This window comes from Rahnella sp. ChDrAdgB13 (genome assembly GCF_017655185.1).
GTDB lineage: Bacteria > Pseudomonadota > Gammaproteobacteria > Enterobacterales > Enterobacteriaceae > Rahnella > Rahnella contaminans.
The window spans coordinates 1-57671 of sequence record NZ_JAEMGT010000012.1; the positions used below are offsets into that span (position 1 = coordinate 1).

At 54.2% G+C, this 57671-nt stretch carries 49 protein-coding genes and 3 pseudogenes (1 of these 52 running past the window's edge); 33 read left to right on the top strand and 19 right to left on the bottom strand.

Translation table 11 applies throughout. From position 1 onward, the window contains the following. The first annotated feature begins 242 nt into the window (after window positions 1-242). From J8X26_RS04665 to gntR, 6 genes are all read left to right on the top strand, one after another. A complete protein-coding gene (locus J8X26_RS04665) occupies window positions 243-938 on the top strand; it encodes a pirin family protein (protein ID WP_152327574.1) in 696 nt (231 codons plus the stop codon). 254 nt (window positions 939-1192) lie between these two features. After that, complete coding sequence (locus tag J8X26_RS04670) at window positions 1193-1516, top strand: PTS sugar transporter subunit IIB (protein ID WP_152327573.1); 324 nt, start codon at window positions 1193-1195, stop codon at window positions 1514-1516. Continuing rightward, window positions 1513-2841 (top strand): PTS sugar transporter subunit IIC, encoded by a 1329-nt coding sequence (locus J8X26_RS04675; protein WP_208950274.1) that lies wholly within the window; start codon window positions 1513-1515, stop codon window positions 2839-2841. The genes J8X26_RS04670 and J8X26_RS04675 overlap by 4 nt, the downstream gene beginning before the upstream one ends. Before the next feature lie 30 nt (window positions 2842-2871). Continuing rightward, window positions 2872-4254, top strand: coding sequence for a glycoside hydrolase family 1 protein (locus J8X26_RS04680; RefSeq protein ID WP_208950275.1), 1383 nt, complete (start codon window positions 2872-2874; stop codon window positions 4252-4254). 13 nt (window positions 4255-4267) lie between these two features. Beyond that, window positions 4268-5185: a LacI family DNA-binding transcriptional regulator gene (locus tag J8X26_RS04685; RefSeq protein WP_165060933.1), complete on the top strand. Its 918-nt coding sequence runs from the start codon at window positions 4268-4270 to the stop codon at window positions 5183-5185. 94 nt (window positions 5186-5279) lie between these two features. Beyond that, window positions 5280-6275 (top strand): gluconate operon transcriptional repressor GntR, encoded by a 996-nt coding sequence (gene gntR / locus J8X26_RS04690; protein WP_152327569.1) that lies wholly within the window; start codon window positions 5280-5282, stop codon window positions 6273-6275. Between the two features lie 39 nt (window positions 6276-6314). On the opposite strand, the gene J8X26_RS04695 is transcribed toward gntR, so the two are convergent. Then, complete coding sequence (locus J8X26_RS04695) at window positions 6315-6830, bottom strand: gluconokinase (RefSeq protein ID WP_152327568.1); 516 nt, start codon at window positions 6828-6830, stop codon at window positions 6315-6317. A 246-nt stretch (window positions 6831-7076) separates the two neighbouring features. Here J8X26_RS04695 and gntT point away from each other — a divergent pair, with 246 nt between their 5' ends. After that, window positions 7077-8393 (top strand): gluconate transporter, encoded by a 1317-nt coding sequence (gene gntT, locus J8X26_RS04700; protein ID WP_152327567.1) that lies wholly within the window; start codon window positions 7077-7079, stop codon window positions 8391-8393. A gap of 57 nt (window positions 8394-8450) precedes the next feature. On the opposite strand, the gene nadS is transcribed toward gntT, so the two are convergent. The 3 genes from nadS to J8X26_RS04715 form a co-directional block, all read right to left on the bottom strand. Then, window positions 8451-8741: a NadS family protein gene (gene nadS / locus J8X26_RS04705; protein WP_129637682.1), complete on the bottom strand. Its 291-nt coding sequence runs from the start codon at window positions 8739-8741 to the stop codon at window positions 8451-8453. Between the two features lie 15 nt (window positions 8742-8756). Next, on the bottom strand, window positions 8757-9080 hold the full coding sequence (locus J8X26_RS04710) for an addiction module toxin RelE (RefSeq protein WP_152327624.1): 324 nt from the start codon (window positions 9078-9080) through the stop codon (window positions 8757-8759). A 127-nt stretch (window positions 9081-9207) separates the two neighbouring features. Then, the gene (locus tag J8X26_RS04715) at window positions 9208-9801 is read right to left on the bottom strand and encodes a YhgN family NAAT transporter (RefSeq protein ID WP_152327566.1); all 594 of its coding nucleotides are present in this window, start codon (window positions 9799-9801) and stop codon (window positions 9208-9210) included. A 227-nt stretch (window positions 9802-10028) separates the two neighbouring features. On the opposite strand from J8X26_RS04715, the gene asd reads away from it, so the two are divergent. The 6 genes from asd (at window position 10029) to glgP (ending at window position 21022) form a co-directional block, all read left to right on the top strand. Next, window positions 10029-11132, top strand: a complete 1104-nt coding sequence (asd, locus tag J8X26_RS04720; RefSeq protein WP_120132887.1) for an aspartate-semialdehyde dehydrogenase — start codon at window positions 10029-10031, stop codon at window positions 11130-11132. 389 nt (window positions 11133-11521) lie between these two features. Continuing rightward, window positions 11522-13708 carry a 1,4-alpha-glucan branching enzyme gene (glgB, locus tag J8X26_RS04725; RefSeq protein ID WP_208950276.1) on the top strand — a complete coding sequence of 729 codons (2187 nt, stop codon included), beginning with the start codon at window positions 11522-11524 and terminating at the stop codon, window positions 13706-13708. Beyond that, window positions 13708-15726 (top strand): glycogen debranching protein GlgX, encoded by a 2019-nt coding sequence (gene glgX / locus J8X26_RS04730; protein WP_152327564.1) that lies wholly within the window; start codon window positions 13708-13710, stop codon window positions 15724-15726. Before glgB ends, glgX begins: the two co-directional genes overlap by 1 nt. Window positions 15727-15749: 23 nt before the next feature. Beyond that, the gene (glgC, locus tag J8X26_RS04735) at window positions 15750-17027 is read left to right on the top strand and encodes a glucose-1-phosphate adenylyltransferase (RefSeq protein WP_152327563.1); all 1278 of its coding nucleotides are present in this window, start codon (window positions 15750-15752) and stop codon (window positions 17025-17027) included. A gap of 72 nt (window positions 17028-17099) precedes the next feature. Next, window positions 17100-18536, top strand: coding sequence for a glycogen synthase GlgA (gene glgA / locus J8X26_RS04740; RefSeq protein ID WP_152327562.1), 1437 nt, complete (start codon window positions 17100-17102; stop codon window positions 18534-18536). Window positions 18537-18574: 38 nt separating this feature from the next. Then, window positions 18575-21022 (top strand): glycogen phosphorylase, encoded by a 2448-nt coding sequence (gene glgP, locus J8X26_RS04745; protein WP_152327561.1) that lies wholly within the window; start codon window positions 18575-18577, stop codon window positions 21020-21022. Window positions 21023-21083: 61 nt separating this feature from the next. Here the strand turns inward: glgP and glpD are convergent, their stop codons facing one another. From glpD to ulaG, 7 genes are all read right to left on the bottom strand, one after another. Beyond that, entirely contained in the window at window positions 21084-22595 is a 1512-nt protein-coding gene (glpD, locus tag J8X26_RS04750; RefSeq protein ID WP_152327560.1) for a glycerol-3-phosphate dehydrogenase, read from the bottom strand. Between the two features lie 278 nt (window positions 22596-22873). After that, complete coding sequence (locus J8X26_RS04755) at window positions 22874-23632, bottom strand: DeoR/GlpR family transcriptional regulator (RefSeq protein ID WP_104923688.1); 759 nt, start codon at window positions 23630-23632, stop codon at window positions 22874-22876. A 9-nt stretch (window positions 23633-23641) separates the two neighbouring features. Next, the gene (glpG, locus tag J8X26_RS04760) at window positions 23642-24472 is read right to left on the bottom strand and encodes a rhomboid family intramembrane serine protease GlpG (protein WP_208950277.1); all 831 of its coding nucleotides are present in this window, start codon (window positions 24470-24472) and stop codon (window positions 23642-23644) included. A gap of 220 nt (window positions 24473-24692) precedes the next feature. Further along, complete coding sequence (locus J8X26_RS04765; protein WP_208950278.1) at window positions 24693-25883, bottom strand: PLP-dependent aspartate aminotransferase family protein; 1191 nt, start codon at window positions 25881-25883, stop codon at window positions 24693-24695. A 149-nt stretch (window positions 25884-26032) separates the two neighbouring features. Beyond that, window positions 26033-26353, bottom strand: a complete 321-nt coding sequence (glpE, locus tag J8X26_RS04770; protein ID WP_104923683.1) for a thiosulfate sulfurtransferase GlpE — start codon at window positions 26351-26353, stop codon at window positions 26033-26035. Between the two features lie 83 nt (window positions 26354-26436). Beyond that, window positions 26437-27192: an HTH-type transcriptional regulator UlaR gene (gene ulaR, locus J8X26_RS04775; RefSeq protein ID WP_104923682.1), complete on the bottom strand. Its 756-nt coding sequence runs from the start codon at window positions 27190-27192 to the stop codon at window positions 26437-26439. Between the two features lie 122 nt (window positions 27193-27314). Beyond that, window positions 27315-28379 (bottom strand): L-ascorbate 6-phosphate lactonase, encoded by a 1065-nt coding sequence (gene ulaG, locus J8X26_RS04780; RefSeq protein ID WP_208950279.1) that lies wholly within the window; start codon window positions 28377-28379, stop codon window positions 27315-27317. 405 nt (window positions 28380-28784) lie between these two features. On the opposite strand from ulaG, the pseudogene ulaA reads away from it, so the two are divergent. The 8 genes and pseudogenes from ulaA (at window position 28785) to malQ (ending at window position 37879) form a co-directional block, all read left to right on the top strand. Then, window positions 28785-30188: pseudogene (ulaA, locus tag J8X26_RS04785) on the top strand (PTS ascorbate transporter subunit IIC). A 14-nt stretch (window positions 30189-30202) separates the two neighbouring features. Next, window positions 30203-30511, top strand: a complete 309-nt coding sequence (ulaB, locus tag J8X26_RS04790) for a PTS ascorbate transporter subunit IIB (RefSeq protein WP_104923679.1) — start codon at window positions 30203-30205, stop codon at window positions 30509-30511. Between the two features lie 10 nt (window positions 30512-30521). Further along, window positions 30522-30992 carry a PTS ascorbate transporter subunit IIA gene (gene ulaC / locus J8X26_RS04795; protein WP_152327556.1) on the top strand — a complete coding sequence of 157 codons (471 nt, stop codon included), beginning with the start codon at window positions 30522-30524 and terminating at the stop codon, window positions 30990-30992. 25 nt (window positions 30993-31017) lie between these two features. After that, window positions 31018-31674, top strand: coding sequence for a 3-keto-L-gulonate-6-phosphate decarboxylase UlaD (locus tag J8X26_RS04800; RefSeq protein ID WP_208950280.1), 657 nt, complete (start codon window positions 31018-31020; stop codon window positions 31672-31674). 10 nt (window positions 31675-31684) lie between these two features. Continuing rightward, window positions 31685-32545 (top strand): L-ribulose-5-phosphate 3-epimerase, encoded by an 861-nt coding sequence (locus tag J8X26_RS04805; RefSeq protein WP_208950281.1) that lies wholly within the window; start codon window positions 31685-31687, stop codon window positions 32543-32545. Beyond that, the gene (locus J8X26_RS04810; protein WP_208950282.1) at window positions 32542-33231 is read left to right on the top strand and encodes an L-ribulose-5-phosphate 4-epimerase; all 690 of its coding nucleotides are present in this window, start codon (window positions 32542-32544) and stop codon (window positions 33229-33231) included. Before J8X26_RS04805 ends, J8X26_RS04810 begins: the two co-directional genes overlap by 4 nt. 153 nt (window positions 33232-33384) lie before the next feature. Then, window positions 33385-35799 carry a maltodextrin phosphorylase gene (gene malP, locus J8X26_RS04815; protein WP_208950283.1) on the top strand — a complete coding sequence of 805 codons (2415 nt, stop codon included), beginning with the start codon at window positions 33385-33387 and terminating at the stop codon, window positions 35797-35799. A gap of 8 nt (window positions 35800-35807) precedes the next feature. After that, window positions 35808-37879, top strand: a pseudogene (gene malQ, locus J8X26_RS04820) (4-alpha-glucanotransferase). A 66-nt stretch (window positions 37880-37945) separates the two neighbouring features. On the opposite strand, the gene nfuA reads toward malQ, so the two are convergent. Continuing rightward, window positions 37946-38521 (bottom strand): Fe-S biogenesis protein NfuA, encoded by a 576-nt coding sequence (nfuA, locus tag J8X26_RS04825; RefSeq protein ID WP_112288671.1) that lies wholly within the window; start codon window positions 38519-38521, stop codon window positions 37946-37948. A gap of 97 nt (window positions 38522-38618) precedes the next feature. Further along, entirely contained in the window at window positions 38619-39308 is a 690-nt protein-coding gene (gntX, locus tag J8X26_RS04830; protein WP_152327550.1) for a DNA utilization protein GntX, read from the bottom strand. Between the two features lie 63 nt (window positions 39309-39371). On the opposite strand from gntX, the gene bioH reads away from it, so the two are divergent. The 11 genes from bioH (at window position 39372) to J8X26_RS04885 (ending at window position 48955) form a co-directional block, all read left to right on the top strand. Further along, window positions 39372-40142, top strand: a complete 771-nt coding sequence (gene bioH, locus J8X26_RS04835) for a pimeloyl-ACP methyl ester esterase BioH (protein WP_208950284.1) — start codon at window positions 39372-39374, stop codon at window positions 40140-40142. Window positions 40143-40371: 229 nt separating this feature from the next. Next, window positions 40372-40641: a YdgH/BhsA/McbA-like domain containing protein gene (locus J8X26_RS04840; protein ID WP_112288668.1), complete on the top strand. Its 270-nt coding sequence runs from the start codon at window positions 40372-40374 to the stop codon at window positions 40639-40641. Between the two features lie 301 nt (window positions 40642-40942). Further along, window positions 40943-42604, top strand: a complete 1662-nt coding sequence (gene mdcA, locus J8X26_RS04845; RefSeq protein WP_208950285.1) for a malonate decarboxylase subunit alpha — start codon at window positions 40943-40945, stop codon at window positions 42602-42604. A 5-nt stretch (window positions 42605-42609) separates the two neighbouring features. Beyond that, on the top strand, window positions 42610-43467 hold the full coding sequence (locus tag J8X26_RS04850) for a triphosphoribosyl-dephospho-CoA synthase (RefSeq protein WP_208950286.1): 858 nt from the start codon (window positions 42610-42612) through the stop codon (window positions 43465-43467). A gap of 44 nt (window positions 43468-43511) precedes the next feature. After that, the gene (locus J8X26_RS04855) at window positions 43512-43814 is read left to right on the top strand and encodes a malonate decarboxylase subunit delta (protein WP_208950287.1); all 303 of its coding nucleotides are present in this window, start codon (window positions 43512-43514) and stop codon (window positions 43812-43814) included. Further along, the gene (locus J8X26_RS04860) at window positions 43804-44646 is read left to right on the top strand and encodes a biotin-independent malonate decarboxylase subunit beta (protein ID WP_208950288.1); all 843 of its coding nucleotides are present in this window, start codon (window positions 43804-43806) and stop codon (window positions 44644-44646) included. The genes J8X26_RS04855 and J8X26_RS04860 overlap by 11 nt, the downstream gene beginning before the upstream one ends. After that, window positions 44643-45458, top strand: a complete 816-nt coding sequence (gene mdcE / locus J8X26_RS04865) for a biotin-independent malonate decarboxylase subunit gamma (RefSeq protein WP_208950289.1) — start codon at window positions 44643-44645, stop codon at window positions 45456-45458. The genes J8X26_RS04860 and mdcE overlap by 4 nt, the downstream gene beginning before the upstream one ends. 190 nt (window positions 45459-45648) lie before the next feature. Then, window positions 45649-46611: an AEC family transporter gene (locus J8X26_RS04870; RefSeq protein ID WP_165060971.1), complete on the top strand. Its 963-nt coding sequence runs from the start codon at window positions 45649-45651 to the stop codon at window positions 46609-46611. Window positions 46612-46627: 16 nt separating this feature from the next. After that, entirely contained in the window at window positions 46628-47254 is a 627-nt protein-coding gene (locus J8X26_RS04875) for a malonate decarboxylase holo-ACP synthase (RefSeq protein ID WP_208950290.1), read from the top strand. A gap of 27 nt (window positions 47255-47281) precedes the next feature. Continuing rightward, a complete protein-coding gene (gene mdcH, locus J8X26_RS04880) occupies window positions 47282-48217 on the top strand; it encodes a malonate decarboxylase subunit epsilon (protein WP_208950291.1) in 936 nt (311 codons plus the stop codon). A gap of 93 nt (window positions 48218-48310) precedes the next feature. Beyond that, a complete protein-coding gene (locus J8X26_RS04885) occupies window positions 48311-48955 on the top strand; it encodes a hypothetical protein (protein WP_208950292.1) in 645 nt (214 codons plus the stop codon). Here J8X26_RS04885 and J8X26_RS04890 read toward each other — a convergent pair. The 6 genes from J8X26_RS04890 to greB form a co-directional block, all read right to left on the bottom strand. Then, entirely contained in the window at window positions 48935-49855 is a 921-nt protein-coding gene (locus J8X26_RS04890; RefSeq protein ID WP_208950293.1) for a LysR family transcriptional regulator, read from the bottom strand. The genes J8X26_RS04885 and J8X26_RS04890 overlap by 21 nt on opposite strands. A 111-nt stretch (window positions 49856-49966) precedes the next feature. Beyond that, a complete protein-coding gene (locus tag J8X26_RS04895; protein WP_208950294.1) occupies window positions 49967-50203 on the bottom strand; it encodes a FeoC-like transcriptional regulator in 237 nt (78 codons plus the stop codon). 8 nt (window positions 50204-50211) lie between these two features. After that, window positions 50212-52530 (bottom strand): Fe(2+) transporter permease subunit FeoB, encoded by a 2319-nt coding sequence (gene feoB, locus J8X26_RS04900; RefSeq protein WP_208950295.1) that lies wholly within the window; start codon window positions 52528-52530, stop codon window positions 50212-50214. Window positions 52531-52623: 93 nt separating this feature from the next. Continuing rightward, window positions 52624-52848 (bottom strand): ferrous iron transporter A, encoded by a 225-nt coding sequence (feoA, locus tag J8X26_RS04905; RefSeq protein WP_152327536.1) that lies wholly within the window; start codon window positions 52846-52848, stop codon window positions 52624-52626. Between the two features lie 413 nt (window positions 52849-53261). After that, entirely contained in the window at window positions 53262-55592 is a 2331-nt protein-coding gene (locus tag J8X26_RS04910) for a Tex family protein (protein ID WP_208950296.1), read from the bottom strand. 119 nt (window positions 55593-55711) lie between these two features. Beyond that, the gene (greB, locus tag J8X26_RS04915; protein ID WP_165060991.1) at window positions 55712-56185 is read right to left on the bottom strand and encodes a transcription elongation factor GreB; all 474 of its coding nucleotides are present in this window, start codon (window positions 56183-56185) and stop codon (window positions 55712-55714) included. 272 nt (window positions 56186-56457) lie between these two features. Between greB and J8X26_RS04920 the strand changes: the two are divergent. After that, window positions 56458-57671: pseudogene (locus tag J8X26_RS04920) on the top strand (MG2 domain-containing protein); it runs 4827 nt beyond the window's last position.

Here is a 57671-nt window from a genome sequence, read left to right on the forward strand (position 1 = left end):
CCGAATCACATACTTATGTATGCTCATCGGGATTCACTTTCTTGCCGCCTTCCCACAACACGAACTATTTCGAAAAAAAACACATCTTTTCTCTTTTCCAAATCCTTCTCATGTCTTCCACAAATCCTTTGGATTTAATCATCTGCATTTGTTCATATTTTTTGAACAGAGGGGTGAAGTTTTTACGCTTTCTTATTCTCAGCCGTTGACTAGACTAGAGAAAACATTGAGGAGAGTTGAACATGATCTACTTACGCAAAGCACAAGAACGCGGTCACGCAAGTCACGGCTGGCTGGAAAGCTGGCATACCTTCTCTTTCGCCGATTACTACGATGCGAACTTTATGGGCTTCTCCGCGCTGCGGGTGATCAATGAAGATTTCATCGATGCGGGGCAGGGTTTTGGTAAGCATCCGCACAAAGACATGGAAATTCTGACTTACGTGCTCGAAGGCACTGTGGAACATCAGGACAGCATGGGCAATAAAGAGCAGATTCAGGCCGGTGAATTCCAGATTATGAGCGCCGGGACCGGTGTGACGCATTCCGAGTACAACGGCAACAGTGACCGTAAACTGCACCTGTATCAGATCTGGATTATTCCCAATCAAAAAGGGCTGGAACCGCGTTATGAACAACGCATGTTTGACGCGCCGCAGGGCCGCCAGCTGGTGCTCTCTCCGGACGCCCGTGACGGTTCGCTGAAAGTCTTCCAGGATATGGAATTGTCCCGCTGGGCGCTGAAAAAAGACGAACAGTCTGTTTATCAGATTCAGGCTGAACGCCGCGTGTGGATCCAGGTGGTGAAAGGCACGGTGTCCATCAATGGCCAGAAAGCCGGGCCGAGCGATGCGCTGGCGATCTGGGATGAAACGGCGCTGTCCGTTCACGCCGATGAAGACAGTGAAATTCTGCTTTTCGACCTGCCACCGGTCTGATGATTTCTGGCACTCCGCTAAAGGCGACTCCGGTCGCCTTTTTTGTTTTTGTCCCTTAGTCCTTTTCCCCGCGTTTGCATTGCTGAATCTTTCAGCTTCGTGACGGCATTCACACCCGCAACAAATCGACCGGCAATTTTTTGACCCCCTTCGCACATTGGTTTCTGTTCTATGGAAACCGGTTTCCAAAGTGATTCAAATACCCTCAGCAAGAGAAACGGGCAGAACATAAATCATCTGGGAGTGAAGCAAAAATGAAAAGAATCATGCTTTGTTGTTCGGCGGGAATGTCGACCAGTTTATTAGTTCGCAAAATGAAAGAGGTTGCTGCGCAGCGCGGCGAAGACGTGCAGATTGATGCGTTCGGGGCCAGCGAGTTTGACGAGAAATTCCGTGATTATCAGGTGGTGCTGCTCGGGCCGCAGGTGCGTTATATGCAGGCTGATTTATCCAAAAGGGCCGCAGAATTCAATATTCCGGTCGAAGTCATCAACATGATGGATTACGGCATGCAGCGCGGCGACAACGTACTCGACTTCGCCTTCGGCCTGATCGCACAGGAAGGAAGCCGCGTATGAGTGGCCTTTATCAGGCGATGGTTAACGTCATCGAAAAGCACATCACGCCACTGGCCGGCAGCGTCGGTCAGCAGCGGCATGTGATCGCCATTCGTGACGGATTTATCGCGGCGTTGCCTTTTATGATTATCGGCTCGTTTATGCTGGTCTTCATTTTTCCGCCATTTTCACCGGACACCACCTGGGGTTTCGCGCGTGGCTGGCTGGATTTGTCGCTGAAATACCGCGAACAGCTGATGCTGCCGTGGTATCTGAGCATGGGGGTGATGACTTTTTTCATCTCTGTCGGTATCGGCGCGAGTCTCGGTAAACACTACAAACTCGACCCGATCATGACCGGACTGCTGGCGTTTATGGCCTTTCTGCTGGTCGCTGCGCCCTACCATGACAAACAAATTTCGACGCAATACTTCTCCGGTGAAGGCATTTTCACTGCGATCCTGACGGCGATTTACGCCGCCGAAGTCTATGCGCTGCTCAAACGTCGCAACATTACGATCCGCCTGCCAAAAGAAGTCCCGACCGGCGTGGCGCGCTCGTTTGAAATCCTGATCCCGGTCGTCGTGATTGTCGCCACGCTGCATCCGCTGAACCTGTTTATTCAGTCCGCCACGGGCATGATTATTCCTGAAGCGATTATGCATCTGCTCGCGCCGCTGGTTTCTGCGTCTGATTCCCTGCCGGCGATTCTGATTTCGGTATTTATCTGTCAGGTGCTGTGGTTCGCCGGTATTCACGGCGCGCTGATTGTCACCGGCATTATGAACCCGTTCTGGATGACCAATCTTGCGCTGAACCAGACCGCGTTACAGGCAGGCGAACCGCTGCCGCACATTTATCTGCAAGGTTTCTGGGATCACTATCTGCTGATTGGCGGCGTCGGCTCGACCCTGCCGCTGGCGATATTACTGTTGTGCAGCAAGGCCGTGCATCTTCGCACCATTGGCAAAATGGGCGTGGTGCCGAGCTTCTTTAACATCAACGAACCGATCCTGTTTGGTACGCCGATTATCATGAATCCGGTGTTTTTCCTGCCGTTCACCTTAGTGCCGATGCTCAACGCCGTTTTCGCGTATACCGCCACCAAACTCGGCTGGGTCGCGCAAGTGGTGTCGCTCACACCCTGGACAACGCCTGCGCCAATTGGTGCGTCATGGGCCGCAAACTGGGCATTCAGTCCGGTAATTATGTGCCTGTTCTGTATGGTGTTATCAGCCATCATGTATTACCCGTTCCTGAAAGCCTATGAACGTACGTTGCTGAAACAGGAAGCGGAAAAAGCCGGTGCCCAAACGGCGGGTAACGCCGTACCGGTCAACAGCTAAAACGCAAAGCAACGGACAGCGAGGATAACGATGAAATACGCATTTCCAAAAGAGTTCTGGTGGGGCAGTGCCAGTTCTGCGCCGCAGACGGAAGGTGAAACCCTGAGCCACGGTAAAAGTGCGACGGTCTGGGATCACTGGTATTCGCAGCAACCGACGCGTTTCCATAACGACGTCGGCCCGCAGGACACATCGACGTTTTATAAAAACTGGCGCGAAGATATCGCGCTGCTGAAACAGCTGAACCACAACACTTTCCGCACATCGATTTCCTGGGCGCGTTTGATCCCCAACGGACGCGGTGAAGTGAATCAGGAAGCGGTCACATTTTATAATCAGGTTATCGACGAAATGCTGGCGCAGGGCGTGCAGCCGTTTATCAATCTGTTCCACTTCGATATGCCGATGGCGATGCAGGAAATCGGCGGCTGGGAAAACCGTGATGTCGTTCAGGCTTACGCCAAATACGCCGATACGTGTTTTGAGCTGTTTGGCGATCGCGTGAAGCACTGGTTCACGTTCAACGAACCGGTCGTGCCGGTGGAAGGCGGGTATCTTTATGACTTCCATTATCCGAATGTGGTGGATTTCAGACGTGCAGCCACTGTGGCTTACCACACCATGCTGGCGCATTCTCTGGCGGTGAAAGCCTATCGCGCCCGCAACCCTGGCGGCGAAATCGGCATCATTCTTAACCTGACGCCATCGTACCCGCGCTCGCAAAACCCGGCAGATCTGAAAGCGGCGAATATTGCGGATCTGATGTTTAACCGCAGTTTCCTTGACCCGGCGCTGCGCGGTGAATATCCGCAGGAACTGGTAGATTTGCTGAAAAAACACGATCAGCTGCCGGCCTGTCAACCGGGTGATAAAGCGCTGCTGCAACAGGGCGTGGTGGATTTGCTCGGCATCAACTATTACCAGCCGCGCCGCATTCAGTGCCGCGACAGCATGGTCAATCCAGAAAGTCCGTTTATGCCGGAATGGTTCTTTGATAACTACGTCATGCCGGGGCGTAAAATGAACCCGCACCGTGGCTGGGAAATCTACGAGCAGGGGATCTACGATATCCTCACTAATTTGCGTGAAAACTACGGCAATCCGCGCTGTTTCATTTCTGAAAATGGCATGGGCGTTGAGCATGAACTGCGCTTCGAAAAAGACGGACGGATTGAGGACGATTACCGCATAGAATTTGTCAGCGGACATCTGAAATGGCTGCACCGGGCATTGCAGGAAGGCAGCGGCTGTCTCGGCTATCATATGTGGACATTTATTGACTGCTGGTCATGGATGAATGCCTATAAAAACCGGTATGGTTTCATTCAGCTGGATCTGGAAACGCAGAAACGGACGGTGAAGAAAAGCGGCGAATGGTTCGCGGCGGTATCTGAAAATAACGGTTTCGATTAACACAAGGAAAGACATGGCAAACATTAACGACGTTTCGCGGCTGGCGAAGGTGTCGAAAGCGACGGTGTCCCGTGTCCTGAGTGGCAGCCGCGGTGTCAAAGAGGAAAGCCGCCTGGCCGTAATGCAGGCGGTGGAAACGCTGCAATACAAACCGAGCGTGATTGCGCAGTCGCTGTCCACGCAGTCCACCGGCTGTATCGGCGTGATTTGCGCGGCAGAAAACATCAACCAGTCCACCGGTTATCTGCACGCGCTGGAAAAAGAGTTACGGCTAAACCAGAAATATTTGCTGCTGAGATTCGCCACGGATGCGGCGGGTCTGGCGCATTCAGTTAACGAAATCGGCAGAGGATTATGCGATGCGATGATCGTTATCGGCGCGCGCTTTGAACTGCCGCCATTGCCGGAAAACGTGATTACTATTGATTGTCTGGATGAAGATTCCGACCGCAGCATTCACTTTGACCGCAGCTTTGCCGCCGAAACAGCCTGCCAGTATGTTTTGCAGCAAGGACGCAGGCAGATTGCGCTGATTAATGCAGAAAACGGCGAAACCGCCGGACAAATCTTGCAGGGTTATCATCAGGCGCTGGAAAAATTCCTGCTGCCGTACGACCGGCGGCTGGTCCACAGTGGCGAACAGGCGCTTACGCAGTTGCTGGCGCAAAACGTTCCGTTCAACGCATTGCTGGTGCCGGACGATGCCAGCGCACAGGACGCCCTGCGCCAGCTCGCGCAACACGGGCGCGCCGTGCCCGCCAGCGTGATGGTTTTCAGCCTCGACAGCACGTTGCCGCCGGGGATTTCCGCCGTTCCGGCCATCACGTATCCGCTGGAAACGCTGGCACAAACCGCCATGGCGTTGCTCGCCGGGCAATTTTCAGCGAACGCGGGCGCACCGGTTCGCGGGCAGCTTTCTATCCCTTTCTGACCCACATCTCATGTCGCGCAGCAACGGATATCCGCCTGCGCGATTGTTTGCTACCATTACGCTCTGATCCCCTTAATCCAGTTCATTGAAAAACGTGAAGAAAAAAAGGCCCGTACTCCAGGATGTTGCCGACAAAGTGGGCATCACCAAAATGACGGTCAGCCGTTATTTGCGCAATCCCGAACAAGTTTCCAGCGCCTTGCAGGAAAAGATTTCGGCTGCGCTCGATGAACTGGGTTACATCCCAAACCGCGCCCCGGATATTCTCTCGAACGCCAAAAGTCGCGCCATTGGCGTGTTATTGCCGTCACTGACCAACCAGGTGTTCGCCGAAGTGCTGCGTGGCATCGAGAGTGTCACGGATATTCACGGCTACCAGACCATGCTGGCGCACTACGGCTACAGCCAGGAGCGCGAAGAACAGCGTCTCACGTCACTGCTTTCTTACAATATTGACGGCCTGATTTTGTCCGAACGCCATCACACCGCGCGTACGCTGAAAATGATCGAAGTGGCCGGTATTCCGGTAGTTGAGATGATGGACTGCGTCTCGCCGTGCGTGGATCTGGCGGTCGGTTTTAACAACTTCGAAGCCGCGCGGCAGATGACGCAGCAGATCATCGCGCACGGGCATCGGCATGTGGTGTATTTCGGCGCGCGTCAGGATGAGCGTACGATCATCAAGCAGCAGGGTTACGAGCAGGCGATGCGTGAATCCGGGCTGGAGCCTTACAGCGTGATGACCAGCCGTTCATCCAGCTACAGCGGCGGTGCGGAATTACTGCGTCAGGCGCAAAAAGACTGGCCGCAAATCGACAGTATTTTCTGCACCAACGATGACCTCGCGGCGGGCGCATTCTTTGAATGTTTACGTCAGGGGCTGAGTATTCCGTCACAAATGGCGATTGCCGGTTTCCATGGTCACAACATGGGGCAGGCGATGGAGCCACCGCTCGCCAGCGTACTCACGCCGCGCGAAAGAATGGGGCAGATTTCAGCCGAACGCCTGCTGGCAAGATTGCGCGGCGAAGAAGTCTTTCCGAGGATGGTGGATGTAGGGTTCACCATCTCGGCAGGCGGAAGTATTTGATTTAAAATTCCTCCCCCTTCGCAGGGGGAGGAGAAAGTCTTACTTCTGTAATGTTTTCAAGGCCGCTACGCAGCGATCGACCACACCTTCAAACTTATGATCGATATTTACGCGCAAGACATCCGGCTCATCTTCGCCCGGTTCTTCGAGCGCATCGAACTGGCTTCTCAGTAAATCGGTCGGCATAAAATGCCCGGCGCGCGCTTTCAGGCGCTCGGCAATCACGTCAAAACTGCCTTTCATGTAGATGAACACCATGCCTTCGTTGTCTTTGCGCAGCGCGTCGCGGTAGCGGCGTTTCAGCGCGGAACAGACAATAATGCCGGTTTCATTTTTATGGCGCAGGCTGTAAGCTGCATCATTCAGACGTAATAACCACGGCGCACGATCGTCGTCATTGAGCGGCGTACCGCTGGCCATCTTTTGAATATTTGCGCGGGGATGAAGATCATCACCGTCGATGAATTTTGCGTTAATTTCACGGGCCAGTGCCGCGCCGACGGTGGATTTACCGCTGCCTGACACGCCCATCAGAATGATGCTTTGTCCTGCCATAAGTATGATCTCTATCCCAAAATGAACATTTCGACTGCGTAGTGAGTCCTAATATTAGCATGTTACCGGTATCATGATACCGGTAACAAATGGAGATGTGACTAATATCACAAAGGAATGCACTGCTGTTTTAGCGGTCGCGGTCTGTACCCGTTGCACTGTTAATTCCTACAACATGTTGAAAATTAAAAACAATGCGTCATCTGTCTGGCCACGATGCCACGGTGACCGCATGAGGGGAAGAATATGCCAATAGTTATTGTAGCGGTGGGCGTTGCACTGCTGTTGTTACTTATGATCCGATTTAAGCTGAACGGCTTTATCGCGCTGATCCTGGTCGCCCTGGCGGTCGGGATTATGCAGGGTATGCCGGTCGATAAAGTTATTACGTCGATTAAAAACGGGGTAGGCGGAACGCTGGGCAGCCTGGCGCTGATCATGGGCTTCGGGGCCATGCTCGGTAAAATGCTGGCGGATTGCGGCGGCGCGCAACGTATCGCGACGACGCTTATCGAAAAATTTGGCCGTGAGCACATTCAGTGGGCCATCGTGCTGACCGGTTTTATCGTCGGTTTTGCGCTGTTCTATGAAGTCGGCTTCGTGCTGATGCTGCCGCTGGTCTTCACCGTTGCCGCGGCTGCGCGTTTGCCACTGTTGTACGTCGGTGTGCCGATGGCGGCGGCGTTATCCGTGACTCACGGTTTCCTGCCTCCGCACCCGGGCCCGACCGCAATCGCGACCATTTTCCATGCGGACATGGGCAAAACCTTGCTGTACGGTTCGCTGCTGGCGGTGCCAACGGTAATTCTGGCGGGGCCGGTGTTTGCGCGCTTCCTGAAAGGTATCGATAAACCGGTGCCGGAAGGTCTGTTCAACCCGAAAACCTTTACTGAAGAAGAGATGCCAAGCTTTGGCGTAAGCGTCGCGACTTCTCTGGTGCCGGTGATTTTGATGGCATTCCGCGCCGTTTGCGAAATGGTCCTGCCAAAAGGCCATCCGGTTCTGGCGTACGCTGAATTCTTCGGTGACCCGGTGATGGCAACGCTTATCGCGGTGTTGATCGCCATTTTCACCTTCGGCCTGAACCGTGGCCGTAAAATGGAAGACGTCATGGCAACCGTGACCGATTCCATCAAAATCATCGCGATGATGCTGTTAATTATCGGCGGTGGCGGTGCGTTCAAGCAGGTTCTGGTCGACAGCGGTATTGAGAAATACATTGCAGCCCTGATGGATGGCAGCAACTTATCACCGATCCTGCTGGCCTGGTCAATTGCCGCCGTTTTACGTCTCGCGCTGGGTTCCGCAACCGTTGCGGCGATCACCGCAGGCGGTATCGCGGCTCCGTTGATTGCGACTACCGGCGTCAGCCCTGAACTGATGGTTATAGCTGTGGGTTCCGGCAGCGTTATTTTCTCTCACGTCAACGATCCGGGTTTCTGGCTGTTCAAGGAGTACTTCAACCTGAGCATCGTCGAAACCTTCAAATCTTGGTCGGTGCTGGAAACCATTATTTCCCTCTGCGGCCTGGGCGGATGCTTGTTGCTGTCGATGGTTGTCTGACGACAAATTGTGAGCATAAAAAAGGCGAGCCGTGTGGCTCGCCTTTTTTACATCATTTTAAATTGTTTTAAGCGTCTGGATAATTTGCGGATTCAGTTCCAGCATTTTCAACAGCTTCAATGCTGCGCCATTTGGCAAACGCTTTTGTTGTTCCCATGCCTGCACCAGCGAGGGAGAAACACCAAGCAGCCGGGCGAACTCATCCTGTTTAACACCTGCTTTTGTGCGAATTTGTTTTACTTCAGGCATGGAAATACGCGTGATATGCGCAGGTGCCATCTCACCTTTACGGATCGCGACCATTTCTTCAGCGGATTGTCGCAATTCTTCAAAGAATTCTTTCGTCATGGTCTATCTCCTGTGTCACGACAGACTTCGTACAATGTTTTTCAAAATCGATTTTTCGCTTTCCGTCAGAGAATCTTTCTCACTCTTGGGATAAACCAGCAGCATGTAAATCTGACCATCAGCGCACAGGTAATAATAAATCGCCCGCACACCTGCACTTTTCCCCCGACGATGGTTACCCCAGCGGACTTTTCTGCAACCGCCCGTCCCGACGATCAAAGCCCCTGCATCGGGATAATGCGTGAGGTATACCTGAAACTGGCGATATTCCTCCTCAGTCAGCAGCTCTTTGCATTTGCGGCTAAAAGTCGGGGTTTCGATAAACTCCAGATATTCCATATGACTCATTCCATGACTCAAGATGGCCGGATAATACTCTCACAGGGTAAGAGTTCAACGCGAGGTTTTTCTCGTCAGAAACGAAAAAGGCGAGCCGTGTGGCTCGCCTTTTTGTCACGACTGTCCGCTAAATCTTCAAATACGCTCTGATCCCATCCAGGAACATCTGCGTCGAAAGCATCACCAGGATCAGGCCCATCAGACGTTCAAGGGCGCTGACGCCTTTGTCGCCGAGCAGTTTCAGGAAAACGTTCGACAGTAGCAGGATAGCCATCGACATGCCCCAGGCGATAAATAACGCCAGCGTTAAGTGGCTCATCTGATTCGGGTACTGATGCGAAAGCAACATCAGCGTGGCGAGAATTGACGGACCGGCGACCAGCGGAATGGCCATCGGTACGAGGAACGGTTCCTCACCGGCGGGTAAACCGCTGCTGCTTTTCTCTTCCGACGGGAAAATCATTTTGATGGCAATCAGGAACAGGATGATGCCGCCGGAAATCGACACGGTTTCAGTGCGCAAATTCAGGAACGACAGAATTTTTTCCCCTGCGAACAGGAAAATCAGCATCAGGATCAGGGCAATCAGCATTTCGCGGATCAGCACCACGCGGCGGCGTTTCGGATCAAGATGTTTTAACACCGACATAAAAATCGGTAAGTTGCCCAGCGGATCCATAATTAAAAACAGCAAAATGGTTGCTGAAATCATTTCGGTCATGATTACCTCAGAATGATGAAATTCGGGTTAAAAATGCTTGTTATAAGTTGTGCTGCTATTAATGGCGGCACTATTGATTAAATTCACTTGCCACTTTTAGTACATTTTGTAAGGTGGTAGACCAGCGCGTTAACAGAGCATGGCGCATCATAAAAAGGCGCCAACGTAGTGCAAAACGCGCGTTAAGCTTTTTAAGCCGTTATCACCCTCAGGGCAGGACAGATATTATGAAAAATGTAGGTTTCGTTGGCTGGCGTGGAATGGTCGGTTCTGTACTCATGCAACGCATGATTGAAGAACGCGATTTCGACGCTATCCGTCCGGTATTCTTCTCCACCTCTCAGCACGGTCAGGCCGCGCCTTCTTTCACGGGGCAGTCTGGTACCTTGCAGGATGCCTATGATCTGGACGCACTGAGTGCGCTGGACATTATCATCACCTGTCAGGGCGGCGATTATACCAATGAAATCTACCCGAAGCTGCGTGAAATCGGTTGGTCTGGCTACTGGATTGACGCAGCATCCTCTCTGAGAATGGAAGATGACGCGATAATCATCCTCGACCCGGTCAACAGCGCGGTGATCCATCAGGGGATCGACAAAGGCATCAAAACCTTTGTGGGCGGTAACTGTACCGTCAGCCTGATGCTGATGTCCCTTGGCGGTTTGTTCGCCAATGACCTGATTGAGTGGGCGTCGGTTGCCACCTATCAGGCCGCTTCCGGCGGCGGTGCGCGGCACATGCGCGAGCTGCTGACCCAAATGGGCATGCTGCATAATAGCGTCGCGAAAGAACTGGAAAACCCGGCTTCTGCCATTCTGGATATCGAACGTAAAGTGACGGCGCTGACCCGCAGTGGCACGCTGCCGACTGACAACTTTGGTGTTCCGCTGGCGGGCGGTCTGATCCCGTGGATCGACAAACAGCTCGATAACGGCCAGACCAAAGAAGAGTGGAAAGGCCAGGCGGAAACCAACAAAATTCTCGGCACGTCCAGCATCATTCCGGTGGATGGCCTGTGCGTCCGCATCGGTGCGCTGCGTTGCCATAGCCAGGCGTTCACGCTGAAACTCAAAAAAGACGTGTCGATTCCAGAAATCGAACAAATGCTGGCGTCGCATAACGACTGGGTTCGTGTCATCCCGAATGATCGTGAATTGTCGATGCGTGAACTGACGCCAGCGGCAGTGACGGGCACTATGAATACGCCGGTGGGTCGTCTGCGTAAACTGAATATGGGCCCGCAATATCTGTCTGCGTTCACCGTCGGTGACCAGTTGCTGTGGGGCGCGGCAGAGCCACTTCGCCGCATGCTGCGCATCTTGCTGTAACGGCATAGTTACCCTGATTTCGTCCCAACGGGACACCAGCACGGTGTCCCGTTTTTATTTCTGTCTTCAATCACTTCACCGTTAAACCGCATTTTCCCAGCGCAACCCTCTGAATTTCATTTTGCGAAAAATTCATCGGCTTCTGTCCACTGATTTACCGAACCTTTGTCTATGCTTAGTAGAAGAGCTCTGCCTCTTTGAGAAGCTGAAACAGAAACTTATTTGGAAATTGTGAACATAAGCGCCATCGCGCATTTTATGGCAAAACGAAATCACGCCAGATCACAAAGTGACAGGAAAAAGGGGAGCAAACTGGGATCACGTTTCGTATTGAATACCTGAATGATTTTATTGGATTTATTGATTTAATTAATCATAGGACGAAATTCATGTCTGTACTTCCCGATCAGCACGTCATTAATCAAATTATATCTGGCCATTACGCTGATCCTTTTTCTCTTTTGGGAATGCATTCCGTGAGCGCCGGGCTGGAAGTTCGTGCGCTGTTGCCGGATGCCGATCAGGTCTGGGTCATTGATGTAGAAAAAGCTAAACAGGTCGCAGAACTGCGTCGTTATGACGATCGCGGTTTTTTTGTCGGCCTTATTCCCCGCCGTAAAAATGCCTTCCGTTACAAGCTGGAAGTGCGCTGGGGCGAGAATCTCCATGTGATTGACGACCCATACCGCTTCGGCACGTTGTTGCAGGAACTGGATATCTGGCTGCTGGCGGAAGGGACACATCTGCGGCCATACGAAAAACTTGGCGCGCATCCGCAAACGCTCGACGATGTCGATGGCGTCAGTTTTGCGGTCTGGGCACCGAACGCGACACGCGTTTCGGTGGTCGGTGAATTCAATTTCTGGGACGGTCGCCGCCATCCGATGCGCCAGCGTCGTGAAAACGGCATCTGGGAGCTGTTCATTCCGGCCGTTCACGAAGGTCAGCTGTATAAATTCGAAATTATCGACTGTCGCGGCAATATTACCCTGCGCGCCGATCCTTACGCATTTGAAGCCCAGATGCGCCCGGACACCGCGTCCTGCGTGCGAAAAATCCCGGACGTCGTACCGTTTTCAGAAACCAGAAAGAAAGCCAACGCGCTGAATCAGCCGGTTTCGGTGTACGAAGTTCATCTGGGTTCGTGGCGACGTCATACCGACGATAACTTCTGGCTGAGCTACGGCGAGCTGGCGGAACAGCTGGTGTCTTACGCCAAATGGATGGGCTTTACGCACATTGAGCTGATGCCGGTTAACGAACATCCGTTTGACGGCAGCTGGGGTTATCAGCCGCTGGGCATGTACGCGCCGACCCGTCGTTTCGGCACGCCGATGGATTTCAAAGCCTTCGTTGATGCCGCGCACGACGCTGGTATGAACGTGATCCTCGACTGGGTGCCGGGGCATTTCCCGAGTGATTCCCACGGCCTGGCAGAGTTTGACGGCACCGCGCTCTATGAATATGCCGACCCGCGCGAAGGTTATCATCAGGACTGGAATACGCTGATTTATAACTATGGCCGCCACGAAGTACGTAACTATCTGGCGGGGAATGGTTTTTACTGGATTGAGCGCTTTGGCATTGACGGCCTGCGTGTCGATGCCGTGGCCTCCATGATTTACCGTGATTACAGCCGCAAAGCCGGAGAGTGGATCCCGAACTATTACGGTGGCCGCGAAAATCTCGAGGCGATTGCCTTCCTGAAATATACCAACCAGACCATCGGGCGCGAACTGGGTGGCGCGGTGACGTTAGCGGAAGAATCGACGGATTATCCCGGCGTCACCATGCCGCCGGATGCCAACGGGCTGGGCTTCCATTACAAATGGAATCTCGGCTGGATGCACGATTCGCTCCAGTACATGCAGCTGGATCCGGTTCACCGCAAATACCACCACAATCTCATGACGTTCGGCGTGCTTTACGCCTACAGCGAGAATTTCATTCTGCCGCTTTCGCATGACGAAGTGGTTCATGGCAAAAAATCCCTGCTCGACAGAATGCCCGGCGATACCTGGCAGAAGTTCGCCAACCTGCGCGCGTATTACGGTTTCATGTGGGCGCATCCGGGCAAAAAATTGCTGTTCATGGGCGGTGAATTTGCACAAGGACGCGAGTGGAATTTCGACGCCAGCCTCGACTGGCATCTGCTGGATGACCCGACCGGCTGGCACAGCGGCGTTCAGCATCTGGTGCGTGATTTAAATCTGACCTATCAGGCCAACGCGCCGCTGTATGAGCTCGATTACAACCCGCGCGGCTTCGAATGGCTGGTGGTTGACGACCATGAGAACTCCATTTTTGCCTTTGCGCGCCGCGATGAAAACGGCGGCGAAGTGATTGTTATCAGCAACTTTACGCCGGTGCCGCGCGAACACTACCGGATTGGCATCACCCGTCCGGGGCGTTATCACGAAATTCTCAATACTGATTCGCACTTCTACCGTGGCAGCAACGTCGGGAACTGCGGTGACGTTTACAGTGAAAACATCGGCCATCATCAGCGTGAGCATTCGATCAGCATCACCATTCCGCCGCTGGCGACCGTCTATTTGCGAAGAGAAGAGGCGTAATGAAACAGCTCGAAACCGGTCAGGCCGCGCCATTTGGCGCACATCTCAGAGATAACGGCGTGAATTTTTGCCTGTACTCCGCGCATGCGGAAAAAGTGGAGTTATGTCTTTTTGATGAGACCGGCAGCGAGCAGCATCTGCCTTTACCCGGCCGGACCGGCAATTTGTGGCACGGTTTTTTGCCCGAAGCGAAAGCCGGGCTGCGTTACGGGTACCGCGTTTACGGGCCTTTTGACCCGCAAAACGGCCACCGCTTTAACCCGAAAAAAGTGCTGATTGACCCCAGCGCGCGGGCGATTGACGGTGTCCTTCTGGATAACGCGCGGTTCAGCGGCGGCACCGATGCGCCGGACGATAAGGACAGCGCCGTGGTGGCACCGAAATCGGTGGTCGTCGCCGGTAAGTTTGACTGGGAAGACGACAAACCGCCCGCCACGCCGTGGGGCGAAACTGTGATTTACGAAGCGCATGTGCGCGGGCTGACGCGCCAGCATCCGCGTATTCCGGCAGCCATCCGCGGTACTTACGCCGGGCTGGCGCATCCGGTCATGCTCGAATATTTGCAGCATCTGGGTGTCACGGCCATTGAGTTATTGCCGGTTCAGCATCATGCCGACGAACCGCGTCTGCAACGTCTCGGCCTGAGCAATTACTGGGGCTATAACGTGCTGGCGCCTTGCGCGGTTGAACAAAGTTATGCCAGCGGGCTGGGCGGCGTGTCGGCGCTGAGCGAATTCAAATCCGCGGTGAAAGCGCTGCATCAGGCGGGCATAGAAGTGATCCTCGACGTGGTATTCAACCACAGTGCGGAGCTGGATATCGACGGGCCGTTTATTTCGTTTCGCGGAATCGACAATGCCAGCTGGTACTGGCTCAACGACGATGGCTCGGACAACAACATGACCGGCTGCGGCAACGCGATGCGCCTGACAAATGACGAAGTGATCGCCTGGACGCTCGATTGCCTGCATTACTGGGTACGCGAATGTCACGTTGACGGTTTCCGTTTTGATCTGGCGACGCTTCTCGGCAGAACGCCGGAATTCACCGCGCAATCGCCGCTTTTCGAGGCGATTAAGCAGGACGCTGTCCTTTCAAACATCAAACTGATTGCTGAGCCCTGGGACATCGGCACCGGCGGCTATCAGCTCGGGAAGTTCCCGGCACCTTTCGCCGAATGGAGCGACATCTGGCGCGATGAAATGCGCCAGTTCTGGCTGCACGGCGATATCTCCATCGGGCAGTTTGCCGGGCGTATCGCGGCGTCGGCGGACACATTCAATCCCGCGCAGCGCGAACCTTACGCCAGCATCAACATGCTGACTGCGCACGACGGTTTTACGCTGCGCGATTTAGTGAGTTTTAACCAGAAACATAACCAGGCTAACGGGGAGGAAAACCGCGACGGCCATAACGAAAATTTCAGCCAAAACCACGGCGAGGAAGGGCTGGAGGCATCTGCCGGCGTATTGCGACAACGCCGTCTCAGCCAGCGGGCATTGCTGGCGACGCTGTTTATGTCACAGGGCACGCCGATGTTGCTGGCCGGTGACGAGCAGGGCAACAGCCAGCAGGGAAACAACAACGCCTATTGCCAGGACAATCCGCTGACCTGGCTCGATTGGGAAAACGCCGATGAAAGCCTGATGGCCTATACCTCTGCGCTGATTGCGTTGCGCCGGAAAATCCCGGCACTGACGCAAAACCGCTGGTGGCAGGAAGGCAGCGAAGATGTGCAATGGCTGAATCAACAGGGGCAACCGATGAGTACCGGCGACTGGGAGCAGGGGCCGCAGCAATGGCTGCAAATCTGCCTGTCGCGGCGCTGGTTGTTGATCGTGAATGCCTCACTGCATGAGGTTGAACTGCATCTGCCGCCGGGGAACTGGCAGCCGGTTGCGCCGTTTAACAGCGTGCTTTTTGATGAGGAACCCCGGCGCGTCACGGAAGGCTCGCAATGGCGGGCAGCAGCAAAAACCCTCTGTGTCCTACAAGATTTTACTCCACAGAGCCGGTAACTATAAAAACGAAGGAGTCAGATATGGCGACATTAGATAATCGGGACCCGGTCATGCTGGCGCGACAATTGCCGCTGAAATCCGTGGCGTTGATTCTGGCCGGGGGACGGGGTTCAAGACTGAAAGATTTGACCTCTACCCGGGCAAAGCCCGCCGTCCACTTTGGCGGGAAATTCCGCATCATTGATTTTGCCCTGTCGAATTGCCTGAATTCAGGGATCCGCCGCATCGGCGTGATCACACAATATCAGTCACATACGCTGGTTCAGCACATCCAGCGAGGCTGGTCTTTCCTCAATGAAGAAATGAACGAGTTTGTGGATTTACTGCCGGCGCAGCAACGCCACAGCACCGAACACTGGTACAAAGGCACCGCCGATGCGGTGTATCAGAATCTGGATATCATCCGTCGCTATAACGCCGAGTTTGTCGTGATTCTGGCCGGGGATCATATCTACAAAATGGACTACTCGCGGATGCTCATCGACCACGTACAGAAGGGCGGAGAATGTACCGTCGCCTGCCTCGAAGTGCCGATTTCCGAAGCCAGTGAATTTGGCGTAATGGGCGTGACGGAGGATTATCAGATCACCAGTTTCGTCGAGAAACCTAAAGATCCGCCGCCGATGCCGGGCAATCCGGACATGGCGCTGGCGAGCATGGGCATCTACATTTTTAATGCAGACTATCTTTTCCGCATGCTCGAAGAAGACATGGCGAGTGAGGAATCCAGCCATGATTTCGGCAAAGACCTGATCCCGAAACTGACCCGTCAGGGGGTAGCGCGCGCGCATCCGTTTGGCCTGTCCTGTGTGACGCAAAACGACGAATTGCCGCCGTACTGGCGGGATGTGGGGACGCTTGATGCCTACTGGCGCGCGAATCTGGATCTGGCATCGGTGACGCCGGAACTGGATATGTACGACCGCAACTGGCCCATCCGTACACACATGGAACCGCTGCCGCCCGCCAAATTTGTGCAAGACCGGTCGGGCAGTCACGGTATGACCATGAACTCGCTGGTGGCCGGTGGCGTGATTGTTTCAGGCTCGGTGGTGGTGCATTCCGTGCTGTTCCCGCGGGTGCGCATCAACTCTTTCTGCAATATTGATTCGACGATTATTTTGCCGGATGTGAATGTGGGTCGTTCCTGCCGTTTACGCAAATGTGTGATTGACCGCGCCTGCCAGATCCCGGAAGGCATGGTGATTGGTGAGAATGCCGATGAAGACAGCCGTCGTTTTTACCGTTCGGAAGATGGCGTTGTACTGGTGACGCGCGCGATGCTGGCGAAACTATAAAGACACGTTAGAGAGCAGTATTTTTCGTCATCCCGGTGAAGGCCGGGATGACCGGGATAATCAGGAGCGCGAATGCAGGTTTTACATGTTTGTTCCGAGCTGTTTCCGCTGTTAAAAACGGGCGGCCTTGCGGATGTTGCGGGGGCATTGCCCGCCGCTCAGATTGCGGAAGGCGCTGACGTCCGCGTGCTCATTCCGGCTTTCCCCGATATCAAAAAAGGGCTGGGGGAGACGAAGGTCATCGGCACGCTGGCGACCTTCGCCGGGCATGTCACCCTTTCACTGGGCTACTTTGACGGCGTGGGCATTTACATCATTGATGTGCCCGGTTTGTACGACCGACCCGGCAGCCCTTATCACGATCAATCATCTTTCGCTTATCCGGATAACCATCTGCGTTTTGCCTTGCTGAGCTGGATGGCGTGCGAACTGGCGCTGGGTTTTGACCCGCACTGGCAGCCGAATATTGTGCATTCTCACGACTGGCACGCCGGGCTGGCGTCGGCGTATATCCGCGCCCGCAACGCGCCGGTGCGCACCGTTTTCACCGTACATAACCTGGCATTCCAGGGGCTGTTTGGCGCGCATCATATCGATGAGCTTTACCTCCCGCGTGAATTCTTCCAGATGCACGGGCTGGAGTTTTACGGCCAGATTTCTTACCTGAAAGCCGGGCTGTATTACTCCGATCACGTGACGACCGTCAGCCCGACGTACGCCAAAGAAATCACGCGTCCGGAATTTGGTTACGGCATGGAATCCCTGTTGCAGGAACTCGAAATACAGGGGCGTCTGACCGGTATTCTCAACGGCGTTGATGACGCTATCTGGCAGCCGCGCGATGACGTGCTGCTTTCTGCCCGTTATGACGCCGACGATTTACGTTCCAAAGCCATCAATAAAGCCTATCTGCAACGGGCGATGGGTCTGGATGTGGATGATTCGCGGCTGGTTTTTGCCGTCGTCAGCCGTCTGACCAGCCAGAAAGGGCTGGATCTGGTGCTGGAAGCGTTGCCCGATTTACTCGAACGTGGCGGCCAGCTTGCGCTGCTGGGCGCAGGCGATGCCGTATTGCAACAGGCGTTTCTGGCCGCCGCGGCGGATAATCCGGGGCAGGTCGGCGTGCAGCTCGGTTATCACGAAGCCTTTTCCCACCGCATTATCGGCGGTGCCGACGTCATCATGGTGCCGAGCCGGTTTGAGCCGTGCGGATTAACCCAACTTTACGGACTGAAATACGGCACGTTGCCGCTGGTGCGCCGGACAGGCGGGCTGGCGGATACGGTCGTGGATTGTGCGCTGGAAAATCTGGCCGACGGAACAGCCAGTGGTTTTGTCTTTGAAGAAGCAACGGGGAAATCGCTGGGAAATGCGATCCGCCGGGCCTTTGTTTTGTGGAGCCGTCCTAAGCACTGGCGACACGTCCAGCAACACGCCATGGGTATTGATTTCGGCTGGAAGGTGGCAGCGCAGGAGTATCTCACGCTGTACAACCGTCTGTTGTCCTGAACCCTGAACATAGCTAACCAGATCGGGAATGTAACGTTATGACTTCACCGTTTAATTACAACTCGCCGACAGTCAGTGTCGAAGCGCTGAAACATTCTATTGCCTATAAATTGATGTTTATCATCGGCAAAGATCCGTCCATTGCGACGCAACATGACTGGCTGAATGCCACCTTGTTTGCGGTGCGCGATCGTATGGTGGAACGCTGGCTGCGCTCCAACCGGGCGCAAACCTCACAGGACGTACGGCAGGTTTATTATCTGTCGATGGAGTTTTTGATTGGACGGACTCTCTCTAACGCGCTGCTGGCGATGGGTATTTATGACGATCTCAAAAGTGCGCTCGATGAAATGGGTTTTGACCTCGAAGAACTGATCGGCGAAGAGAATGACCCTGGTTTGGGCAACGGCGGTCTGGGGCGTCTTGCCGCGTGTTTCCTCGATTCGCTGGCTACGCTGGCGTTGCCGGGGCGCGGTTACGGCATCCGTTATGAATACGGAATGTTCGCGCAAAACATCGTAAACGGGGAGCAAAAAGAATCACCGGATTACTGGCTGGAATACGGTAATCCGTGGGAATTCCAGCGCTACAACACCCGTTATAAAGTGCGTTTTGGTGGTCGCGTGCAGCATGAGGGCGTGAAAACCCGCTGGCTGGAAACCGAAGAAGTTATTGCCTGCGCCTACGATCAGGTGATTCCCGGCTACGATACCGACGCCACCAACACGCTCCGGTTGTGGGGTGCGCAGGCCAGTAACGAAATCAATCTGGGTAAATTTAACCAGGGTGATTACTTTGCGGCAGTGGAAGATAAAAACCATTCCGAGAACGTATCGCGGGTTCTATATCCCGATGACTCGACCTATTCAGGGCGCGAACTGCGTCTGCGCCAGGAATATTTCCTGGTGTCGGCGACCGTGCAGGACATCCTCAACCGCCATTACACCACGCACCATACTTACGATAATCTGGCCGACAAAATTGCCATTCACCTCAACGACACGCACCCGGTGCTGTCGATTCCTGAGCTGATGCGGTTGCTGATTGACGAGCATAAATTCGAGTGGAAAGACGCGTGGGAAACCGTGTGTCGGGTGTTTTCGTACACCAACCACACGCTGATGAGCGAAGCGCTGGAAACCTGGCCGGTGGATATGATCGGCAAGATCCTGCCGCGTCATCTTGAGATTATTTTCCAGATTAATGATCACTTCCTTAAAGAAGTCGCGGAACAGATCCCCAACGATAACGGTCTGCTGTCCCGCGTTTCTATTATCGATGAAGGTAACGGCCGTAAAGTCCGGATGGCGTGGCTGGCAGTGATTGCCAGCCATAAAGTGAACGGCGTTTCTGCGCTGCATTCCGACCTGATGGTGCAGTCGTTGTTTGCGGACTTTGCGCACATTTATCCTGACCGTTTCTGCAATAAAACTAACGGGGTTACGCCACGCCGCTGGCTGGCGCTGGCCAACAAACCGCTTTCTGCGGTGCTCGATGACGCTATCGGCCAGACCTGGCGCTCTGATCTCAGCCAGCTGGCGGAGCTGAAGCAAAATCTGGATTACCTGAGTTTCCTTCAGGCGATCCGCAAGGCCAAGCTGGATAATAAGAAAAAACTGGCGCTCTTTATCGCCCAGAAACTGAATATTGTGGTGGATCCGAAAAGTCTGTTTGACGTGCAGATCAAACGTATCCACGAATACAAACGTCAGCTGATGAACGTGCTGCACGTCATCACGCGTTACAACCGAATTCTCGAAGAACCGGACGCTGACTGGGTACCACGCACGGTGATTTTTGCCGGTAAAGCGGCGTCGGCGTATTACGCGGCGAAGCAGATTATCCGGCTGATCAACGATGTCGCGTCAGTGATCAACAACGATCCGCGTGTCGGCAATAAACTGAAAATCGTGTTTATTCCTAACTACAGCGTCAGTCTGGCGCAGCTGATCATTCCGGCGGCCGATCTTTCCGAGCAGATCTCGCTGGCGGGTACCGAAGCATCGGGAACCAGTAACATGAAATTCGCGTTAAACGGCGCGCTGACGATTGGCACGCTGGACGGTGCGAACGTCGAAATGCTCGAACACGTTGGAGAGGAAAATATCTTCATCTTCGGCAATACCACACCACAAGTCGAAGAACTGCGACAAAAAGGCTACAACCCGCATACCTACTTTGAACAGGACGCCGAGCTGCATCAGGTACTGACGCAAATCGCGACCGGCGTCTTCAGCCCGACCGAACCGAAGCGCTACACCAATCTGTTCGATACGCTGGTCAATCTCGGCGATCATTATCAGGTGCTGGCGGATTACCGCAGTTATGTCGATACGCAGGATAAAGTCGATGAGCTGTATAAACTGCCGGAAGAGTGGACGCGGCGCACGCTGCACAACATCGCCAATATGGGCTATTTCTCGTCTGACCGCACGATTCAGGAATACGCGGATGAGATCTGGAATATAAAACCGGTGAAATTGTAGAGCGGGAATAAAGGTAGGATTTTCAGCTCCTCCCCCTTCGCAGGGGGAGGAGCTAACTAAATCAGGACGCCAGCGATAAATGTTTCTTCTGCTGTTTGTGCGTTTCCAGCCATTCGGCGACGCGCTGTTGCTGCGCTTTATCCAGCCACATGCCGAGTTTAGTACGACGCCAGATGGCATCATCGAGCTGTGAAACCCACTCTTTTTCAACCAGATAACGCAACTCGGCTTCATATAAACCGTGACCGAAATCTTCGCCCAGCGATTCGATGCCGGTTGCGTCATTCAGGAACAGTTCCGTCTGGCTGCCGTAGGTGCGCGCATAACGGCGGGCCAGTGATTCCGGCAACCATTTGAAGCGACTGCGCAGATTCGCGCTGTACGTATCGCGGTCACCATTCAGCTTCCCACCAGGCAGAACGGCCGTTTTCGTCCAGGCCGGGCCGGCTTTCGGATAATACTTCACCAGTTTTTCCAGCGCGTGCTCGGCCAGTTTACGGTAGGTGGTCAGCTTACCGCCAAACACCGAAAGCAACGGCGCTTTGCCATCCTGATCGTGAACATCCAGCGTGTAATCTCGGGTTACCGCCTGCGGAGAATCTGACTCATCGTCGCACAGCGGACGTACACCGGAGTAAGTCCAGACGATATCTTCCGTGGTCAGCTGCTTTTTAAAGTGGTCGTTATACACTTTCAGCAGATAACCGACTTCTTTGTCATCGATTTTCACGTCTTTCGGATCACCGTGATATTCCACGTCGGTGGTACCGATGATCGAGAACTCATCCATCCACGGGATCACGAACACAATACGGTGGTCTTCGTTTTGCAGAATGTACGCCTGCGGCTGATTGTGCGCGCGTGGCACCACAATATGGCTGCCTTTGATCAGACGGATGCCGTAAGGCGACTTCAGTTTCAGGCCGTCGTCGAAGAAATGTTTGACCCATGGACCGGTCGCATTCACCAGCCCTTTGGCGCGCCAGGTGAAGGTTTTGCCGGTATCGATATCTTCGGCTTCCACCATCCACAAACCGTCTTCACGCCATGCGCGGGTCACGCGGGTGCGGGTACGCACTTCGCCGCCGCGTTCTTCCACTTCCTGCGCGTTGACGACGACTAAGCGCGCATCGTCAACCCAGCAGTCTGAGTATTCAAAACCTTTGGTCAGTTCTGGTTTCAGTACCGATTCGCTGCCGAATTTCAGGCCTTTACTGGCGGGCAGGCTGGTACGTTTACCCAGGTGGTCGTACAGGAACAGACCGGCGCGGATCATCCAGGCCGGACGCAAATGCGGCTGATGCGGTAAACGGAAACGCATCGGGAAGGCAATATGCGGTGCCATTTTTAACAGCACTTCACGTTCAGCCAGCGCTTCGCTGACCAGACGGAATTCGTAGTGTTCCAGGTAACGCAGGCCACCGTGGATCAGTTTAGAACTGGCCGAAGAGGTCGCGCAGGCCAAGTCTTGCGCTTCAAGCAGCAGAACAGACAGCCCGCGGCCAGCTGCATCTACTGCGATGCCGGTACCATTAATACCGCCACCAATTACGATCAAGTCTTTGGTTTCCACGTCATCTTCCTCCAGATGTTCGCAATAGCTCTTTTATGTTCGTTTTCGCTCACGATTGTAATCGAGATTCGACAAACAAGCCAAGAGTTAACCAAATAAAAACAATTATGCGTGATGGAGGTAACATTTTTGTGTCAGTAACGAGCAAAACGGTGTGCAGGGGACAAAACCGAACGCAACAACGCGTGGAATTTTTCGAAATTGTTCGTTTTAAGCAGAAGCAGGGAAGGGAGATAAAGCAGGAGCGCCCGGGCGACGCTCCCTGATAGAGCCGGAAATCAGCAAAGCTCGAGGTGTACGTCGTACTTATCGATGATTTGCTTCACGCTCTCCGGCGGCTGTTTGTCGGTAAACAGATAGTGAATCAAATCCATTTTACCAAGGTTAACCATTGCGTTACGGCCAAACTTGGAATGGTCAGTCACCAGCATTACGCAGCGGGAGTTTTCGATAATCGCACGCTTGGTTCGCGCTTCGTGATAGTCGAATTCGAGCAATGAGCCGTCCATATCAATGCCGCTGATGCCGAGAATGCCGTAATCGAGACGGAACTGGGAGATAAAATCGAGCGTCGCTTCACCCATCACCCCGCCATCGCGGGCGCGGACTTCGCCCCCGGCGAGGAACAGGCGGCAATCGTCTTTGGCACTGAACAGCGTCGCCACGTTCAGGTTGTTGGTTACAATCCGCAGATCTTTATGATTGAGCAGTGCGTACGCTACCGCTTCCGGCGTGGTGCCGATATCGATAAACAGCGTTGAACCGTCCGGGATCTGCCCCGCGACGCGTTGAGCAATACGCGCTTTCGCTTCTGACCACATCACTTTACGGTCGTTATAGGCTGCATTGACCGAACTCGATGGCAGCGCCGCACCGCCATGATGGCGGTGGATTTTATTCTGCTCGGCCAGGTCATTGAGATCGCGCCGGATGGTTTGCGGGCTGACCGCGAAATGATCGACCAGTTCTTCGGTGCTGACATAACCCTGCTGGCGAACTAACTCGATAATCGCGTCATGGCGTTGTGTTTGTTTCACCCAAATCCCCTACTTGCGTTTTTTGCGCGGTAAGCGCGTATCAACAAATGCCATCACCAGACCCAGACCCAGGCCAAATGTGTGGGCGGCATTAGCCACCGCTGCACCGCCTGTGGCATAGCCGATGAACATGAAGATCAGCGAAATAGCCAGTAATCCGCCGGGAACGTACAACCGGCTTTCAGGTTTCAACACGCCGGTCAGCCAGACATAACCCATCAGAGCGTAGACCACGCCGGACAAACCGCCGAACCAGGAACCGTTGACCATCGACTGGCCCCAGCCGCTGATCAGCGCCGCGATCAGCGTGACGGTGAATAATTTTCCGCTGCCAAGATGCTGTTCAATCTGGCTGGCCATATACCACCACCAGACCAGATTGATGAGCAATGAAAATAAGGAAAAATTCATCAGCGCAGGTGTAAACCAGCGCCAGACCTGCAAATACCGCGAGCTGTCCGGCCAAGCCAGCCAGTTCATGACCTGCTCAAAGCCGACCATTTGCTGAAGAATATAGACGGCGATACACAGCACAATCATGCCGATCGTCAGCGGGCCCGCACGGCTGCGCAGAGTTTTCATAAAGGGGGTATGCGACATCCGCAAACCCGGCTGCGCCTTGCCGGTTTGCCAGCTGGCGGCCTGATAACGAGGGTGCAGCGGGTCACGAACAAACAGCGCGACCTGCTTCTCTGCCTCTTCCAGACGCGATTCGTCTTCCAGCCAGAGCTGGACTTCCTGACTTTCGTGTTTAATCGTCAGCATGAAACCCTGCGTCGCCATGTAATCGACAAAAGCCTGAGCGAGGCGAGGGTTGTTCAGGTTAAGAATGCGCACCATAGCGTTAAGTGATTTCCCTAATTGTTTGATTTGTTGCCGTCATTTTAGGGCAATACCTTATCTGCCAGCGTGGGGGAAGTCGATTATAACGTCAGTCGGGGCGGGAAGGGGAAATTACGGATGCAGCATCATTAGCTGAAACAGAAAAATTGCAGTGATGTGATAGGGATCGAAGTCTTTTGCAACACCGCCGGATGACGGTGCTGCAAATATCGGGAACTTACAACCCTTCCAGCGCCTGTTCCAGATCGGCAATCAGGTCGTCGGTGTCTTCGATACCGATACTGATGCGCACCAGCCCGTCGGTAATCCCGCTCTGACGACGGACTTCCGGCGCGACGGCGCTGTGAGTGGTTGAGGCCGGATGGCAGGCCAGCGAATCGGTATCTCCCAGGGAAACCGCCTGCGTGATGATGTTCAGCTTATCGAGGAAAGTCCGTGCGGCGTTCAGCCCGCCTTTCAGCTCAATTGCCATAATCCCGCCGAACAGTTTCATCTGACGCGCTGCGATGGCATGGCCCGGATGTTCCGGCAGCCCGGGATAAAATACCGTTTCCACTGCGTTGTGACTGTCGAGAAATTCCGCTACCGCCTGTGCGCTCAGTGAGCTGGCTTCCACGCGCAATGGCAAAGTTTTCAGCCCGCGGATCAGCAAGCTGGCTTCGAACGGGCTCAGGCAACCACCGAACTGTTTCAGGCTCAGCGTGCGGATTGGTGTAATTAATGCCGCAGAACCGGCCACTACACCGCCGGTCGCATCGCCGTGACCGCTGATGTATTTGGTCGCCGAGTGCAGAACGATATCGATGCCCAGCGCCAGCGGACGTGTCAGGTAAGGCGTCGCAAAGGTGTTATCCACCACGCTGATTGCGCCAGCTGCTTTGGATAAACGCGCGATTTCTGCCAGATCGGCAATGTCCAGACCCGGGTTTGCCGGTGTCTCAACCAGCACGACTTTGGTGTTTTTTGTGAATGTGCCTTCCAGTTCGCCGACGTTCGCGACGTGTACTGGTGTGATGCCATAACGTGGCAGAAGATTACGTACCACTCCTTCTGTCCCGCCGTACAGCGTACCGACATGAATGATTTCATCCCCCGGCACCAGCAGGGCAAATAATGTTGCGCTGATCGCCGCCATGCCGCTTGCGCAAGCCACGGAGGTTTCTGCGCCTTCCAGCGCGGCCAGTTTTTGTTCAAAAACGGTCACCGTCGGGTTAGCAAAACGGCTGTACATATAGCCCGGCTCTTCCCCGCTGAAACGACGTGCGCCGCTGTCAAAATCCGGATAGGAGAACGCGGAAGAGGCGGTAATCGGTGTCGCGACGGCACCGGTCTGGGCATCCGGCTGCTGGCCACCATGAACGGCGAGCGTACGCATACCCAAAGAACGTGTTTTGTTCAGTTGTTTCATCTTGAAATCCTGTCGATAGTAGGCGGAAATTATATCAACACTGGAGAACGGTAGCTTTTTCGGCTTAAGAACATTTTCGGCGCAAACCAGATAGCCTGGTTATAAAGACTCGGTTTATAAGACTATAGTCTGCGCCGGAGGGAGGGGGATCAGGCTTCGATATCTTGCGGGAAGGTTTGTGACCAGGCTTCAAAGCCGCCGTCAACGCTGTACACCGATTCGAAACCCTGAGAAATCAGAAATTGTGCGGCACCACGGCTGCTGATGCCGTGATAGCACATGACCAGAACCGGCGTTTTGGCATCGGCCTGTTCCATAAAGGCGCGCATGCTTTCATTGCTCAGATGGAATGCGCCGGGCGCGTGTGCTGCGCCAAAACTTTGCGGGTCGCGAATATCGACCATAACTGCTTCGCCGGATTTCAGGCGGGTATGCGCCTGTTCAACGCTGATTGCTTCAAATTGTTCCATCGGAGGTGCCTCTTAAAAGATGATTCCGCCATTCTACCCAATTATTGGCTTATCAAGACCAGACAAACTACAGGGGAAAAGCGCTAAACCAGAATCACCTTCACACCTTTGAGGCGTAATTTTTCGATAATTTCGCCGTCGGCTTCTTTGCCGGTGATGAGCACATTGATTTGTTCCGTGCGGCTGAACAGCATACCTGCGCGTTGCCCGACTTTACTGCTGTCGACCAGCACCGCCAGATTTCCGACGTAATTCAGCATCTTTTGTTCCGCCATCGCGGTCAGCATATCGGTTTTATACAGGCCATCGGTGGTCAGCCCTGCGCCGCTGGTAAACATCCAGTGCCCGGCGTACAGGCTCGCATCGCCATCCTGCGGTGCCAGCGTAATCGACTGACTTTTATTGTACTGACCACCCATGATCACCACGCTGTCGTGTTCCTGCTCAATCAGGTAATTGGCCAGCGGCAGATAGTTAGTGATCACCTGAATGTCTTTTCCGCACATCTCGCGCCCCAGCAAAAACGCTGTCGAGCCGCAGTTAATCACCACGCTTTCACCCGGCTGGCACAATTCGGCCGCAGCTTTGGCGATACGCATTTTTTCGTTGAGATTATGGGTCTGGTGAATATTAAGCGGAGTCCAGTTCTGGCGAGGCTGGTTAACGGCTTCAGCGCCGTTACGCACTTTACGCAATTTCCCCAACTCGTTGAGCTTAGTGATATCACGACGCGCGGTGGCCGGAGAAATATCAAAATGATCAATGACATCAGCGACAGAAATCTGACCCTGACGCTGCAAAAGATCAAGGATGGCGTTGTGGCGTTGTGGCTCTGTCATAGTGTCTCCGCGGGGATATCCGAAAGTAGATGATTACCGCGTGATTATAAACGAGCAGTAATGCGAATAACATTGATTCTGAAAGGGCGGAGAGAATAGTCCCCGCCTTTTCTCACAATGCTTTAGAGGAAGGATTTAAACGGCAAGTCGGTGTCTGTCGTAAAGCAATCTTCGAATCCACGCGGGTAGTGATATTCAAAATTGTCTTTGTCATTCGGATAAGTGAATTTGCCGCCAACCTGCCAGATAAAGGGCTTGAAGCCGTATTTCAGACGGTCTTTTTTTATCTCCCACAGCACACGGATTTCCTGCGGATCGGCCTGGAAATTCGACCAGATATCATGGTGGAACGGGATCACGACTTTTGTATTCAGTGATTCTGCCATACGCAGCATATCGACGCTGGTCATTTTGTCGGTCACGCCGCGCGGGTTCTCGCCGTAGGAGCCGAGTGCGACGTCAATTTTGTACTCGTTGCCGTGTTTCGCGTAGTAGTTGGAATAATGTGAATCGCCGCTGTGATACAGGTTTCCGCCCGGCGTTTTGAACAGATAATTTACCGCACGCTGATCCATCATGTCCGGCAGAACGCCAGCCGCTTTCTGGTCCGCAGGCAGGGTGATCAGAACGGTGCGGTCGAAAGAATCCAGCGCGTGGATTTCCACATCTTTGATTTTCACCACTTTTCCCGGCGTCATCACGATACAACGTTCTCTCGGCACGCCCCAGCTAATCCACAAATCCACGCAGGTTTGCGGGCCGATAAACGGCACATCGGAAGCGCAGTTTTGCATCACGGCTGCCGCGACGTTGACATCAATATGATCGTTGTGGTCGTGGGTGGACAATACGGCGTCGATCTCTCTGATCGCGAACGGATCCAGCACGAAGGGCGTGGTGCGCAGGTTTGGTTGCAGCTTTTTCACGCCTGCCATGCGTTGCATCTGGTGGCCGGTTTTCATCAGCGGGCTGCTGTGATTTTGCTTGCCCACGCCACACCAGAAATCGACACAAATATTCGCGCCGCCCTCAGATTTAAGCCAGATCCCCGTGCAGCCCAGCCACCACATCGCAAAAGTGCCTGGCGCGACTTTTTCCTGCTCGATTTCTTCATTCAGCCAGGTGCCCCATTCCGGGAAAGTGTTGAGGATCCAGGATTCGCGACTGATCGTTTCTACTTTGCTCATTGTATTCCCTCATGTGAGTTTGGTTTGAATGATTAAATCATAACAAATCATTTAATGATTAAATATGATTTGATGGTGAGGAATTTATCATCGAAATTTTGCCGTGACAATGATTTTAACCGACGATTTTTGAATGGTTTCGGACACGCTGAAGACAGGCTCTCTGAATAAGCAGGAAGTGCAGGTAATAAAATAATCTATTTATTTATTTGATAAATATAATAAATATGAGTTTATCTGTTTGTGCGTGAAAAAGAGGGATGACGATATCTTGCGAGACCGCTCACAAATAATCATTGTGAATCTTTATCTGATTCAATGTGAGCATTAGAGTTCGTCTGTCCCTCACTTTTACGTGCAGAGTCCTGCGCTGAAGAGATCAAACAAGGTCAGACGGAGAGTTATATGGAATTCCTCTACACCCTCTTTACCGTTTTTTTTAATCAGGTAATGACCAACGCGCCGTTATTGCTGGGGCTTGTAACTATGCTCGGTTACATCCTGCTCAGAAAGAGCGCGACGGTTATCATCAAAGGCACCATCAAAACCATCATCGGTTTTATGTTACTGTAGGCGGGATCCGGAATTTTGACGGGCACATTTAAACCTGTGGTGGCGAAACTTTCTAAAGTCTACGGAATTAACGGTGCTATTTCAGATACCTATGCCTCAATGATGGCAACGGTCGAACGCATGGGCGATGCCTACAGCTGGGTCGGCTACGCGGTGCTTATCGCGCTCGCACTGAACATCCTGATGGTGGTTTTCCGCCGCATTACCGGCATCCGCACCATCATGCTGACGGGCCACATCATGTTCCAGCAGGCGGGTCTGATCGCCGTCTTCTTCTATATCATCGGCTGGCCGATGTGGACCACCATCTGGTCGACGGCGATTTTGGTTTCGCTGTACTGGGGGATCACCTCCAATATGATGTACAAACCGACGCAGTCCGTAACGGAAAACAGTGGTTTTTCTATCGGGCACCAGCAGCAGTTTGCGTCATGGATTGCTTACAAAATCGCACCGTATCTCGGTAAGAAAGAGGACAGCGTTGAAGACCTCAAACTGCCCGGCTGGCTGAATATTTTCCACGACAATATCGTTTCCACCGCCATCGTGATGACCGTGTTCTTCGGCATTATCCTCTGCTCGTTCGGTCTTGATACGTTGCAGAAAATGGCCGGTAAAACCCACTGGACAATTTACATCCTGCAAACCGGCCTGATGTTTGCGGTTGCCATTTTCATCATTATTCAGGGCGTGCGTATGTTCGTCGCAGAACTGACGGAAGCCTTTAACGGGATTTCCCAACGCTTAATTCCTGGTGCTGTTCTGGCGATCGACTGCGCGGCGATTTACAGCTTCGCGCCAAACGCTGTGGTCTGGGGCTTTATGTGGGGCACCATCGGCCAGCTGATTGCCGTCGCCATTCTGTTTGGCGTGGGTTCTTCCATCATGATTATTCCCGGTTTTATCCCGATGTTCTTCTCCAACGCCACCATCGGCGTATTCGCGAACCACTTCGGTGGCTGGCGTGCCGCACTGAAAATTTGTCTGGTGATGGGGATGATCGAAATCTTCGGCTGCGTCTGGGCCATCAAACTGACCGGCCTCAGCGCCTGGATGGGCATGGCCGACTGGTCAATTCTGGCACCGCCAATGATGCAGGGATTCTTTAGCGTTGGCATGGCCTTCATGGGCGTTATTGCCGTAATCGCGGTGCTGTATATGTTCTTCGCCGGTCGCACGCTTCGCGCCGAAGAAGATGCCGAAAAACAAGCTCTTAATGAGTCCACTACTCACTAATTAACGAGGTTCCCATGACAGTACGAATTCTGGCAGTTTGCGGTTGCGGGCAAGGCAGTTCGATGATCATGAAGATGAAAATCGGGCAGTTTCTGACACAGGAAGGCGTGGATCACACCATGAACAGCTGCGCGGTCGGTGAGTACAAATCTGAGCTGAGCGGCGCGGACATTATTGTCGCGTCCACGCACGTCGCCGACGAAATCACCGTCAGCGGCAACAAATACGTCGTCGGTGTACGCAACATGCTCTCGGCGGCGGATTTCGGCCCGAAAGTGATGGAAGTCATTAATGCTCACTTCCCAACGTCGCTGAAAAAGTAAGGAGCGTGCAATGAAACTGCGAGATTCGCTGGCCGAGAATAACTCGATTTGTCTGAACGCGGAGGCAGAAACCTGGCAGGAAGCGGTCAAAATTGGCGTCGATATGCTGGTGGACGCCGGTGTGGTTGAGCCGCGTTATTACCAGGCAATTCTGGATGGCGTCAAAAAGTTCGGACCCTATTTCGTCATAGCGCCGGGACTGGCGATGCCGCATGGCCGCCCGGAAGAAGGTGTACTCAAAACCGGTTTCGCGCTGGTGACCCTGAAAAAGCCGCTGGTGTTCAACCATGAAGATAACGATCCGGTGGATATCTTGATCACGCTGGCTGCTGTGGATGCCAGCGCGCATCAGGAAGTTGGCATCATGCAGGTGGTGAACCTGTTTGAAGATGAAGCCAATTTTGACCGCCTGCGCGCCTGCACCACCGCGCAGCAGGTACTGGATTTGATCGACCAGACTTCCGCCACGGCGGTTAACTAATTCGTTAGCAGAGAAGGAATTCATTATGTCTCATTCATTACCGATGTTGCAGGTGGCGCTGGATAACCAGTCGATGGACGATGCTTACAAAACCACGCGTCTTATCGCCAGCGAAGTCGACATTATCGAAGTCGGCACTATTTTGTGTGTCGCAGAAGGCGTGCGTGCGGTGCGTGATCTGAAAGCGCTGTATCCGGAGAAAATCGTGCTGGCCGATGCCAAAATTGCTGATGCCGGGAAAATTCTCTCGCGCATGTGTTTTCAAGCCAACGCCGACTGGGTCACCGTGATTTGCTGCGCCGATATCAACACCACCAAAGGTGCGCTGGAAGTAGCAAAAGAATTTGGCGGTGACGTTCAGATTGAACTGACCGGTTACTGGAGGTGGGAACAGGCGCAGGAATGGCATGACGCCGGTATCCGGCAGGTGGTTTATCACCGCAGCCGTGACGCACAGGCTGCCGGTGTGGCGTGGAGCGATGCCGATATTACGGCGATCAAACGTCTTTCCGATATGGGCTTTAAAGTCACGATCACCGGCGGTCTGGCGCTGGAAGATTTGCCGCTGTTCAAAGACATTCCGGTACACGTTTTCATTGCCGGGCGCAGTATCCGTGACGCGAAAGACCCGGCAGACGCGGCGCGTCAGTTCAAAAAATCCATCAGCCAGCTCTGGGGTTAAGGAAAATCGCATGATGCACAAAGCCGTTCCACTCGGTATCTATGAAAAAGCTTTGCCTGCGGGTGAAGACTGGCTGATGCGCCTGACGCTGGCGAAAGAACTGGGTTTTGATTTCGTCGAAATGTCGGTGGATGAAACCGATCACCGGCTGGCGCGGCTTGACTGGTCACGCGGGCAGAGACTGAACGTAGTGGATGCGATTTCGCGCACGGGCATCCGCATTCCGTCGATGTGCCTGAGCGCGCACCGGCGTTTTCCGCTGGGCTCTGAAGACGATGAAACCCGTAATCAGGGGCTGGAAATCATGCGTAAAGCCATCGTACTGGCGCAGGATTTAGGCATCCGTGTCATCCAGCTCGCCGGTTATGACGTCTATTACCAGCAGGCCAACGATCATACCCGTGAGCGTTTCCGTGCCGGTTTGCAGGAATCGGTCGAAATGGCCAGCCGGGCGCAGGTCACGCTGGCGATGGAAATCATGGATTACCCGCTGATGAATTCAATCAGCAAAGCATTGGGCTATACGCATTACCTGAATAACCCGTGGTTCCAGCTGTATCCGGACATCGGCAATTTATCCGCCTGGGACAACGACGTGCAGATGGAACTGGCAAGCGGTGCCGGACATATCGTCGCTGTGCATATTAAAGATACGCAGCCGGGCGTATTCAAAAATGTACCGTTCGGCAGCGGCGTCGTGGAATTTGAGCGCTGCTTCGAAACGCTACAGAAAAGCGGCTATCGCGGGCCTTATCTCATCGAAATGTGGAGTGAAACCGCCGCCGATCCGATGCAGGAAGTGCGCAACGCGCGCGCCTGGGTCGTCGATAAAATGCAGAAAGCCGGGCTGAATATGGAGGAAGCAGTATGACGGATGTACTGAAACAACGCGTATTTGAAGCCAATATGGCGCTGCCTGCGTACGGTCTGGTGACCTTTACGTGGGGCAACGTCAGCGGCATCGACCGCAAGCGCGGGCTGGTGGTCATCAAACCGAGTGGTGTGGAATACGAAAAAATGCAGGCCAGCGATATGGTGGTCGTGAATTTGCGCGGTGAAGTGGTGGAAGGGCGCTACAGACCGTCATCGGATACCGCCACGCATCTTGAACTTTACGCCCGTTTCCCTGAACTCGGCGGCATCGTGCACACCCATTCGACCCATGCGACGTCGTGGGCGCAGGCTGGCGTTGCGATCCCCGCGTTAGGCACCACGCATGCGGATTATTTTGCCGGTGAGATCTCCTGTACGCGGCCTTTGTCGCGCCATGAAGTGAACGGAGAATACGAACTGGAAACGGGCAAAGTGATCGCCGCTGCGCTGACGGGCATTGATCCGCTGCATATGCCGGGCATTCTGGTCGCCCAGCATGGCCCGTTCTGCTGGGGAGCCACGCCGGAACAGGCGGTTCACAACGCCGTGGTGCTGGAAGAAGTCGCCAAAATGGCGTGGATCACTGGTTCAATCCGGCGCAACCAGACCCCGATGGATGATTACCTTATGCAAAAACATTTCAGCCGAAAACACGGGCCGGATGCCTATTACGGGCAAAAATAAAAATGGCCTTAAAAAGTTTTAGAAACAAACGGCAGTGAGCATTTTTTCGACATAGGGTTTATACATAAGTGTATTGGGATCACACTTTTTACCGCAATCAGGCTTTTTCTCACGGAAACATTCCGTCCCCACTGACAGAAAAGAGACTGCCCTATGTCGAAAATCACGCTCAAGCAGGATGTTTTTTTGGCGGCGCTAACCCGCCAGTGGCAAGCATTTGGACTTACTTCAGCCAGGGACATGACCCGGCATCAATGGTGGCACGCAGTCAGCGCCGCAGTCGCTGAACAGCTTCCTCCGCAAAATGAATCCGTGAGCAGGAAAAGTAAAAAGATCACCCGCCACGTTAACTACATCTCGATGGAGTTTCTGGTCGGGCGGCTGACCGGTAATAACCTGATTAATCTCGGCTGGTACGAAAAAATTGCCAGCGCACTTGAGCAGTTTGATATCAACCTGACAGACCTGCTTGAAGAAGAAATCGATCCGGCGCTCGGTAACGGCGGGCTCGGGCGTCTGGCGGCCTGTTATCTCGATGCGATGGCGTCGGTCGGGCAACCGGGCACCGGTTATGGCCTGAACTATCAGTACGGTTTATTCCGTCAGCGCTTTGTTGATGGCAAACAAAAAGAGTCGCCGGATGACTGGCACCGCAGTGAATATCCGTGGTTCCGCCATAACAGTTCGCTGGCGGTGAATGTTGGCATTGGCGGGAAAATCGTAAAGAACGATCAGGGAGTTTCCCGCTGGGAACCCGAATTTACGCTGCGCGGCGAAGCCTGGGATTTACCGGTTATGGGGTATCGCAACGGAATTACGCAGCCGCTGCGTTTATGGGAAGCCACGCATCCGCATCCGTTTGATCTGGAGAAGTTTAATGACGGCGAGTTCCTGAAAGCGGAACAGCAGGGCATCGAAGCTGCCAAACTCACCAAAGTGCTCTATCCGAATGACAACCATCAGGCCGGTAAACGCCTGCGCCTGATGCAGCAGTATTTTCAGTGCGCCTGTTCGGTGGCCGATATCCTGCGGCGTCATCATTTCCTGGGCCGCAAAATCAGCGAGCTGCCGGATTATGAAGTCATCCAGCTTAATGATACGCACCCGACCATCGCCATTCCTGAAATGCTGCGCGTATTGCTCGACGAGCATCAGCTGAGCTGGAACGATGCCTGGCACATCACCAGCCGCACGTTTGCGTATACCAACCACACGTTAATGCCGGAAGCGCTGGAAACCTGGGACGAAAGTCTGGTGCGCAGCCTGTTGCCGCGACATTTCCAAATCATCAAACAAATCAACACCAACTTCAAAAAACTGGTCAGTAAAACCTGGCCGGGCGATGAAGCGGTTTGGGCGAAACTGGCCGTACATCACGACAAACAGGTAAGGATGGCGAATCTCTGCGTGGTGGCCGGTTTTGCAGTAAACGGGGTGGCGGCGCTGCATTCGGATCTGGTGGTGAAAGATTTGTTCCCGGAATATCATCAGCTGTGGCCGCAAAAATTCCACAACGTGACTAATGGCATCACGCCGCGCCGCTGGCTGAAACAGTGTAATCCGGCGCTTTCCGCGCTGATTGATGAACGCCTGAAAACGGATTCCTGGGTGAATAATCTGGATCTGCTGAAAGGTCTGGAAGACGGCGTAAAAGACAAAAAATTCTGCAAGCAGTACCGCAAAATCAAGCATGACAACAAAGTGCGGTTGGCGGAATACGTCTGGCAGCGCATGGGGATCCGCCTCAATCCTGACGCCATTTTCGATGTGCAGATAAAACGCCTGCACGAGTACAAACGTCAGCATCTGAATCTGCTGCACATTCTCTCCTTGTACCGGCAGCTCCGCGATAATCCGAAGCTCGACATGGTGCCGCGCGTTTTCCTGTTCGGTGCTAAAGCCGCGCCCGGTTATTACCTCGCCAAAAATATTATCTATGCGATCAATCAGGTCGCGGAGAAGATCAACAACGATCCGATCGTCGCCGATCGTATTAAAGTCGTGTTCATCCCGGATTATTGCGTGTCGGTAGCGGAACTGATGATCCCGGCGGCGGACGTTTCCGAGCAGATTTCTACTGCCGGTAAAGAAGCGTCGGGCACCGGCAATATGAAGCTGGCGCTTAACGGCGCGCTGACTGTCGGCACGCTGGACGGCGCGAATGTCGAAATTGCCGAGCAGGTGGGCGAAGACAATATTTTCATCTTTGGCCTGACCGTTGATGAAGTAAAAGCTGAGCTGAAGAAAGGCTATAAGCCGAAAGCCGTGGTGAAAAAAGACAAACATCTCAAGGCGATTCTCGACGAACTGGCCAGCGGTTTTTATGCCAACGGCGATAAAAAGGCTTTCGATCTGATGCTCAACAGCCTGCTCGATGGCGGCGATCCCTATCTGGTTCTGGCGGATTTTGCTCAGTATTGCGAAGCGCAAAAACAGGTCGATAAATTGTACCGTAACGCTGACGAATGGACGCGCCGCACGCTGCTTAACACCGCGCGCGTCGGGATGTTCAGCGCAGACCGTTCAATCCGCGATTATCAGCAGCGCATCTGGCAGGCAAAACGTTAGGAGCAGGCATGGAGGATAAGCAACTTGTTGAGGCAGCGCGCCGGGCAGGTATTTTAGACAGCTTTATCAATATGTCCGATGAAGTAGAAACGGTGTCCAACGAAACGAGGGCATCGCTGCTGGCGGCCATGGGGCGTGATCCGGAAGATGTGCCCGAGGTAACGCCTTTGCCTGCGGTAAAAGTGTTTACGGAAGGCAAAAAAGTGCTGCTAACCCCGGAGGGCTGCGGCGCATTTTGCTGGCAGTTCACGCTTGAAAACGGCGACCAGACCGAAGGAACCGTTGAGGTTGGCAAGGTTCTGAATCTCAGCGCCGGATTGCCCACGGGTTACCATCAACTGACGTTATCGCAAAACGGTAGAATCTGGCCGTGCCGGATTATTGTTGTGCCGCCACGCTGTTATGAGCCGCCCGCGCTGCTGGCAGGTAAAAAACTGTGGGGTGCGACGGTTCAGTTGTACACGCTGCGGTCGGAAAATAACTGGGGCGTCGGCGATTTTGGCGATCTGAAAAAAATGGTGGAAGAAGTTGGCCAGCGCGGCGGCGCGTTCGTCGGGCTGAACCCGATACACGCGTTGTATCCGGCCAATCCTCTCAGCGCCAGCCCGTACAGCCCGTCGTCACGCCGCTGGCTGAATCTGGCGTACATCGACGTGAATGCGGTGGAAGAATTTATCGCCAGCGATTTGGCGCAAAGCTGGTGGCATTCCATCGAGACGCGAGATGCGTTGTTGCAGGCGCGCAGCACCGAGTTTGTCGATTATCCGCTGGTGATGCGGTTGAAATTAAATGCGCTGAAACTGGCGTGGCCGCTCTTTGGCGAACAGCCGGAAGCCAGCCAGCGCAAGCGGGATTTCCGTCGTTTTGTGTTGCTGGGCGGCGAAAGTTTGCGCCAGCAGGCGCTGTTCGATGCGCTGCATGTTCATCTGCGGGATTTAGATCTGGGATTGTGGGGCTGGCCGGTATGGCCCGATGCTTATCGTGACGCCAAAGGGGCGGATGTTGCGGAATTCAGCCAGCATTATGCCGGTGAAATTGAGTTCTACCAGTGGCTGCAATGGCTGGCACATACGCAATTTTCTGTGTGTTATCAGCGCAGCGTGGAGCTGGATATGCCGCTGGGTTTATACCGTGATCTGGCGGTTGGCGTGGCGGAAGGTGGTGCGGAAACCTGGTCAGATCCGTCGTTGTATTGTCTGAATGCGACGATTGGCGCGCCGCCGGATATTCTGGGGCCGCAGGGGCAAAACTGGGGGCTTCCACCCATTGATCCTCATGAAATGAAAGCCCGTGCCTATCAGCCATTTATCGATTTGCTGCGCGCGAATATGGCGGAGTGCGGGGCGCTGCGTATCGATCACGTGATGGGGTTAGGTGGATACCGGCGGATCAGGAGGCGGGGAATGGCGCGTATGTCCGTTATCCGCTGGAAGATTTACTCGGTGTGCTGGCGCTGGAAAGTCAGCGGCACCAGTGCATGGTGATTGGTGAAGATCTGGGGACCGTGCCGAAAGAAATTGTCGCCAGCCTGCGCGACAGCGGCGTGTATTCCTACAAAGTACTGTATTTCGAGCACGATAAACACTTCGTCTATCGACCGCCGGAAGATTACGTTTCGCAGGCGATGGCGACAGTGACCACGCATGATCTGCCGACGTTGCGCGGCTACTGGGAAGGCGGAGATTTAACGCTCGGTGCGTCGCTGGGTGTTTATCCGGACCCGCAGGTGCTGGAGAAATTGCGCGGGGAGCGCGAGCACAGTAAGCAGGGTTTGCTGGACGCGTTGCACCGGACAGGATGCGTGCCGAAAGCGACCAGCAAAACCGCAGCAGGCATGCCGATGACGTCGGTGCTTAACCGCGGTCTGCAACGTTATCTGGCTGACAGCGCCAGTGCGCTGCTCGGGCTGCAACCGGAAGACTGGCTGGATATGTCGACGCCAGTTAACGTGCCCGGCACGAATACTGAATATCCCAACTGGCGGCGAAAACTGACGCACACGCTGGAAACGTTGTTCAGCGATGAGCACATTAATCTGCTGCTGGCGGATTTGGACCGCCGACGCAAAGGTATTTCTTAATCCGCAACCATAAAAAAAGCACCCAACGGAAGGGTGCTTTTCACATTCTGTCTGATCAACGGTTAATCAGTAGAAAGAATGCTCGCCGCGCTGGTGTTCGGTCAGATCGCGAACGCCTTTCAGTTCCGGGAAGTTTTGCAGCAGCTCTTTCTCGATGCCGTCTTTCAGGGTGACATCAATCATAGAGCAACCGTTACAACCACCGCCGAACTGGAGAACTGCGATGCCGTCGTCGGTGATTTCCATCAGGGAAACACGACCGCCGTGGCTGGCCAGCTGCGGGTTAATCTGCGACTGCAACTGATATTCAACACGTTCCATCAGAGGCGCATCGTCAGACACTTTACGCATTTTAGCGTTAGGCGCTTTCAGCGTCAGCTGGGAACCCAACTGATCGGTGACGAAGTCGATCACCGCATCCTGCAAATATGGCGCGCTTAATTCATCGACGAAAGCAGACAGTTTCTCGAACTTCAGTTCGGTATCCGTCGCTTCTACGGCGTCAGGCGGGCAATAGGAGACACCGCATTCTGCGGTCGGCGTACCGGGATTGATCACGAATACGCGGATTTGGGTGCCTTCTTCCTGGCTTGCCAGCAATTTGGCAAAGTGCTCTTGGGCAGCATCGGTAATAAGGATCATAACATTCGCTCAATAGTTGACTACTCTAGTTGGTTATAATACGCCCTTTGCTTTTACCCGTCACCCTTCCCGTTGCCAGAGTGTTAGCAGCACGTGCTTATGTCTGTAATGTCCGGCAGATACACGCGATTTGCACTGAAGCAACTCCCTGATTAATGAGCATTTTACTGATTTCCCGCACCGTGCTGCCGGTGGTCACCACATCATCAAGCAGCATCACGTTTTTACCGCGCAAATCGGCATGGCAGGTAAAGGCTTTACGCAGATTCCACTTTCTTTCCCGCTCGCTCAGGCTTTGCTGCGGCACGGTGCGCCGGTCGCGGCTCAGGGCGTACGGGCGATATTCGCAGTGCAGCCAGCGGGCCAGCGGCCGGGCGAGTAATTCACTCTGATTGTAGCCTCTGGAGAAATAACGTTTCTGATGCAGCGGTACGCTGAGGAGGATATCCGGACGCGGCAGATTACCGGACCGCCAGCGCGGCAGCCAGCGCAGCAGAAACAGGCGCGCGAGCGTGGTGTCCAGCTCAGGTAGGTTGGCGAATTTGAGCCGGAGCACCAGCCCGCTGACCGGCGGTTCATACGGGCTGGCGAAAACCAGTGCGTCCCAAGGCGGCGGTTTCAGCAGGCAGCGGCCGCAATCGAGATTACCTCCGGTGCCGGGTAATCCACAGCGCGGGCAGCAGGGCGGTGCGGCGGGCAAATGTCTGAGGCACAGACTGCAAATGCCCTGTATCGCCAGATGGAGCGGACACTGACATAGCCAACAGCGGCTGGCAATTGTTAGCATAGCGGCGGGTTCCTTGTGCCATTTTTATGGATTGAACAATCAGACTGACACGGACAATACGCTATGAATACGCTTTACCGGGAGACAATCGGCGAAGGAGATCGCCATCTTGTGCTGCTTCACGGATGGGGACTGAACGCCGGGGTCTGGCGTTACACGGCGGAGCGACTTGCGCCGCATTTTTGTCTGCACCTGATCGACCTGCCGGGCTATGGCCGCAGTAAAGGTTTTGGGGCGCTGACGCTGGAAGAAATGGCTGATTTGGTACTGTCTGCCATGCCGCAAAAGGCTTCGCTGGTGGGCTGGTCGCTGGGCGGACTGGTCGCCAGCCAGATTGCGCTGAGCGCGCCGCAGCGCGTGGAAAAACTGATTACCGTGGCATCTTCGCCTTGCTTTACCGCGAATGACAACTGGCCGGGCATCCGCCCCGATGTGTTGCAGGGATTCCAGCATCAGCTAAGTGAAGATTTTCAGCGTACGGTCGAGCGTTTTCTGGCGTTGCAGACGCTCGGCAGCAACAGCGCCCGTCAGGATGCCCGTTTGCTGAAATCAATTGTTTTGAATCTGCCAATGCCGCCCGCAGAAGTGCTCAACGGTGGGCTGGAGATTTTACGTACAGCCGATTTACGTGAGTCAATGACGACGCTGACCTTGCCGGTACTGCGTATTTACGGCGCGCTCGACGGGCTGGTGCCGAGAAAAATCGTGCCGTTACTGGATGCTTTACTGCCTGATTCTCACTCGGAAATCATTGAAAAAGCAGCCCATGCGCCCTTTATCTCGCACCCGGATGCTTTTTGTGAAATTGTCGAACGCTTTCTGATTGCAGACTGAAAACCAATGTAAAAATATTTGTCAAAATTCTGGCTAATTCCCAAGGGTGACTAATACTTAAGCCGATAGATGCCGGAGGTGAGAGGGGGAAATTTTCCATCGCCCGTTTGTGTCTCTGGGGAGAAATCTGGTGGTTGACCAGGAAGGTTCGTGCCAGCACAGATTCACCTGCCGTTCATATCTTGACTGCTTTCTTTCAAAACTATTCATCCAATTTAGAGGTAATGTCATGAAATCAAATAAAATTATTATTGCAGCCGTTCTGGCAGGTTTGTTCTCTGTGAACGCAATGGCCGCAGAGATGATCACCAAAGAAGAAGCTAAAGATAAGGGTTACACCAGCCTGGGCGTGGTAACAACCAGCAATGAATACACTGCGCCAATGGATGCTAAAGATGAGCTGTCCAAACTGGCTGATGAAAAAGGCGGGAAATATTACGTCGTGATCGCCGCGCAGGAGAAAAAGAAAATCACTGCGACCGCAGAAGTTTTCAAATAATCTTCTTATCTGCAAAAAAGGGATGCCATGCGCATCCCTTTTTTTCACCTGTTTTTGAGGGATACCTCCCATTCTTTGTTTTGTATCAAACTGTTTTTAAAGAATTCCCTTCAATCGTTACTCTCAGAGTAACGAAGTGTCCGCCGCCTTCATTGATGGTTATCTCGGCCCTTCCTACACTTAACACGCTAACTAAACAGGTCAAATGTGATGCAACCGCCACTTGACTGAACTTCCCACCGTCCTCTTTGTTTCATCACGTCGGGAAATCTTCAGCAAGCTCAACCCAGGGAGGTTTGGCATGCCGCAACATCCGCAGACCACGAAAGTGTGGGACACCCGCCGCAGCGAAAAACAACGGCGTATCGACAGTGTCCGTTCCGTGGCCGAGGGTAAAGTTTTACCCACTGATAAAATTATTGCTGTCCTCGAAACGCTGATTGCCTCCGGTGACCGCGTGGTGATGGAAGGTAACAACCAAAAACAAGCTGACTTTCTTTCCCGTTCACTGGCAAAAGTGAACCCTGAAAAGCTGCATGACTTACATATGATCATGCCGAGCGTCAGCCGTGCTGAACATCTGGATCTCTTCGAACGCGGCATCGCCCGCAAGCTCGATTTCGCTTTCTCCGGCCCGCAAAGCCTGCGTATCGCGCAACTGCTTGAAGATGGTCAGATGGAAATCGGCGCGATCCACACGTACATCGAACTGTATTCTCGTCTTTACGTCGATCTGGTGCCAAACATCGCCCTGATCGCCGGCTTTAAAGCAGACCGCAAAGGTAACCTTTATACCGGCGCAAGCACCGAAGATACGCCAGCGCTGGTCGAAGCCGCGGCCTTTAAAAACGGCATCGTGATTGCGCAGGTCAACGAACTGGTAGATGAAGAAACCGACCTGCCGCGCGTTGATATTCCGGGCGACTGGATTGATTTCGTGGTTGTCGCGGACAAGCCATTCTTCATCGAACCGCTGTTCACCCGTGACCCGCGTCTGATTAAACCGGTTCACGTGCTGATGGCGATGATGGCGATTAAAGGCATCTACGCCAAACACAACGTGCAGTCGCTGAACCACGGTATCGGGTTTAACACCGCGGCGATCGAACTGCTGTTGCCGACTTACGGCGAACAACTCGGCCTGCGCGGCAAAATCTGTAAACACTGGACGCTGAACCCGCATCCGACGCTGATCCCGGCTATTGAAAGCGGCTGGGTCGACACCGTTCACTGCTTCGGCGGCGAACTCGGGATGGAAGAGTATATCCGTGCCCGTCCGGACGTGTTCTTCACCGGCTCTGACGGTTCCATGCGTTCCAACCGTGCGTTCTGCCAGCTGGCAGGTCAGTACGCGGTCGATATGTTCATCGGTTCAACGTTGCAGGTCGATGGTCTGGCGAACTCGTCCACCGTCACCCGCGGTCGTCTGGCCGGTTTCGGTGGCGCACCAAACATGGGCCATGACCCGCACGGTCGCCGTCACTCCACGCCAGCCTGGCTCGACATGATTGAAGAGCCGGATCCGATGGCGCGCGGTAAAAAACTGGTCGTACAGATGGTGGAAACCTTCCAGGCCGGTGGCAAACCGACGTTCGTTGAAAAACTCGAAGCGGTCGATGTGGGTAAAGAATCGGGAATGCCGCTGGCACCGGTGATGATTTACGGCGACGACGTGACGCACGTGCTGACCGAAGAGGGGATCGCCTATCTGTACCGCGCCCGTTCTCTGGAAGAGCGCCGGGCGATGGTCGCTGCGGTTGCCGGTATCACTGACATTGGTCTGGGCGTTGACGCCAAACGCGTCGCCGACCTGCGCCGTCAGGAACTGGTGGTCTTCCCGGAAGACATGGGGATTCGCCGCACCGACGCCACCCGCTCTTTACTGGCGGCTGGCAGCGTGAGCGAACTGGTCGACTGGTCCGGCGGTTTGTATAACCCGCCTGCCAAATTCCGCAGCTGGTAATCACGATGCCGCAAACTTTAACGATTGGCGCTGTACTGACAGCGGAAGAACTGGCCGAAAGGCTGGCAGAAACGGCGACGCAGGCGCTGATCGACGAAGCGCGGCTTAGCCCGAAACCGGGGCTGGTCGACAGCCGGAGTTCCGGCGCACATCAGGATTTAACGTTGGACCTGATGGTGCGTTCGGCGCGCAGCCTGACATCCACTTTCTATTTGCTGGCCTTACACAGCTGGCAGCGCCCGGCGGATATCGCCCTGCGTCAGGAAGTGGGCCGTTTAGGTCGTGCCGGTGAAGCACAGATGATGGCCGAAACCGGCGGAGTGAATACTCACCGGGGCGCTATCTGGGCGATGGGGTTGCTGGTCAGCGCCGTCGCCATGCAGCCGGAAGCTTTGCTGCCGCAAACTATTGCGCAGCGCGCTGCGAAAATTGCGGCGTTACCCGACGCTTTCAGCCCGAAAAAATTCAGTAAAGGTTCGCACGCCGTGCAGCGTTATCAGGTGCCGGGTGCCCGTGAAGAAGCACAAAGTGGTTTTCCGCACATTATTGAGCGGGCGCTGCCGCAGCTCCATCACAGCCGGACACGCGGTGCGGGCGAAAGCGAAGCACAGGTCGATGCCTTACTGGCGGTGATGACCACGCTTGCCGATACCTGTGTGCTGTCACGCGGCGGTTTGCCGGCGCTCAAAGCCATGCATCAGGGCGCGCGGGCGGTGCTGGCAGCCGGTGGCACCGGCACGATGGCAGGCAAACTACGGTTGCGCCATCTGGAACAGCGGATGCTGGCCGATAACACGTCGCCCGGCGGTGCCGCCGATTTACTGGCTGCGACGCTGTTCCTCGACCGCGTAAGCGTGGTCTGACTGAACCGGATACGAATTTACTAACATCAGTACAAAGAGGTGTTATGGAACGTTTTGAATTTAACTACCCGGCGGCAAAAGCGCTGCCAGGCCGCGCCGAAGCTGGCGTGGTGGGTTCCGGCGATTTAGAATCGCTGTATGAACCAAAAGCAGCAACTGAGCTGAAAATTATTGTCACAACCTCCGTCGATGGCAGCCACAGCCTGTGGCAGCACTTTTTCGACCGTCTGAACGCACTGCGTGAATTACCGGCAGGCCGTCTGGACATTAATGATTTTGGCGCCACACCAGGGGTTGCCCGTCTGCGTATCGAACAGGTCTTTGAGGAGGCTGAAAATGCCAACTGATACTGATCAGAGCTTTATCGAACTGAGCGCCCGTCAGCGCGCCCGCAAATTGCTGGACGCCGGGACTTTCCGCGAACTGCTCGGGCCGTTCGAACGCGTGATGTCTCCGTGGCTGGAACCGCAGGGCATTGTTCCGCAGGCCGACGACGGCATGGTGGTGGCGAAGGGCCAGATTAACGGTCAGCCCGCGGTGGTGGTCGCCATTGAAGGGAGTTTCCAGGGCGGCAGTATGGGCGAAGTGTCCGGTGCCAAAATGGCCGCAGCGCTGGAACTGGCCGCAGAAGATAACCGCAACGGCATTCCGACGCAGGCGGTTCTGCTGCTCGAAACCGGCGGTGTGCGTTTACAGGAAGCCAATCTTGGGCTGGCGGCGATCGCGGATATTCACGCTGCAATTGTCGATTTACGCCGCTATACGCCGGTGATTGGCGTGGTGGCCGGTACAGTCGGTTGCTTTGGCGGGATGTCGATTGCCGCTGCGCTGTGTAGTTATCTGATTGTGACCCGCGAAGCCCGTCTGGGTCTGAACGGTCCGCAGGTTATTGAGCAGGAAGCCGGTATCTATGAATACGATTCCCGCGACCGTCCGTTTATCTGGAGCATGACCGGTGGCGAAGTGCGCTATCACAGCGGCTTTGTCGATGCGCTGGTGAAAGATTCTCTCGCTGAGGTGAAATCCAGCGTACTGGGCTTCATCAAAAAAGGCGTTCCGGCCACACATCGTTCTGATAATTATGATTATTACCTGCCAAAACTGACCGGTTTTGACACCGCGCAGCAGGCCAGCCGTGAAGTGACGGAAGCCCTGTTTAACCGGGAGGATCGCGCATGAGCACTTACAATAACAACGTCGTCAGCCGGGGTGATTACTGGTTTGCCGAACTGACCAAAGAGGCTACTCCGGTCAGCGGTCTTTGCCCTTCGGTGAAAGCCGCCGATGGCAAACTCAACGATCAGGCTGTCCGTTTCATTACGGTCGTGCCGGATAAAAATAATCAGTATCCGCGCGCAGCGGGCGGTGAAGTCGGTCTGCTGGAAGGCTGGACGCTGGCAAAAGTCGTTAACGACGCCATTGCCGCTGATGCGAACTCCGACACCAAACGCGCCATCGTGGCAGTGATTGATGTGCCAAGTCAGGCTTATGGCCGTCGCGAAGAAGCGTTTGGTATTCATCAGGCGCTGGCCGGTGCCGCAGGCGCTTACGCCAAAGCCCGTCTGGCCGGACATCCGGTGGTCGGTCTGATTGTGGGTAAAGCGATGTCTGGTGCGTTTCTGGCGCACGGTTATCAGGCCAACAAGCTGATCGCCTTCAAAAACAACGGCGTCATGATCCATGCGATGGGGAAAGAATCCGCCGCACGCATCACGTTACGCTCTGTGGATGCGCTGGAAAAACTGGCCGCAACCATCCCGCCGATGGCTTATGACATCGAAAACTACGCCACTCTGGGGCTGCTGTCGCAATTACTCGACATCGCAAACCCGGACAGTGCAACGCCCGACGACATCACCAGCGTACAAAACGCTGTCTGGCAGAACATCCAGGACGCCCGCAAAGAAGGCGTTAGCCTCAGCAACCGTCTGGGTGCAGAAAACCGCGCAAGTTCGCAGCGCGTTCGCCAACTGATGCGTCAGGAATGGTAATTCATTAACAAAACTTTCAGTCTCAACCGGTAACGCACCTGCAAACAGCGTGACGCAGCCGCATTGCGGGTTCCGCCCTGACATTTTGGTCAGGGCGAGGATCTGCTGTTGTCTGCAACTGGACTGTCATACTTAAAAAAACATCGCACCGGCGCCGACTGAGCATTCAATTTGCCTCAGGAAAAACGCTATGACTTACGTAATATTGCACGCGCTTGCCCCTATTTTCGTCATCATGATCCTCGGTTTTTATGCCGGGAAAGCGAAAATGGTGGATAACCAGAACGTCTCTTTACTGAATATATTTGTGATGGATTTTGCTTTACCCGCTGCGTTGTTTGCAGCGACAGTACAAACGCCGTGGTCCGGCATTGTCGAACAGTCACCGCTGATTCTGGTGCTGGTGCTGGCGATGTGGATCACCTATGCGGCGATTTATTTTGTGTGCACCAAAGTGTTCAAGAAATCTCCGCAGGATGCTGCTGTCCTGACGCTGACCGTCGCACTGCCAAACTATGCGGCGCTCGGTTTGCCTATCCTGAGCAGCGTGATGGGCGACGCGCCGTCAACGTCACTTTCTGTCGCGGTCTCTATTGCCTGCGGTTCCGTGCTGATGACACCGTTCTGCCTGCTGATTCTGGAACGTGAAAAAGCGCGTCTGAGCGGCGAAAATCAGGGTTCATCTCTGGCACTGTTGCCGGTTCTGATGTGGCGTTCAGTGAAGAAACCGATCGTCTGGGCACCGCTTCTGGGTGTGATTCTGGCGGCATTTGGCATTAAAATGCCGGAAATCTTCCTGGCATCAATCAAACCGCTGGGCCTGTCAGCGACCGCGTCTGCGCTGTTCCTGACCGGTGTTATCCTGTCAGCCCGTAAGCTGAAAATTAACGGTCCGGTGTTGTTGTCCTGCGTCGCGAAAAACCTGGTTCAGCCGTTTATCGCCTGGGGTCTGGTTCTGGCGTTCGGCCTGAGTGGTCAGGTGGCGGTGACCGCAATCCTGATGATTGCGCTGTCTGCCGGTTTCTTCGGTATCGTGTTCGGCAACCGTTTCGGCGTTCAGTCTCCGGATGCAGAAGCTTCACTGCTGATCAGTTCCGTGTTGTGTATCGTGACATTGCCGCTGTTTATTTCCCTGACAGCCGCGCTTCACTAAGCATAAAGGAGTGAATATGTGTGACCCGCGTGCCCATGATTTTGTCTGGATAAGCGACCGTTCAGCGCTGCAAAACGACGACACGTTACCCGCGTGGGTAAACACCGGCTGGCGCACGTCGCTGCCGCTGGTGGTGCGTCGTGATATGCGTGCTGATGGTGCTGTTCCGGTGGGTATTCGCGGCATGGCACGTATTCAGCGCGCCGCCGCCTGGGTTGACCCGGCGGCGGTGGTTCGGGTTGTCACGCCCGAATCGCTGGTCAGCGACGTTAACGTTTTACTGCATTCGCCGTTTGTTTCACAGCAACCGGTGCAGGCGCTGATCACGTTAAGCAGCCTGAAACTTCCTTTCCCGTGGGGCGTGACCGGCAGCTGTGCCTACGCGCTGGTCAGTGATCTGCCGGTGATGCACGCTGACAGCGATCTGGATTTGCTGGTGCGTTGCGACACACCGGTGGACGCCTCCCGGTTCTCTGATTTTTTCGACCAGCTTCAGCGGCTGCCTTGCCGCGCCGATGTCCAGATTAATACACCTCAGGGTGGATTTGCCCTCAGCGAATGGCTGCGGGGTGGCGAGGTGATGCTGAAAACAGCATCAGGCCCGCGACGGGTGCGTGACCCGTGGCAACTGTCAGCCGACTGAACCCGGCCAAAAGAAGCAAGGAGCACGATGAAAATCCTATTTACCTTCCCCGGACAGGGGCCGCAGGTGCCGCAAATGTTGCACCGTTTGCCGGATAATTCGCTCACGCATTCCCTCATTGAACAGGCCAGCAATGCGCTTGCCGAAGATGTTCTGCTGCTCGATACCGCAGAGGCTTTACGTTCAACCCGCGCGGTTCAGCTGAGTTTGCTGATTGCCGGTGTGGTCTGGGCGAAGCAGTGTCAGGCCGAAGGTATTGAGGCAGATTTTTGCAGCGGACTGTCGATTGGCGCATTCCCCGCCGCGGTGATTGCCGGTGCGCTCGGTTTTGAGGATGCCGTCCGGCTGGTCGCCCTGCGTGGTGAACTGATGCAACAGGCTTATCCGCAGGGCTTTGGTCTTTCCGCCATTACCGGTTTGCAGCAAAGCCAGATTGAAGCGCTGGTAGCGCAGGTCAACAGCGCCGAATCCCCGGTATATCTCGCCAATATCAATGCCGAAGACCAGCTGGTGATTGCCGGCAGCGACGACGCGATGGCGCAGGTCATGCAGCTCGCCAAAGGGCTCGGCGCGCAGAAAACCCATCAGCTGGCAGTCAGCGTGCCGTCGCATTGTGCGCTGCTGGAGGAACCGGCGGCTAAGCTGGTCGAGGCGTTTAAAGAGATTCATATTTCCCGCCCGACCTGCGGTTATCTCAGCGGAACGACCGGGCGCGTGTACTGGCAGCCGGAAAAAATTTCCGACGATCTGGCGATGAATATGGCGCGTACCGTGAACTGGCGTGATGCCATGGTTGCGGCTTATCAGCGCGATGTGCGGCTGGCGATTGAAATGCCGCCGGGCGCAGTGCTGACTGGCCTCACCCGACGCGCGATGGAGCAGGGCGAGGCGCTGTCTTTGTGCCAGTCAGGGATGCATGTTGCGGGACGTCTCGCAGCGCGGCTGCGCGAAAACGAACGCTGATTAAAGGCATGATAGGTTGGGGGTGAAACGCGTTGCGCTGTTTGATAATTGCGCAGCGTGCTAATGTCTAACCACTCTGAACGAAGGGATATCATGCCAGTTTTAATTCGCGGGGATTCGCAAATGATCGTGCTTGAAAGATCGTACAGTCCGGCCACTCTGGCCAGACGGTTTGAAGTCATTGATGAAATACGTTTCAACAACATAGATATGTTGGTCATCTATGATGAAAAAATTCCATTTATCGCCATTGCCGAAGCACAAACCAGAACCGATAACCGGGGGGAAAACCGACACCATGTGGTGGCTACTCTGGAACTTGCCCGCAGGGAAAATAGCGATGAAATGCTCGAGGTGCGTCAGTTTTGGGAAGACGACAAAGCGTTTCAGGTGGAAGGTGTGGTGGTTAACTCCGGAATGCGCGATTACCGTTTAGCGACATTGTTGTATGAAACGCTGGTGGTAAAAAAGCATCTTACATTGATGAGTGATAACGATCATTACTCCGGGGGTCGCGCCCTGTGGAAGCGTCTTGCTCAGGATTCAGCCGGATTATTGGTTTTCATACTCGATACAGAGAAAGGGCAATTTTACCCTTATGACGGTTCGAAAATGCGTTATGACGGCGTGAGCATTCCGGAATCTGCCATCTGGAGTTCCCATCCGGATCAAACGCACTGGCCGGTCGTGTTGATTGCGCAAAACAACAAGCGTCTGTCAGCGCTTTCTGCTTGCTAGCGCGTACATCCGGCTTTCAGCAGCGAGGGCGAGAAGATTAGGATCGTGCTCGCGGCTGTGCGGGAAGACCAGCGAAATGGTCTGACGCATCTGATAGGCTTCAGCCAGCGGCAGGAGTTTCACCGTATTTTCATACACACCTTTCATCCTGCCGGGAATGAGCGTGTAGCCAACACCCGCCTGTACCAGACTCAGCATTGAAAAAATATCGTTTACCCGTGTGACAATGTCCGGCTCAAAACCGGCGACCTGAAAGGCTTCCTGAAAGCCGTGGTAAGTGGCGAATCCTTCGGCCAGGGAAACGAATTTTTTCTGCTTAAAATCGCGCAAATCAGCCGTGCCTTCGCAGGCCAGTTCTGCGCTGGCAGGGGCGGCGAGAAAAATATCGTCCTGAAACAGCGGCAGCTGATCGTAGCGCTGGGCATCCACGCTCGAATCACTGGTCGAAATCAGAATGGCATCCAGCAGGCCGTCTTCCAGCTTTTGCAGCAAATCATTATTGGAGCCCATCACCAGTTCCAGTTCAAGCTCCGGTCTGCGCAGTTTCAGCCCCATGATCAGGCGCGGGATAGTTTCCAGCGTCAGCGAATACAGCGTGCCGACTTTCAGACGTTTATCGCCAAAACCCGCGGCGCGCTGCGTGGCCTGAATGCCGTGTTCCATCTGCTCAATCACCTGCGTGGCATGTTCCAGTAACGCTTCGGCGGCGGGCAGCGGCAGCAGATTACGTCCGCGATGGATAAACAACGGGCAGCGCAAACCTTCCTCCAGAGAATGCAGGGCGCGATGCACACTGACGCTGCTCAGGCCGAGTTGTTCGGCTGCGCGGGTGATGTTCTGCTTTTCCATGTAAGCGAGGAAAATTTCAAGTTTACGGAAGGTGATTTCGCTGTCGATCATGCAGGCTCCTGCGGCGCTTTGATGGCCGTTGTGGCATGCCGATGATAACTGAATAGCCGCAGCGCGACTATTCAGTAAGGGCGAAAGCCCGGTGTCAGAGGACGACGTGTCTTAATTAATGAGCATATAGGAAACCGTCAGGCATTTTTTGCCGTCGGCGCAGCTTTTACAACTGCCGCTCAGACAGCTGTCATCGGCTTCGATGGCTTCCGCTTTTCGCATCGCCACCAACCGTTCGAGCATGGCCTGCACCAGCGGCCGCGGCGCGTTGAGTAGCTGGCTAAGCTGGCGGGCATCTGCCCGGCCAGCCAGTGCGAGAGAATCACGAACCTCAATCAGCGTAGTCATCGTATCTCCTAGTGGCAGTCGTTGCCGGTCGCCGGTTCGCAACAGGCCGCAACATTACGCGGCTGCAAATGAACGCTGACACGGCTGCGAGCTTTGCGCAGGCAGGTAAGAACGATAGCGTTAAACAGCAAAACGATAAGTATAACGCCCGAACTGTACGCCGGATGGTTGCTGAAAGTAGCCACCTGATAGAACAGGGTCGCCAGGGAATACGCCACGTTCAGTCCCCAGAAGATGGAGAACGTCATCCAGCTGCGGCTGGTTTCGCGGGCAATCGCGCCCATGACCGACACGCAAGGCACGTACAGCAGCACGAAAATCAGATAGCTGTAAGCCGAAATGGCGGTACCAAATTTTGTGCTCATCACGCCCATCGAACTGACGCCCATTTCTCCATCGCCTTTACTGGCTTCGATCGGGTTAGAAAGCACGCTGACGCTGAACGTGTCTTTCAGGCCCTGCCACGTTTGTTCTACGGCACCCCCGAGTTCAGCGAGCAGATGGAAGTTTGCTGCGTCGAATTCCTCATTGTGGATATGTTCTGCGGTGTACAGCGTATTGAGCGTACCGACGACCACTTCTTTCGCCATCGCGCCGGTCACCAGGCCAACCGTCGCCTGCCAGTTATCGGCGTGCACGCCCATCGGTGCCAGCACCGGCGTCAGCACTTTACTGACCGAAGCCAGTGCGGAGTCATTGATGTTATCCACCGCCCGACCGCTGAAAGAGAAGCTGTTTAGTGCGCCGATAAAAATACTCGCAATCACAATGACTTTACCGGCGCGCAGCACGAAACCTTTCAGACGCTGCCAGGTTTGCAGTAACAGACTTTTCAGATGGGGAACGTGATACACCGGCAGTTCCATGACAAACGGCGACGCTTCACCGCGCATGATGGTGTATTTGAGCAGCAGGCCGGTGAGGATGGCGACGACAATACCCAGCAGATACAGTGAGAAGACGACGGACGCGCCGTCCTGCCCGAAGAACGCCGCAGAGAATACGGCGAAGATCGCCAGTCGTGCGCCACAGGACATAAACGGCGCCATCATGACGGTGATCAGACGTTCGCGGGGCGCATCCAGCGTACGGGCACCCATAATGGACGGCACGTTACAGCCGAAACCGACAATCAGCGGCACGAAAGATTTACCCGGCAGGCCAAGCGACTGCATCAGGCGGTCCATCACAAACGCTGCGCGGGCCATATAACCTGAGTCTTCAAGGAAGGAAAGGAACAGATACATCATGCCGATTTGCGGCACCAGCGGGAGCACGGTGTTGATACCACCACCGACGCCCTGAGCAAGGAAAATGGTCAGCCACTGCGGGAAGTGCAGGGTGAAGCCCACCCATTGCATCCCCTGAATGAAAATTGCTGCGGAGCCGATGTCGAAAATCGGTTGCAACGCGCCGCCGATATTAATCGCCAGCACGAACATCAGGTACATCACCAGCAGGAAGATGGGGACACCGAGGAAACGGTTGAGGATCACGCGATCCAACACCTGCGTCAGTTTGTTGGGCGCGGTGAGGTGCGAGTTACTGACGTCCGCGCACAGCGACGCAATGCTCTGATAGCGCGCGTCGGCAATCAGCAGCGCCGGATCTTCCAGCTTTTGCTCCGCCAGACGGGCTTTCACCTGCGGCAATAATCCCTGCGCATTACCTGCGTGCGTCTGGCTGTAAATATCCCCTTCGAGGATTTGCAAAGCCAGCCAGCGACGCTGTTGCAGCGCCATGTCCTGCGGCATTTCTGCGGCCAGCACGTCCACTTCCTGTTGCAGCACCGGATGATATTTCACGCGTTCAAGCTTTGCCACTTGCGGCAATGCGTCGATGGCGGCTTTCAGTTCTTTGATACCACTGGCGCGGGTAGAAACCAAAGCAATAACCGGACAGCCAAGGCGCGCAGACAGCGCCGGGATATCAATATTGATGTTCTGGATTTTGGCGATGTCGAGCATGTTCAGTGCGACGATGCAGGGCACACCAAGCTCGAGAAGTTGCAGTGTCAGGTATAAATTGCGCTCAAGGTTTGAGGCATCCACGACGTTAATCATCAGATCCGCGTCGCCGCTCAGAATGTAATGGCAGGCAATTTGCTCATCGAGCGAGGTTTGTTCGGAAATGGTGGTCAGCGAATAGGTACCGGGCAAATCGACCAGCGTAATCTGGTGATCTGCGGTGGCGAACTGGCCTTCTTTACGTTCGACGGTGACACCAGCCCAGTTCCCGACACGCTGGCGTGAACCGGTTAACTGGTTGAAAAGAGTCGTTTTACCTGAGTTTGGATTTCCAATCAGGCCAATAGTCAGTGCTTTCATACGTTCAGATCTACGTGTGAGAAAGGGAAAAAACGCGGAAAACCTTCAGAGGCCGCGCTAAACAATCTTGCAAAAAGCATTCATCAGTAAAAATCAGGCCAGGATCTCAAGCTTGAGCAGGTCGAGGTCTTTTTTGCGCACGACCAGACTGGTGCGGCGGGTTTCGATTTGCACCGGATCGCCCATCGGCGCTACGCGGATGATGTTGAAGAAAGACCCCGGAAGCATGCCGAGAGACAGCAGTTTCTGACGATAAGCCGGGCTGATTTCATGAGAAAAGCCGGTGATTTTGTAAGCACGTTTTGATTGAAGTTGCATAGTTCCTCGCGAAGCGTTCAGGCATTTATGGGGGCCGCGTGACAAATGTTACGCCGCGCTTCCATGCCCGTTGATCTCACTTAACTGCGATTATTGTGGCAAAAAGAACTGCTCAGAAATTGTCCCTGGTGCGAAATTGCCAGCCTTTGGCTGACGGCGTATTGAATACGCAAAGAAGTACAAACGAGAATAGTTATCATAATTAGTACGCGTGTGGAGACAAAAGAAAAGAGGTTGACCTCTTCACGGGTATCTCCACCGCGAGGCTATGCTATGCCTGTGGGACATCTGTTTTATTGATTTACCTCAGTGATTGATTCATTAGGATTGAGTTTAAAAAGTGTCGAAAAAAGATACATAAAAAAAGCCGCTGGTTATCAGCGGCTTTCGTTTGATAGGTGAAAAGGTAGAAATTAGCGTTTTTTACCCATCGCGGCGGCCAGCGCATCGGCCATCGCATTATTGCCCGCTGGCGCGGCATTGCGGCCCGCCGGTTTGTTGGGTGTATGACGTTTCTGATTGTCGCGTGACTCTGAAGCTGGCGCGGCAGAACGGCGTGCAGGCGCTTCACCCGGTTGTTCGTCCAGACGCATGGTCAGCGCGATACGTTTACGCTGCAAATCAACTTCCATCACTTTGACTTTAACGATATCGCCAGCTTTCACCACGGTGTGCGGATCTTCGACGAATTTGTTCGCCAGTGAAGAAATGTGTACCAGTCCGTCCTGATGAACGCCGATATCCACGAACGCACCGAAGTTGGTGACGTTAGTGACCGAGCCTTCAAGGATCATGCCCGGCATCAGGTCATTCATGGTCTCCACGCCATCGGCAAAGGTCGCGGTTTTGAACTCAGGACGCGGATCGTGCCCCGGTTTTTCCAGCTCTTTGATGATGTCAGTAACGGTCGGCACGCCGAACTGCTCGTCAGTGAATTCGCTGGCTTTCAGGCTGCGCAGCACATTCGAATCGCCCATCAGCTCTTTCAGCGCCAGCTGCGTCGCCGCCAGAATCCTTTCGACCACCGGATAGGTTTCCGGGTGAACCGTTGAAGCGTCCAGCGGGTTATCGCCGTGGTTAATACGCAGGAAGCCCGCGCACTGTTCGAAGGCTTTTGGCCCCAGACGGCTGACTTTCAGCAGCTGTTCACGGTTGCGGAACTGACCGTTTTCGTCGCGCCAGTTAACGATATTCTGCGCCATCATGCGGGTCAGACCGGCCACGCGGGTCAGCAGTGGAACGGACGCGGTATTGAGATCCACGCCCACCGCGTTCACGCAGTCTTCGACCACGGTATCGAGTTTTTTCGCCAACAGGCTCTGGCTGACGTCGTGCTGATACTGGCCGACACCTATGGATTTCGGGTCGATTTTCACCAGTTCCGCCAGCGGATCCTGCAACCGGCGCGCGATAGAAACTGCGCCACGAATGGAAACATCCAGATCCGGGAATTCCAGCGCCGCCAGTTCGGAAGCGGAATACACCGACGCACCGGCTTCACTCACAATCACTTTCTGCGCTTTTACCGCCGGGAACTGATTTTGCAGCTCGAGGAAGAAACGCTCAGTCTCGCGGGAAGCGGTACCGTTACCGATAGCCACCAGTTCGACATTATGTTTGATGCACAGCGCAGCAACCTGTTGTGCCGCCTTCGCTGCCTGACCGGTATGGGGATAAACGGTATCGATATCCACCAGTTTGCCGGTGTTATCCACAACGGCGACTTTCACACCGGTACGTAAACCCGGATCGAGGCCCATGGTGGCGCGCATTCCGGCCGGTGCGGCCATCAGCAAATCATGCATGTTGCGGGCGAAAACATTAATCGCTTCATCTTCGGCGCGTTCACGCACGGTACCCATCAGTTCGGTTTCGAGGTGCAGCAGCACTTTGATGCGCCACGTCCAGTTCACCACCACGCGACGCCAGACGTCGGCCGGGGCGTTGTTTAGCCGCAGGCCAAGATGGTCGATAATAATTTGTTCGGCGTAACTTTCTTTCGGCGGTTCGTCATGCTGCGGATCGGCATTCAGCGCCAGCTGTAAGACGCCTTCGTTGCGGCCGCGGAACATGGCCAGCGCACGGTGGGAAGGCACCTGAGAAATCGGTTCGTGGTGATCGAAGTAATCGCGAAATTTCGCGCCTTCCTGCTCTTTGCCATCGACCATGCGGGAGGTCAGATGGGCGTTTTTCCACAGGTAATCACGGACTTTCGCCAGCAGTGACGCATCTTCAGCGAAACGCTCCATCAGAATGTAGCGGGCGCCATCGAGCGCGGCTTTGGTATCGGCGACGCCTTTTTCGGCATCAACAAATTTAGCGGCGGTGGTTTCCGGCTCGTTCTGCGGTTCATTCCACAGCAGATCGGCCAGCGGTTCCAGTCCCGCTTCGATAGCGATTTGTCCACGCGTGCGGCGCTTCGGTTTGAATGGCAGATACAGGTCTTCCAGTTCGGTTTTGCTCAGCGTGGTATTAATGGCTTTTGCCAAATCGTCGCTGAGTTTGCCCTGATCTTCGATGGATTTGAGAATGGTCTGGCGGCGGTCTTCCAGCTCACGCAGATATCCCAGACGTGTGTCTAACTGACGCAACTGGGTATCATCCAACCCACCGGTGACTTCCTTACGATACCGCGCAATAAAGGGCACGGTATTACCTTCATCCAGCAGACGCACCACGGAAGCAACCTGCTCCGGGCGAACCTGCAATTCACTTGCGATAATGCGGCTCAGTTGATCATTCATAGGTCTGGTATCAGTTTTTCGTTAGTGAGTGACGTAAATACAGGGCACCGTTATACGATTTGAAGGCTGAAAATGCCAGCCGTCGGGACGATGTGCCTCACGTTTTGGGCGTTATCTGATTATTTGCCGTAGTCGATTTCATTGACGTACCAGGTCGCATCGCCGACCGGCGTGGTGACCACCAGACTGTCACCGACTTCCTTTTTCAGCAGCGCGCGCGCCATCGGGGAGTCGATAGAAATGTAGTCTTTACGGCCAAAGATTTCGTCATAACCGACGATGCGGAAACGCTTGATGTCGCCGTCGTCATTTTCCACTTCCACCCACGCGCCAAAGAACACTTTGCCGTCCTGTTGTGGCGAATAATCGACAATGCGCAGCTGTTCCAGACATTTGGTCAGATAGCGGATGCGGCGGTCGATTTCACGCAGGCGTTTCTTGTTGTACTGATAATCGGCATTTTCACTGCGGTCACCCAGACTGGCGGCCCAGGTCACCTTTTTGGTGACTTCCGGACGCTCTTCGCGCCACAGAAAATCCAGCTCAGTTTTGAGCTTGTCATAGCCTTCGCGGGTAATCAGTTTGGTCTTCATGTTACCTGTCGCCTTCCACACAGTTATCTTCCAATATCCTTCGCCATTGTTTCACACAATTGCGCCGCTGACAGTGCAGAAATTGGTCGAAAAAACTGTCGGGCTGCTACGCTTTATATGATGGCTTTTTAGTCGGATAGTTATTATCCTTCGCCGCGCTTCTTGCGAATTTTATATTCCGTAACACATTTCGCAATATTCTGAATTTCAAAATATTTTTCTTAAATATCACTTCAGATTATGGGTCATAGGGATTAGGGGTACAGTTACAAATGGATTTACTCAGATTCTTACTTCGTTTGCCTTTTACATTGATAAAAGGCCTCCTTCGCGCGATGGCTTTCATTTTAAGTCTGCTCGGGCGCGTCCTTAAACCTGTTGTCGGCAATATCGACTGGCGTGCGCCGGTCTGGTGGACGGCAATGTCCGGCTGGCTGAAGCGCGGATTTACGCGCATGGAAAGCGGTGTCGATAAACACCCGAAAGCCATCAGTCTGGCTATTCTGGTGTTGCTGTGCGCGGCAGGTGCGGGCGTTTACGGCTGGCACTGGTGGTTAAACCGTCCGCAGCCGATCGAACCGGCACCGATGGTGTATCAGGAAACCAGCGTGCGGGTCAGCAACCCGGAAGCGATTAATTATGCCGCGCAAAAAATTGCGCCTCAGCAGGCCATTTTTAATTTTAGAAATTCAGCTGCGCCGCTGACGGATGTCGGCAAAGTGGTCGAAAAAGGCATTTCGCTGAAACCGGCAACCGAAGGTGAATGGAAATGGATCAGCGGTTATACGCTGGTCTTTACGCCAAAAAATCCGCTGCCGATGGGCACAAAATACGAAGTGAGTTTTACGCCTGACGTACTGCTCGCGCCGCAAATCAAACTGGCGACCACGCGTTATGAATTCACAGCGCCTGCGTTCGATTATCAGTCCGGGACCGCCGAGTATTATCAGGACCCGCAGGATCCGCAAAAACGCAGCGCGATTTTCAACGTCAAATTCAATGCGCCGGTGGATGTGGCCAGTTTTGAGAAACAAATCTCTCTGGGCCTGAGCGAAGGGAAAGCCAAAACGGAATCCAAACTCAATTATTCCGTGGTCTACGACCAGAAAAAACTCAACGCCTGGGTGCATTCCGAACCGCTGAAATCGCTCGATCACGGCGGCTCTGTTCACATGACGATAGGCGAAGGCGTGAAGGCGTCGGTGGCATCAAATGCAACCACGCAGGCGCGTAACGTCTGGGTTTCCGTGCCAACGCTTTACAGCCTGGCCGTGAGTGACGCCAGCGCGCAGGTAGTCGATGCCGACGGCGCGAAAGGTCAGCGTGCGCTGATTATCGGGTTCAGCGATGCGGTGAAAGATAAAGATATCCGCCGCGCGGTAAAAGTCTGGTTGTTACCGCAGCACGATCCGAACGATTCAGACGCCGCAACCGGCCCGGACGATTACGCCAGCTGGAATGTGGACAGCGTCGAAAATAACGTGCT

What these genes read in the sequence shown, in the direction of transcription:
- J8X26_RS04665 (WP_152327574.1), top strand. Translation starts at nt 243, where the DNA reads ATGATCTACTTACGCAAAGCACAAGAACGCGGTCACGCAAGTCACGGC.
- J8X26_RS04670 (WP_152327573.1), top strand. Translation starts at nt 1,193, where the DNA reads ATGAAAAGAATCATGCTTTGTTGTTCGGCGGGAATGTCGACCAGTTTA.
- J8X26_RS04675 (WP_208950274.1), top strand. Translation starts at nt 1,513, where the DNA reads ATGAGTGGCCTTTATCAGGCGATGGTTAACGTCATCGAAAAGCACATC.
- J8X26_RS04680 (WP_208950275.1), top strand. Translation starts at nt 2,872, where the DNA reads ATGAAATACGCATTTCCAAAAGAGTTCTGGTGGGGCAGTGCCAGTTCT.
- J8X26_RS04685 (WP_165060933.1), top strand. Translation starts at nt 4,268, where the DNA reads ATGGCAAACATTAACGACGTTTCGCGGCTGGCGAAGGTGTCGAAAGCG.
- J8X26_RS04695 (WP_152327568.1), bottom strand. Translation starts at nt 6,830, where the DNA reads ATGGCAGGACAAAGCATCATTCTGATGGGCGTGTCAGGCAGCGGTAAA.
- gntT (WP_152327567.1), top strand. Translation starts at nt 7,077, where the DNA reads ATGCCAATAGTTATTGTAGCGGTGGGCGTTGCACTGCTGTTGTTACTT.
- nadS (WP_129637682.1), bottom strand. Translation starts at nt 8,741, where the DNA reads ATGACGAAAGAATTCTTTGAAGAATTGCGACAATCCGCTGAAGAAATG.
- J8X26_RS04710 (WP_152327624.1), bottom strand. Translation starts at nt 9,080, where the DNA reads ATGGAATATCTGGAGTTTATCGAAACCCCGACTTTTAGCCGCAAATGC.
- J8X26_RS04715 (WP_152327566.1), bottom strand. Translation starts at nt 9,801, where the DNA reads ATGACCGAAATGATTTCAGCAACCATTTTGCTGTTTTTAATTATGGAT.
- asd (WP_120132887.1), top strand. Translation starts at nt 10,029, where the DNA reads ATGAAAAATGTAGGTTTCGTTGGCTGGCGTGGAATGGTCGGTTCTGTA.
- glgB (WP_208950276.1), top strand. Translation starts at nt 11,522, where the DNA reads ATGTCTGTACTTCCCGATCAGCACGTCATTAATCAAATTATATCTGGC.
- glgX (WP_152327564.1), top strand. Translation starts at nt 13,708, where the DNA reads ATGAAACAGCTCGAAACCGGTCAGGCCGCGCCATTTGGCGCACATCTC.
- glgC (WP_152327563.1), top strand. Translation starts at nt 15,750, where the DNA reads ATGGCGACATTAGATAATCGGGACCCGGTCATGCTGGCGCGACAATTG.
- glgA (WP_152327562.1), top strand. Translation starts at nt 17,100, where the DNA reads ATGCAGGTTTTACATGTTTGTTCCGAGCTGTTTCCGCTGTTAAAAACG.
- glgP (WP_152327561.1), top strand. Translation starts at nt 18,575, where the DNA reads ATGACTTCACCGTTTAATTACAACTCGCCGACAGTCAGTGTCGAAGCG.
- glpG (WP_208950277.1), bottom strand. Translation starts at nt 24,472, where the DNA reads ATGGTGCGCATTCTTAACCTGAACAACCCTCGCCTCGCTCAGGCTTTT.
- J8X26_RS04765 (WP_208950278.1), bottom strand. Translation starts at nt 25,883, where the DNA reads ATGAAACAACTGAACAAAACACGTTCTTTGGGTATGCGTACGCTCGCC.
- glpE (WP_104923683.1), bottom strand. Translation starts at nt 26,353, where the DNA reads ATGGAACAATTTGAAGCAATCAGCGTTGAACAGGCGCATACCCGCCTG.
- ulaR (WP_104923682.1), bottom strand. Translation starts at nt 27,192, where the DNA reads ATGACAGAGCCACAACGCCACAACGCCATCCTTGATCTTTTGCAGCGT.
- ulaG (WP_208950279.1), bottom strand. Translation starts at nt 28,379, where the DNA reads ATGAGCAAAGTAGAAACGATCAGTCGCGAATCCTGGATCCTCAACACT.
- ulaB (WP_104923679.1), top strand. Translation starts at nt 30,203, where the DNA reads ATGACAGTACGAATTCTGGCAGTTTGCGGTTGCGGGCAAGGCAGTTCG.
- ulaC (WP_152327556.1), top strand. Translation starts at nt 30,522, where the DNA reads ATGAAACTGCGAGATTCGCTGGCCGAGAATAACTCGATTTGTCTGAAC.
- J8X26_RS04800 (WP_208950280.1), top strand. Translation starts at nt 31,018, where the DNA reads ATGTCTCATTCATTACCGATGTTGCAGGTGGCGCTGGATAACCAGTCG.
- J8X26_RS04805 (WP_208950281.1), top strand. Translation starts at nt 31,685, where the DNA reads ATGATGCACAAAGCCGTTCCACTCGGTATCTATGAAAAAGCTTTGCCT.
- J8X26_RS04810 (WP_208950282.1), top strand. Translation starts at nt 32,542, where the DNA reads ATGACGGATGTACTGAAACAACGCGTATTTGAAGCCAATATGGCGCTG.
- malP (WP_208950283.1), top strand. Translation starts at nt 33,385, where the DNA reads ATGTCGAAAATCACGCTCAAGCAGGATGTTTTTTTGGCGGCGCTAACC.
- nfuA (WP_112288671.1), bottom strand. Translation starts at nt 38,521, where the DNA reads ATGATCCTTATTACCGATGCTGCCCAAGAGCACTTTGCCAAATTGCTG.
- gntX (WP_152327550.1), bottom strand. Translation starts at nt 39,308, where the DNA reads ATGCTAACAATTGCCAGCCGCTGTTGGCTATGTCAGTGTCCGCTCCAT.
- bioH (WP_208950284.1), top strand. Translation starts at nt 39,372, where the DNA reads ATGAATACGCTTTACCGGGAGACAATCGGCGAAGGAGATCGCCATCTT.
- J8X26_RS04840 (WP_112288668.1), top strand. Translation starts at nt 40,372, where the DNA reads ATGAAATCAAATAAAATTATTATTGCAGCCGTTCTGGCAGGTTTGTTC.
- mdcA (WP_208950285.1), top strand. Translation starts at nt 40,943, where the DNA reads ATGCCGCAACATCCGCAGACCACGAAAGTGTGGGACACCCGCCGCAGC.
- J8X26_RS04850 (WP_208950286.1), top strand. Translation starts at nt 42,610, where the DNA reads ATGCCGCAAACTTTAACGATTGGCGCTGTACTGACAGCGGAAGAACTG.
- J8X26_RS04855 (WP_208950287.1), top strand. Translation starts at nt 43,512, where the DNA reads ATGGAACGTTTTGAATTTAACTACCCGGCGGCAAAAGCGCTGCCAGGC.
- J8X26_RS04860 (WP_208950288.1), top strand. Translation starts at nt 43,804, where the DNA reads ATGCCAACTGATACTGATCAGAGCTTTATCGAACTGAGCGCCCGTCAG.
- mdcE (WP_208950289.1), top strand. Translation starts at nt 44,643, where the DNA reads ATGAGCACTTACAATAACAACGTCGTCAGCCGGGGTGATTACTGGTTT.
- J8X26_RS04870 (WP_165060971.1), top strand. Translation starts at nt 45,649, where the DNA reads ATGACTTACGTAATATTGCACGCGCTTGCCCCTATTTTCGTCATCATG.
- J8X26_RS04875 (WP_208950290.1), top strand. Translation starts at nt 46,628, where the DNA reads ATGTGTGACCCGCGTGCCCATGATTTTGTCTGGATAAGCGACCGTTCA.
- mdcH (WP_208950291.1), top strand. Translation starts at nt 47,282, where the DNA reads ATGAAAATCCTATTTACCTTCCCCGGACAGGGGCCGCAGGTGCCGCAA.
- J8X26_RS04885 (WP_208950292.1), top strand. Translation starts at nt 48,311, where the DNA reads ATGCCAGTTTTAATTCGCGGGGATTCGCAAATGATCGTGCTTGAAAGA.
- J8X26_RS04890 (WP_208950293.1), bottom strand. Translation starts at nt 49,855, where the DNA reads ATGATCGACAGCGAAATCACCTTCCGTAAACTTGAAATTTTCCTCGCT.
- J8X26_RS04895 (WP_208950294.1), bottom strand. Translation starts at nt 50,203, where the DNA reads ATGACTACGCTGATTGAGGTTCGTGATTCTCTCGCACTGGCTGGCCGG.
- feoB (WP_208950295.1), bottom strand. Translation starts at nt 52,530, where the DNA reads ATGAAAGCACTGACTATTGGCCTGATTGGAAATCCAAACTCAGGTAAA.
- feoA (WP_152327536.1), bottom strand. Translation starts at nt 52,848, where the DNA reads ATGCAACTTCAATCAAAACGTGCTTACAAAATCACCGGCTTTTCTCAT.
- J8X26_RS04910 (WP_208950296.1), bottom strand. Translation starts at nt 55,592, where the DNA reads ATGAATGATCAACTGAGCCGCATTATCGCAAGTGAATTGCAGGTTCGC.
- greB (WP_165060991.1), bottom strand. Translation starts at nt 56,185, where the DNA reads ATGAAGACCAAACTGATTACCCGCGAAGGCTATGACAAGCTCAAAACT.